52 protein-coding genes and 1 pseudogene (1 of these 53 only partly in view) are annotated in these 55,861 nt (G+C 71.9%); 9 read left to right on the top strand and 44 right to left on the bottom strand.

Annotated elements, in window-relative coordinates:
* From ACLBWX_RS12620 to ACLBWX_RS12575, 10 genes are all read right to left on the bottom strand, one after another.
* Positions 1-195, bottom strand: a 195-nt coding sequence (locus tag ACLBWX_RS12620) for a hypothetical protein (protein ID WP_447677410.1), incomplete at its 3' end; no start/stop codon positions are given.
* A 606-nt stretch (positions 196-801) separates the two neighbouring features.
* On the bottom strand, positions 802-1,593 hold the full coding sequence (locus ACLBWX_RS12615) for a FadR/GntR family transcriptional regulator (RefSeq protein WP_447677409.1): 792 nt from the start codon (positions 1,591-1,593) through the stop codon (positions 802-804).
* A gap of 30 nt (positions 1,594-1,623) precedes the next feature.
* Positions 1,624-3,111, bottom strand: coding sequence for a M81 family metallopeptidase (locus ACLBWX_RS12610; protein ID WP_447677408.1), 1,488 nt, complete (start codon positions 3,109-3,111; stop codon positions 1,624-1,626).
* Positions 3,112-3,139: 28 nt separating this feature from the next.
* Positions 3,140-4,387 carry an allantoate amidohydrolase gene (locus tag ACLBWX_RS12605; RefSeq protein ID WP_447677407.1) on the bottom strand — a complete coding sequence of 416 codons (1,248 nt, stop codon included), beginning with the start codon at positions 4,385-4,387 and terminating at the stop codon, positions 3,140-3,142.
* 23 nt (positions 4,388-4,410) lie between these two features.
* Positions 4,411-5,124 (bottom strand): ABC transporter ATP-binding protein, encoded by a 714-nt coding sequence (locus ACLBWX_RS12600; protein ID WP_447677406.1) that lies wholly within the window; start codon positions 5,122-5,124, stop codon positions 4,411-4,413.
* Complete coding sequence (locus tag ACLBWX_RS12595) at positions 5,121-5,909, bottom strand: ABC transporter ATP-binding protein (RefSeq protein WP_447677405.1); 789 nt, start codon at positions 5,907-5,909, stop codon at positions 5,121-5,123. The genes ACLBWX_RS12600 and ACLBWX_RS12595 overlap by 4 nt, the downstream gene beginning before the upstream one ends.
* The gene (locus tag ACLBWX_RS12590; protein WP_447677404.1) at positions 5,906-7,012 is read right to left on the bottom strand and encodes a branched-chain amino acid ABC transporter permease; all 1,107 of its coding nucleotides are present in this window, start codon (positions 7,010-7,012) and stop codon (positions 5,906-5,908) included. Before ACLBWX_RS12590 ends, ACLBWX_RS12595 begins: the two co-directional genes overlap by 4 nt.
* Positions 7,013-7,025: 13 nt before the next feature.
* Positions 7,026-7,880 (bottom strand): branched-chain amino acid ABC transporter permease, encoded by an 855-nt coding sequence (locus tag ACLBWX_RS12585; protein WP_447677403.1) that lies wholly within the window; start codon positions 7,878-7,880, stop codon positions 7,026-7,028.
* An 81-nt stretch (positions 7,881-7,961) separates the two neighbouring features.
* The gene (locus tag ACLBWX_RS12580; protein WP_447677402.1) at positions 7,962-9,179 is read right to left on the bottom strand and encodes an ABC transporter substrate-binding protein; all 1,218 of its coding nucleotides are present in this window, start codon (positions 9,177-9,179) and stop codon (positions 7,962-7,964) included.
* Between the two features lie 296 nt (positions 9,180-9,475).
* Positions 9,476-10,549 carry a glycosyltransferase family 4 protein gene (locus tag ACLBWX_RS12575; protein WP_447677401.1) on the bottom strand — a complete coding sequence of 358 codons (1,074 nt, stop codon included), beginning with the start codon at positions 10,547-10,549 and terminating at the stop codon, positions 9,476-9,478.
* 199 nt (positions 10,550-10,748) lie between these two features.
* On the opposite strand from ACLBWX_RS12575, the gene ACLBWX_RS12570 reads away from it, so the two are divergent.
* Positions 10,749-11,222 (top strand): serine O-acetyltransferase, encoded by a 474-nt coding sequence (locus ACLBWX_RS12570; protein WP_447677400.1) that lies wholly within the window; start codon positions 10,749-10,751, stop codon positions 11,220-11,222.
* A gap of 65 nt (positions 11,223-11,287) precedes the next feature.
* Here the strand turns inward: ACLBWX_RS12570 and ACLBWX_RS12565 are convergent, their stop codons facing one another.
* From ACLBWX_RS12565 to ACLBWX_RS12510, 12 genes are all read right to left on the bottom strand, one after another.
* On the bottom strand, positions 11,288-12,463 hold the full coding sequence (locus tag ACLBWX_RS12565) for a glycosyltransferase (RefSeq protein ID WP_447677399.1): 1,176 nt from the start codon (positions 12,461-12,463) through the stop codon (positions 11,288-11,290).
* A 32-nt stretch (positions 12,464-12,495) separates the two neighbouring features.
* Positions 12,496-13,461, bottom strand: a complete 966-nt coding sequence (locus tag ACLBWX_RS12560; RefSeq protein WP_447677398.1) for a hypothetical protein — start codon at positions 13,459-13,461, stop codon at positions 12,496-12,498.
* 11 nt (positions 13,462-13,472) lie between these two features.
* Positions 13,473-14,687, bottom strand: coding sequence for a glycosyltransferase (locus ACLBWX_RS12555; RefSeq protein ID WP_447677397.1), 1,215 nt, complete (start codon positions 14,685-14,687; stop codon positions 13,473-13,475).
* A gap of 814 nt (positions 14,688-15,501) precedes the next feature.
* On the bottom strand, positions 15,502-16,686 hold the full coding sequence (locus ACLBWX_RS12550) for a polysaccharide biosynthesis/export family protein (RefSeq protein ID WP_447677396.1): 1,185 nt from the start codon (positions 16,684-16,686) through the stop codon (positions 15,502-15,504).
* A 798-nt stretch (positions 16,687-17,484) separates the two neighbouring features.
* Positions 17,485-19,443 carry an alginate lyase family protein gene (locus ACLBWX_RS12545; protein ID WP_447677395.1) on the bottom strand — a complete coding sequence of 653 codons (1,959 nt, stop codon included), beginning with the start codon at positions 19,441-19,443 and terminating at the stop codon, positions 17,485-17,487.
* An 82-nt stretch (positions 19,444-19,525) separates the two neighbouring features.
* Positions 19,526-20,650 (bottom strand): glycosyltransferase family 4 protein, encoded by a 1,125-nt coding sequence (locus tag ACLBWX_RS12540; protein WP_447677394.1) that lies wholly within the window; start codon positions 20,648-20,650, stop codon positions 19,526-19,528.
* Positions 20,651-21,014: 364 nt separating this feature from the next.
* On the bottom strand, positions 21,015-22,022 hold the full coding sequence (locus ACLBWX_RS12535) for an MBL fold metallo-hydrolase (RefSeq protein ID WP_447677393.1): 1,008 nt from the start codon (positions 22,020-22,022) through the stop codon (positions 21,015-21,017).
* 136 nt (positions 22,023-22,158) lie between these two features.
* Positions 22,159-23,487, bottom strand: coding sequence for an MFS transporter (locus tag ACLBWX_RS12530; protein ID WP_447677392.1), 1,329 nt, complete (start codon positions 23,485-23,487; stop codon positions 22,159-22,161).
* Entirely contained in the window at positions 23,450-24,916 is a 1,467-nt protein-coding gene (locus ACLBWX_RS12525) for an MmgE/PrpD family protein (RefSeq protein ID WP_447677391.1), read from the bottom strand. The genes ACLBWX_RS12530 and ACLBWX_RS12525 overlap by 38 nt, the downstream gene beginning before the upstream one ends.
* A 349-nt stretch (positions 24,917-25,265) precedes the next feature.
* On the bottom strand, positions 25,266-25,847 hold the full coding sequence (locus ACLBWX_RS12520; protein ID WP_447677390.1) for a YceI family protein: 582 nt from the start codon (positions 25,845-25,847) through the stop codon (positions 25,266-25,268).
* Entirely contained in the window at positions 25,844-26,446 is a 603-nt protein-coding gene (locus tag ACLBWX_RS12515) for a cytochrome b (protein WP_447677389.1), read from the bottom strand. Before ACLBWX_RS12515 ends, ACLBWX_RS12520 begins: the two co-directional genes overlap by 4 nt.
* Positions 26,447-26,480: 34 nt before the next feature.
* Positions 26,481-27,104, bottom strand: a complete 624-nt coding sequence (locus tag ACLBWX_RS12510; protein WP_447677388.1) for a YceI family protein — start codon at positions 27,102-27,104, stop codon at positions 26,481-26,483.
* 98 nt (positions 27,105-27,202) lie between these two features.
* Between ACLBWX_RS12510 and ACLBWX_RS12505 the strand changes: the two genes are divergently transcribed.
* The 3 genes from ACLBWX_RS12505 (at position 27,203) to ACLBWX_RS12495 (ending at position 30,081) form a co-directional block, all read left to right on the top strand.
* A complete protein-coding gene (locus ACLBWX_RS12505; RefSeq protein WP_447677387.1) occupies positions 27,203-28,210 on the top strand; it encodes a LysR substrate-binding domain-containing protein in 1,008 nt (335 codons plus the stop codon).
* Positions 28,211-28,273: 63 nt separating this feature from the next.
* The gene (locus tag ACLBWX_RS12500) at positions 28,274-29,317 is read left to right on the top strand and encodes a YihY/virulence factor BrkB family protein (RefSeq protein ID WP_447677386.1); all 1,044 of its coding nucleotides are present in this window, start codon (positions 28,274-28,276) and stop codon (positions 29,315-29,317) included.
* 194 nt (positions 29,318-29,511) lie between these two features.
* The gene (locus ACLBWX_RS12495; RefSeq protein WP_447677385.1) at positions 29,512-30,081 is read left to right on the top strand and encodes an NUDIX domain-containing protein; all 570 of its coding nucleotides are present in this window, start codon (positions 29,512-29,514) and stop codon (positions 30,079-30,081) included.
* A gap of 26 nt (positions 30,082-30,107) precedes the next feature.
* On the opposite strand, the gene fabI is transcribed toward ACLBWX_RS12495, so the two are convergent.
* The 3 genes from fabI to fabA form a co-directional block, all read right to left on the bottom strand.
* Positions 30,108-30,941: an enoyl-ACP reductase FabI gene (fabI, locus tag ACLBWX_RS12490; protein WP_447677384.1), complete on the bottom strand. Its 834-nt coding sequence runs from the start codon at positions 30,939-30,941 to the stop codon at positions 30,108-30,110.
* 430 nt (positions 30,942-31,371) lie between these two features.
* On the bottom strand, positions 31,372-32,598 hold the full coding sequence (gene fabB / locus ACLBWX_RS12485) for a beta-ketoacyl-ACP synthase I (protein WP_447677383.1): 1,227 nt from the start codon (positions 32,596-32,598) through the stop codon (positions 31,372-31,374).
* A 132-nt stretch (positions 32,599-32,730) separates the two neighbouring features.
* Positions 32,731-33,312, bottom strand: a complete 582-nt coding sequence (gene fabA / locus ACLBWX_RS12480) for a 3-hydroxyacyl-[acyl-carrier-protein] dehydratase FabA (protein WP_447677382.1) — start codon at positions 33,310-33,312, stop codon at positions 32,731-32,733.
* A 355-nt stretch (positions 33,313-33,667) separates the two neighbouring features.
* On the opposite strand from fabA, the gene irr reads away from it, so the two are divergent.
* Together irr and ACLBWX_RS12470 are read left to right on the top strand one after the other, a co-directional pair.
* Positions 33,668-34,177 carry a Fur family transcriptional regulator Irr gene (gene irr / locus ACLBWX_RS12475; protein WP_447677381.1) on the top strand — a complete coding sequence of 170 codons (510 nt, stop codon included), beginning with the start codon at positions 33,668-33,670 and terminating at the stop codon, positions 34,175-34,177.
* Positions 34,178-34,351: 174 nt separating this feature from the next.
* On the top strand, positions 34,352-34,936 hold the full coding sequence (locus ACLBWX_RS12470) for a histidine phosphatase family protein (protein WP_447677380.1): 585 nt from the start codon (positions 34,352-34,354) through the stop codon (positions 34,934-34,936).
* Here the strand turns inward: ACLBWX_RS12470 and ACLBWX_RS12465 are convergent.
* The 8 genes from ACLBWX_RS12465 to ACLBWX_RS12430 all read right to left on the bottom strand — a co-directional run bounded on the left by ACLBWX_RS12465 (position 34,858) and on the right by ACLBWX_RS12430 (position 44,044).
* Entirely contained in the window at positions 34,858-35,658 is an 801-nt protein-coding gene (locus ACLBWX_RS12465) for a hypothetical protein (RefSeq protein WP_447677379.1), read from the bottom strand. The two genes, ACLBWX_RS12470 and ACLBWX_RS12465, sit on opposite strands and share 79 nt — an antisense overlap.
* 116 nt (positions 35,659-35,774) lie before the next feature.
* Complete coding sequence (locus tag ACLBWX_RS12460; protein ID WP_447677378.1) at positions 35,775-36,782, bottom strand: nickel/cobalt transporter; 1,008 nt, start codon at positions 36,780-36,782, stop codon at positions 35,775-35,777.
* Positions 36,773-37,441 carry a DUF1007 family protein gene (locus ACLBWX_RS12455; RefSeq protein ID WP_447677377.1) on the bottom strand — a complete coding sequence of 223 codons (669 nt, stop codon included), beginning with the start codon at positions 37,439-37,441 and terminating at the stop codon, positions 36,773-36,775. Before ACLBWX_RS12455 ends, ACLBWX_RS12460 begins: the two co-directional genes overlap by 10 nt.
* A gap of 141 nt (positions 37,442-37,582) precedes the next feature.
* Positions 37,583-38,053: a cytochrome c-type biogenesis protein gene (locus tag ACLBWX_RS12450; RefSeq protein ID WP_447677376.1), complete on the bottom strand. Its 471-nt coding sequence runs from the start codon at positions 38,051-38,053 to the stop codon at positions 37,583-37,585.
* Positions 38,050-40,050 (bottom strand): heme lyase CcmF/NrfE family subunit, encoded by a 2,001-nt coding sequence (locus ACLBWX_RS12445; protein ID WP_447677375.1) that lies wholly within the window; start codon positions 40,048-40,050, stop codon positions 38,050-38,052. The genes ACLBWX_RS12450 and ACLBWX_RS12445 overlap by 4 nt, the downstream gene beginning before the upstream one ends.
* A 58-nt stretch (positions 40,051-40,108) precedes the next feature.
* Complete coding sequence (gene ccmE, locus ACLBWX_RS12440; RefSeq protein WP_447677374.1) at positions 40,109-40,633, bottom strand: cytochrome c maturation protein CcmE; 525 nt, start codon at positions 40,631-40,633, stop codon at positions 40,109-40,111.
* 245 nt (positions 40,634-40,878) lie between these two features.
* Positions 40,879-42,417, bottom strand: a complete 1,539-nt coding sequence (gene ccmI / locus ACLBWX_RS12435) for a c-type cytochrome biogenesis protein CcmI (protein WP_447677373.1) — start codon at positions 42,415-42,417, stop codon at positions 40,879-40,881.
* Positions 42,418-42,625: 208 nt separating this feature from the next.
* Complete coding sequence (locus tag ACLBWX_RS12430; protein WP_447677372.1) at positions 42,626-44,044, bottom strand: sensor histidine kinase; 1,419 nt, start codon at positions 44,042-44,044, stop codon at positions 42,626-42,628.
* 125 nt (positions 44,045-44,169) lie between these two features.
* Between ACLBWX_RS12430 and ACLBWX_RS12425 the strand changes: the two are divergent.
* A pseudogene (locus ACLBWX_RS12425) lies at positions 44,170-44,337 on the top strand (type II toxin-antitoxin system VapB family antitoxin); the annotation flags it as partial.
* A 71-nt stretch (positions 44,338-44,408) separates the two neighbouring features.
* Entirely contained in the window at positions 44,409-44,810 is a 402-nt protein-coding gene (locus ACLBWX_RS12420; protein ID WP_447677371.1) for a PIN domain-containing protein, read from the top strand.
* A gap of 2 nt (positions 44,811-44,812) precedes the next feature.
* Here the strand turns inward: ACLBWX_RS12420 and ACLBWX_RS12415 are convergent, their stop codons facing one another.
* From ACLBWX_RS12415 to ACLBWX_RS12390, 6 genes are all read right to left on the bottom strand, one after another.
* Positions 44,813-45,490 (bottom strand): response regulator transcription factor, encoded by a 678-nt coding sequence (locus ACLBWX_RS12415; RefSeq protein WP_055946034.1) that lies wholly within the window; start codon positions 45,488-45,490, stop codon positions 44,813-44,815.
* Positions 45,491-45,592: 102 nt separating this feature from the next.
* Positions 45,593-45,958: a PepSY domain-containing protein gene (locus tag ACLBWX_RS12410; RefSeq protein ID WP_447677370.1), complete on the bottom strand. Its 366-nt coding sequence runs from the start codon at positions 45,956-45,958 to the stop codon at positions 45,593-45,595.
* Between the two features lie 99 nt (positions 45,959-46,057).
* Positions 46,058-46,267: a hypothetical protein gene (locus tag ACLBWX_RS12405; protein ID WP_447677369.1), complete on the bottom strand. Its 210-nt coding sequence runs from the start codon at positions 46,265-46,267 to the stop codon at positions 46,058-46,060.
* Between the two features lie 10 nt (positions 46,268-46,277).
* Positions 46,278-46,625 (bottom strand): hypothetical protein, encoded by a 348-nt coding sequence (locus tag ACLBWX_RS12400; protein ID WP_447677368.1) that lies wholly within the window; start codon positions 46,623-46,625, stop codon positions 46,278-46,280.
* A 69-nt stretch (positions 46,626-46,694) separates the two neighbouring features.
* Complete coding sequence (locus ACLBWX_RS12395) at positions 46,695-47,195, bottom strand: hypothetical protein (RefSeq protein WP_447677367.1); 501 nt, start codon at positions 47,193-47,195, stop codon at positions 46,695-46,697.
* Positions 47,196-47,246: 51 nt separating this feature from the next.
* Positions 47,247-47,882 (bottom strand): lysozyme, encoded by a 636-nt coding sequence (locus ACLBWX_RS12390; RefSeq protein ID WP_447677366.1) that lies wholly within the window; start codon positions 47,880-47,882, stop codon positions 47,247-47,249.
* A 75-nt stretch (positions 47,883-47,957) separates the two neighbouring features.
* Here ACLBWX_RS12390 and ACLBWX_RS12385 point away from each other — a divergent pair, with 75 nt between their 5' ends.
* Positions 47,958-48,161: a hypothetical protein gene (locus ACLBWX_RS12385; protein WP_447677365.1), complete on the top strand. Its 204-nt coding sequence runs from the start codon at positions 47,958-47,960 to the stop codon at positions 48,159-48,161.
* A gap of 15 nt (positions 48,162-48,176) precedes the next feature.
* On the opposite strand, the gene ACLBWX_RS12380 is transcribed toward ACLBWX_RS12385, so the two are convergent.
* The 5 genes in view from ACLBWX_RS12380 to ACLBWX_RS12360 are tightly spaced (at most 43 nt apart) and all read right to left on the bottom strand, a layout consistent with a single transcriptional unit that may run on beyond the window.
* The gene (locus ACLBWX_RS12380) at positions 48,177-49,694 is read right to left on the bottom strand and encodes a DUF2793 domain-containing protein (protein WP_447677364.1); all 1,518 of its coding nucleotides are present in this window, start codon (positions 49,692-49,694) and stop codon (positions 48,177-48,179) included.
* 42 nt (positions 49,695-49,736) lie between these two features.
* On the bottom strand, positions 49,737-53,630 hold the full coding sequence (locus tag ACLBWX_RS12375) for a baseplate multidomain protein megatron (protein ID WP_447677363.1): 3,894 nt from the start codon (positions 53,628-53,630) through the stop codon (positions 49,737-49,739).
* Positions 53,631-53,673: 43 nt separating this feature from the next.
* Positions 53,674-54,114, bottom strand: coding sequence for an NlpC/P60 family protein (locus ACLBWX_RS12370; RefSeq protein ID WP_447677362.1), 441 nt, complete (start codon positions 54,112-54,114; stop codon positions 53,674-53,676).
* Between the two features lie 7 nt (positions 54,115-54,121).
* Positions 54,122-55,015, bottom strand: coding sequence for a DUF2163 domain-containing protein (locus ACLBWX_RS12365; RefSeq protein WP_447677361.1), 894 nt, complete (start codon positions 55,013-55,015; stop codon positions 54,122-54,124).
* Positions 55,016-55,051: 36 nt separating this feature from the next.
* Positions 55,052-55,861 carry the 3' portion of a LysR family transcriptional regulator gene (locus ACLBWX_RS12360; RefSeq protein WP_447677360.1) on the bottom strand. Its footprint extends 99 nt past the window's final position, so only the last 810 of its 909 coding nucleotides appear in the window; its start codon lies off the right edge, out of view; the stop codon is at positions 55,052-55,054.

Genomic DNA, 55,861 nt, shown 5'->3' with positions numbered 1-55,861 from the left:
GGCGGTGATGTTGAGGGCGCCCGTGCCCGCGGCCGAGGCGGTGTAGGCGGTGCCGGCCTTGAAGGCGACGGTGTCGCCCGCCTGGAGCTTGAGCTTGTTCACCGCATCCAGGCTGGTGAGGGGCGCCGCTGCCGATGTGCCGGGATTTCGGTCCGAAGCATACTTGGAAGATTTGTCGACATAGTAAATCGTCACGATAACGTCCGTTCGCTGGCGTGCTTCCGCGCGATCGATTCCGCTTCCTGCACAAAACTGCAAATTTGCAAAACATCTTGTCGAGGCAAGATGTTTTGCTGTGAAACGCACTCATTAAAACAGAAAAGGCAGCATATTTGTAAATCATGCTCAATCAAGTGGATTTTTAAAAAGACGAGATTGATATAAATAGGAGAAAATATACGTATCCCCAGTAAATACACTAGGAATGATGTTCTCGCAGAGAGAAACATCATATGAATATGAGTGGAGGACGGGATCGGGCGGCTGGCATGTCGAGCGTGAGATATTCGCGCGCACGCGGGCGACCAGTCAGTCTTAGCTTAGCCATTGGCGCCCGCAGCAATGCGAGCGCCCCAAGTCGTTCATCACATCGCGGCGATCAGTCCGTGCCGCGATACAGTCACATCGACGCAAAAGGCATTTCGTCGCACCCGGAAGGACGATCCTTTTCGCTCGCGGTCCGAGCAACGGTCAAGACGAGGCCTGTCGACGTCGCCGCTCCGGATGGACATCGTCGCCCGGATTCCGTCGCGGAGGCGGCCTCGCCGGTGCGGGCTTCCGACCTCCGGCGGACGCCTCCGCTCACGACACCGCGCCGTTCGCCCCCCGCCGGCTCAGCAGGTCCTTGCGGAACTTGGCGTCGAGGCGCTGCATGAAATGCTCGGCGCAGCACATGTGGTCGTGCATCTCCCGGCGGACGGCCTCGGCGTCCTCGGCGCGGTAGGCGGCCACGAGGGCGCGATGGCTGGCGAGGTTGTGGGCGCCGAAGGCCTCGTGCTCGGTGAGGCTGTCGCTGCGGAACTCCACGAGGTCGCGCAGCAGGCTGTTCAGGAACCGGCAGATGAAGGCCAGCAGCGGGTTGTCGCTGGCGTCGCACAGGATGTCGTGGAAATCGACCTCGATCACCCGGCCGAGGCCCCGGCCATCGCCGGCATTGGCGGCCTCGCAGGCGGCCATGTTCTCCTCCAGGCGGCGGAACTCCGCCTCGCCGAGGCGACCGACCACGCTGACGCCGAGCGTCACCTCCAGGCTGCGGCGCAGGGCATAGACCTGGGCGAAGTCGAGCTCCTGGAAGTGCAGGAACCGGCGCAGCTGCTGCGCGGCGGCGTCCACCGAAACCGGGCGGATCTCCGGGCCGCCATTGGGGCCGGACTGCATCGTCACCAGCCCCTGGACCTCCAGGGCCTTCAGGGCCTCGCGGATCGTGCCCTTGGCGCAGCCGTAATGCTGCATCAGGGCGCGCTCGTTCGGCAGGCGGTCGCCGGGGGCCAGCCGCTCGCGGGCGATCCGGTCGCAGAGATCCTCCGCGATCTGGTCCGACAGCTTGATCCGCCGCATCGGCGCGGACGGGCCGTCCGTCTCCCGCGTGCTCATCACAGCGACCGGTTCATGGCAGCGCCCGGCTCATCGCGGCGTCCAGGCCACGTCGGCGTCGAGCGGGAAGATCGGGCGGGCGAGCTTGGCGAACGGGAACAGCCCGTAATCGGAGCTGGTGACGCCCCGGCTCGCGCATTCCACCACCGCCCGGGCGATGGGCTCGAAGACCGGACGGCAATACATCCGCGACTTCAGGATCAGCACGCGGGCGGCGGCCGGGTCGAGGCCCGAGCCCGTGAACACGCCGAGGTCCCAGGGCTCGTGCGGCTCCTCCGTGACGAGGATGCGGGCCGCACCCGTGTCGAGCACCGCCGCCCGGCCCATGCGGCAGCGCTGGCCCGTATAGGTCGGGCCGGTGATGACGTATTCGCCGTCGCCCAGGGCCGTCACCGTCCCGCTGACGGGGAGGGGGGGCTGGCGTTCGAAGCCCGGAAGGGCCACGCGGTTGCCGAGGCCGCGTTCGACCCGGGCGCCGGTGCCCGCCGCGTGCAGGGCCGCGACGGCCTCCGGATCGCAGATCGGGCCGGCGAGGATGCCGTCCATCCCGGCCGCCAGGGCGGCGGCGAGGACGTCCATCACGTCGCAGGTGCCGCCCGACATGCAGTTGTCGCCGTGGTCGAGGAGGAGCACCGGGCCATCGCCCGGCCCGGCCAGAGCGGCGTTCGCCGCCGCGATCGACGCGGCCAGCGGCGCCTCCGCGTAGACGAAGTCTTCGCGCGCTTCCCAGAGCCCGGCCGCGAGGTCGCGGGCCGCCGCGTCGGCGGCCGCTTGCGTCTCCGCCGTGACCGTGACGGACATCCCGGCCTCGGCGAGGTCGGCCAGGGAGAAGCCGCCGAAGATCGTCGCAGCGAGCACGCCGGGGCGGGCCTCCACGGCCTTGGCCGCCCTCACGGCGTCCTGCATCGGACCCGGCACCCGGGTGTCCATGCGCAGGGTGTGGGCGAGCATCGGCGGATGGACCCAGGCCCGGTGCGGCCGCAATCCTTCGTCGAGCATGCGCCCGACGATGTCGGCGACGAGGGTGCCCGTCTCGGCCATGTCCACGTGCGGGTAGGTCTTGAAGCCGGCGATCGCGTCGCAGTTCGCCACCATGCGGCCGGTGACGTTGCCGTGGAGGTCGAGGGCGACGCCGAGCGGCACGCCGGGCGCCAGGGCGCGGATGCGCGCCAGGAGCTCGCCCTCGCCGTCGTCGTGGCTCTGCGTCACCATCGCCCCGTGCAGGTCGAGGAGGATGGCGTCGCAGCCGGGACGGATCGCGTCGAGGATCGCCGCGCTCAGAGCCTCGAAGGCCGCGTCCGCCACCGGGCCGCTCGGGTTGGCGTGGGCCGAGACCGGCACCGCGACGGTGGCGCCGCGTACCTCCCCGAAGCGGATGAAGGCGCCGAGCGCCGTGGTGCTGTCGCGCCCCGCCGCCAGGGCCGCCTCGCCCCGGAGCGGGCCGAAGGCGGCCAGCGGGGTCGCCAGGGGCGAGAAGGTGTTGGTCTCGTGGTTCACCCGGGCGGTGACGATACGCATGCGCTTCGAAGCCTTGCTGGGATCGGAATCAGGCCGCGGGGGACAGGCGGGCGTCGTAGTCGAGCACCGCGTCGAGCAGCACCTGCGCGCCGGCGGCGCATTCGGCCGGGGCGGTGGATTCGGCCGGGTTGTGGCTGAGGCCCCCGGCGCTCGGCACGAACACCATGGTGGTGGGCACCAGGGCGGCGACGTGGGCGGCGTCGTGCCCGGCCCCCGAGACCATGTCGCGGGTGGCGTGGCCGCCCTTCTCGGCCGCGCGCCGGACGGAGGCGATGCAGTCCGGGTCGAAGGCGACGGGGGCGGTCCGGGCGATGGTGTCGAGCCGGGTCTCCAGGGACAGGTCGGCGGTGACGCGCGCGACGGCCGCGCGGAGCGCCGCCTCCATGGCGTCGAGCACCGCGTCCTGCGGGTGGCGCAGGTCCACGGTGAGGAAGACGCGGCCCGGAATGACGTTGTTGGAGTTCGGCGTCACCGTGAGGTGGCCGACGGTGCCGACCGCGTCGGGGCCGTGCGCATGGGCGGCGGCATCCACCGCCTCGACCAGGCGGGCGGCGCCCACGAGCGCGTTGCGCCGCATCGGCATCGGGGTCGAGCCCGTATGGGCGGACTGGCCCTCCAGGGTGACCTCGTACCAGCGCATGCCCTGCACGCCCTGCACCACGCCGATGGTGGCGCCTTCCGCCTCCAGGATCGGGCCCTGCTCGATGTGGAGTTCGAACATCGCCCCGAACGGCACCGAGCCGGCGGGGGCGTCGCCGCGATAGCCGATGGCGTCGAGGGCCGTGCCGAAGGTCGTGCCGGCGCTGTCCTGGCGCGCCTCGGCCCAGGCGCCGTCGTAGATGCCCGCATGGACGCCCGAGCCCAGCATGGCGGGGGCGAAGCGCGCGCCCTCCTCGTTGGTCCAGTTCACCAGCAGGAGCGGCGCCTCGGTGACGTAGCCGGCCCCGTCGAGGGTGCGCAGCACCTCGAGCCCGGCCAGCACGCCGAGCACGCCGTCGAACTTTCCGCCGGTGGGCTGGGTGTCGAGGTGGCTGCCCAGGGCGATCGGCTTCAGGTCCGGGTTCCGGCCGGGGCGCAGCGCGAACATGTTGCCCACCGCATCCACCGTGAGGGTGCAGCCCAGGGCCTCGACCTGGGTCCGCAGCCAGTCGCGCACCCGGCGGTCCTCGTCGCTCAGGGTCAGGCGGGCGATGCCGCCGTCGGGGGTGGCGCCGATCGCGGCGGTCTCGGTCAGGCTGTCCCAGAGGCGCTCGGCGTTGATGGTGAGGTTCGACATCTGTGTCCCGGATTCCGTTCTGCTCACGCCGCCTTCACGCCGAGGAAGCGGTCGCGGGCCGCCTCGTCGGCGACGAAGTCGGCATTGCCGGCCGCGTAGGCGACGCGGCCGAGTTCGAGGATGTAGTGGCGGTCTGCAAGGCTCGTGCAGACCGCGAGGTTCTGCTCCACCAGCAGGATCGGGACCCCGGCGTCGCGGATGGCCCGGATCTGGGCGACGATCTCCTCGACGATGACGGGGGCGAGGCCCTCCACCGGCTCGTCGAGCATGAGGAGCTTCGGCCCGGAGAGAAGGGCGCGGGCGATCGACAGCATCTGCTGCTCGCCCCCGGAGAGCTGCGCGCCCCCGTTGCGGCGGCGCTCCTCCAGGCGCGGGAACATCGTGAAGATGTCCCGCAGGCCCCAGGGCGACCCCTTGCGCACGGCGATGGCCAGGTTCTCCTCGACGCTGAGGAGGCTGAAGATGCCGCGATCCTCCGGCACGAGGGTGAGGCCGGCCCGGGCGATGCGGTGGGCGGGCCAGCCCGCCACGTCGGTGCCGCGGAAGCGCACCTGGCCGCCGCGCGGCGGCAGGAGGCCGCTGATCGCCTTCAGCGTCGAGGTCTTGCCGGCCCCGTTGCGTCCGAGCAGGCAGACGATCTCGCCGTCGCGCACCTCCAGGTCCACGCCTTGGAGGATGTGGCTCTTGCCGTAGAAGCCCTGGACCCCGTCCAGGCTGAGGGCGACCGGGCCGCTCACGAGGCGTGCGCCCGGGCGGGCGTCAGGTCGCCGGTGATCATGTTGCCGAGATAGGCCCGGCGCACCTCCGGGTCGTCGCGGACCCGGGCCGGCGGCCCCTCCACCAGCACGCGGCCGGCGCGCATCACCGTCACCGTGTCGGAGATGTTCATGACGATGCCCATGTTGTGCTCGATGAACAGGACGGTGTGGTCGCGGCCGAGGTCGCGGATCAGCGCCGTCATCGCGCCGATGTCGTCGATGCCCATGCCGGAGGTCGGCTCGTCGAGGAGGATGACCTTCGGGGCCGCCGCCATGGCCATGCCGACTTCGAGGCGCCGCTGCTGGCCGTGCGAGAGCTCGCCGGCGGGGCGCAGGCCCACCCGGGCGAGGTCGAGGCGCTCCAGCATCGCCTCGGCAACCGCCAGCGCCGGCCGGTTCGCCTCGGCCCGGCGCCAGGGAGCCAGCGCCTGCCAGGGCGTCTTGCCCTGCGCGGCCAGCCGCAGGTTCTCGCGCACGCTCAGCGTCGGGAAGAGGCTGGTGACCTGGAAGGAGCGGGCGAGGCCGAGGCGCACGCGCTCGTGGTCGGCGCTGCGGGTGATGTCCCGGCCGGCGAGGGTGATGCGCCCGGCCGAGGGCGTGATCCGGCCGGTCAGCGCGTGGAACAGGGTGGTCTTGCCGGCGCCGTTCGGGCCGATGATCGAATGGACGCTGTTCTCGGCGATGCGCAGGGTCACGTCCTGCAGGGCGACGAAGCTGCCGTAGCGGACGCCCAAGGCGTCGGTGGCGAGGATCGGTGCGCTCATCGCGTCGCCTCCGGTGCGGAACGCGCGCCAGGCTGCTCTCCTCCCCCTTGTGGGGAGGAGTTGGAGGTGGGGGTGGCTGGGTGACCCTCGACCGGCGGAGGCTGGCGGCGCCACCCCCATCCCTGGCTCCTCCCCGCAAGGGGGAGGGGAAGGCCCTCGTCGGGCGCCCGCGTCACGAGGGCGACGGCGCGTTCGATCAGGCCCCAGAGGCCGCGCTGCAGGAACAGCGTGATGACGATGAGGAGGAGCCCGAGAAGCAGGAGCCAGCGCGGCCAGATCGCCGAGAGGGCGTCGGCGGCGAGCAGGTAGGCGCCGGCCCCGAGGAGCGAGGCGAACAGGTTCGCGCTGCCGCCGATGATCGTCATGATCAGCAGCGTCTCGCTGGTGTGGTAGTCGATGTTCGAGAGCGGCGCGACGCCGATCAGCATGGCGTGGAGCGCGCCCGCGAAGGCGGTGACCGCGCCGGAGATCGCGAAGGCCGCGACCTTGAAGGCGCGCACCGGATAGCCGATCGCCCCGGCCCGGCCCTCGTTGTCGCGGATGGCGAGCAGGGTGCGCCCGAAGGTGGAGAGCGCGACCCGCTGCAGGGCGGCGAAGAGCGCGAGGAAGAGCACGGCCACGAAGGCGTAGTAGGTCCAGGGATCGGCCAGCACCGTGCCGGCGAGGCGCGGGCGCGGGATGTCGAGGAGGCCGTTGTCGCCGCCGGTGATGCCGCTGAGGGTGTAGGCCAGGAAGTAGAACATCTGCGAGAAGGCGAGCGTCAGCATCACGAAGTAGACGCCCTGGCGCCGGATCGAGACCCAGCCCACGGCGGCCGCCACCAGAGCGCCGAGAGCCAGCGACGCCGCCAGCACGACCGGGGCCGGCAGGCCGGCGCGCACGAGGCCGAGGCCGGCGACGTAGCTGCCCAGGCCGAAGAAGATGCCCTGGCCGAAGGAGAGCAGGCCGGTATAGCCCAGCAGCAGGTTGCAGGCGGCGACGGCCAATCCGTAGATCAGGATCTCGCTGGCCAGCGTGCCGGAGCGCATGGCGAGCGGCAGGACCAGCACGGTCGCGACCGCGAGACCGAACTGCACCAGGGGCCGGTCGAGAAGGGGAATCATCGCCAGATCCTCCTCAGGCCCGGCCGAACAGGCCGCGCGGCATCGCCATGATGATGCCGGCCATGCCGAGATAGATGACGAGGCGCGCGCCCTCGGGCCACAGGGTGGCCATCAGGCTCTGCGCGACGCCGACGAGGATGCCGGCGGCGAGCGCCCCGGCATAGCTGCCCATGCCGCCGATCACCACCACCACGAAGGCGATGCCCAGGGCCTCGACGCCCATGAAGGGCTCGACGCCGCGGATGGGGGCGGCGAGCGCCCCGGCCAGGCCCGCCAGCCCGGCGCCGAGCGCGAAGACGGCGGTGTTGATGCGCAGGGTATCGTAGCCCAGCAACGCCATGTTCGTCGGCGATTCCGACCCGGCCCGCACGATGGCGCCGAGCCGCGTCCGGTCGAGGAGCCACCACAGGCCTGCCGCCAGGATCGCCGTGAAGCCGATCACGAAGAGCCGGTATTCCGGGTAGACGAAGTCGCCGAGGATCATCACCCCGCTGAGTTCGTCCGGCGGCGCGACGTTCCCTCCGATGGGTCCCCAGACGATGATGACGCCTTCCTGCACGACCAGGGCGAGGCCGACGGTGACGAGGATGTGGAAGGTGTGCGGCAGCTTGTAGACCCGGCGCAGGAGCAGCCGCTCGGTCAGCCCCGCCACCCCGGCGACGAGGAGGGCGGCGAGCGGCATCGCCACCCAGAAGCTCAGGCCCCGCTCGACGCCCTCGTAGGCCAGGTAGGCGCCGAGGAGGTAGAACGCCCCATGGGCGAAGTTCACGAATTGCAGCAGCCCGAAGATGATGCTCAGGCCCACCGCCAGGAGGAAGTAGAGCATCCCGAGCCCAAGGCCGTTCAGGATCTGGAACAGGTAGGTCACGGGGTCTCCCGGAAGGCGTGACGGTGTCCGCGCGCCCGCGCGGTTCCCTGCCCCGCAGGGGGAGGGGTTACGCGGCGCGCTTCACGTCATCTTGCAGCCGGCGGCCTCGGGCGAGAGGAACGACTTGCCGGACTGGATGACCTCGGCGAAATCGTCCTTGTCCTTCATGGCGGACTTCGCCTTGCCCTTGAGCAGGTAGTAATCCTTGATGACCTGGTGGTCGGCGGCCCGGATCTCCTCCTCGCCGGTGAGACCCGCGTAGCGCATCCCTTCGAGCGCCTTGATCACGGCGGGGCCGTCGGCGCCGCCGGCCTTCGTGGCCGCGTCGAGTAGCAGCTTGGTGATCTGGTAGGAACCGGCGAAGGAGTAGTTCGGCGTCATCTTGGCGCTCTCGCGGACCTTGGCCACCAGGGCCTTGTTCAGGGGCGAGTCGATGCCGTGCCAGTATTGCGCGCCGAAATAGACGCCTTCGCAAAGGTCGGCGCCCAGGGCCTCGAACTGCTCCAGGCCCGAGGCCCAGGCGAGCACGATGGTCATGCGCTTCTTGAGCCCGAAGCTGACCGCTTGGCGCAGGGCATCCGAGGATTGTGAGCCGAAGTTGAGGAGCAGCAGGACGTCGGGCTTGGCCGCGATGGCGTTGGTCAGGTAGCCGCTGAACTCCTTCTCGGCCAGCGAGTGGTAGCTGTTGCCGACATGCTCGATGCCCTTCTCCTGGAACACCGCCTTGGCGGCGCTCAGCAGCCCCTCGCCGAACACGTATTGCGGGGTGATCGTGTACCAGCGCTTGGCCTGGGGCATCTGCTCGATCAGCGGGCGCACCGTCTGCGCGATGGCGCCGAAGGTCGGCACCGTCCAGCGGAAGGTGCCCCGGTTGCAGTCGGAGCCGGTGATCTCGTCGGCGCCCGCCGTGGTGATGAAGACGCCGTCGCCCTTCGTGACCTCCTTGCCCATCACCAGGGCTTCCGAGGAGAGGATGCCGCCGGCGAAGAGCCGGGTGCCCTGCGCCATCGCCTCCTGCACCTTGCGGGCGGCCGGGGCCGGCTTGCCCTCCGTGTCGATGTCCGCGACCGTGACGCTGCGGCCGAGGACCTTGCCGGCCTCCTGCGCGGCGAAGGCGGCGCCGAGCGAGGCGTACTTTCCGTTCGCGGCGAACGCCCCGGAGATCGGCAGCGGCGCGCCGATGACGAGGGGGCCATCGGCGGCGCGCGCGCCGCGCGGGAACCCGGACAGCGGGAGGCCGGAGGCTCCCAGGGCGGCCGCCGTCAGCGAAGACTTCAGAAACGCACGACGATCACGCATGGCACCGCTCCTGGCTCTCGCGCCGGACGAACTATCCAAACTATACGCATAGAATATGCGCGGGTCGGATCCGTCAAGCCGAGCGGCGATGTTGCACTGCACTTGCGCAGGGACGCCTCGAAAGCTCGGGATGCAGGCAGAGGCTGATGCGCGCGCAGGCATTCGGGCCGCGCGGATCGCCCGAACGCATCGCGGACGGACGGGGGCCGTCCCCTGCGGCGCGCGTCGGGCCAGGTCCGTGCCGCAGCCCGGTCCGGCCGGTCGACGAGGGAGGGGTGAGACCGAGGCGGCGGCCCTCAGCGCTTGGGCGCGACGAGGTCGTCCACGAGGGCGATGTATGAGGCGAGCATGCGGTCCACGCTGAAGGCCGCGGCGGTCCGGCGGGTCGCCCCGGCCAGGCGCGCGCGTTCCTCGGGCTGCGCCACGCGGGCGAGCCGATCGATCAACTGGTCCGTGCGACCGACCTCGAAGAGGTATCCGTTGACGCCGTCCTGCACGATCTCGGAGGCGCCCCCGATCTCGGAGAGCACCAGCGGCACCCCGCCGGCGAGGATCTCGAGGGCCGACAGGGAGAGGGTCTCGATCGACGTGCTGCACAGGACGCCGACGTCGAAGCCGGCGATGCTCGGCCGGACGTCGCCCTGTTCGCCCGTGAACACGACGTGCGGCGTCATCCCGGCCGTCTCGACCACCTGCGTCATCCGCTCCCGATCGGGACCGTTGCCGACGAAGACGACCTTGGCGGGAAGGCCCCGCTGCCGGAGCGCCGCGAGGGCGTCGATCAGCTGCGCGTGGTTCTTCTCGGGCCGCATGGTCGCGACCAGACCCATGACGAAGTCGTCGGGCTGGACGCCCCAGGCGGAACGGGTGGTCGCGCGATCCGCCGGGCGGGGTGCGAAGTGATCCAGGTCGATCCCGTTGACGATCGCCTCGTCCCGGGCCGACGCGAGCCCGCGCGCGCGCCAGTAGTCCCGCTGGTTGACGCTGACGTAGACGAGGCGGTCGAGGAACCGGGCCGCGATCCGGAACAGCGCCGTGCGGGGGCCTTCGCCTGGGCGCGGCACCGTCGTGTGGAAGATGCCGACCACCTTTCCGCGCAGTTTCCAGCGAAACGGCAGGGTCATGATGGTCGGGGCCTGGTTGATGACGAAGAGAACGTCGGCGTCCTCCTCCCGCAGCGCCTTCCCGACCCGGAGCCAGGAGCCGATATCGGCGAGGCCGCGGCAGCCCAGCATCCGAGCCCCCTGGGCGCCCGGCAGGGCGACGGTCTGCGCGGACTGGCCGCGACCGAAGACGACGACGGAGGTCGGATAGCCTTTTTCCATGAAGCGTGCGCGAAGGTCGAGCGTGTGTCGCTCCGCTCCACCCATCGCGAGACCAGGGACGAAAAATGTCAGTTTAGGCTTCACGCTGGTCGCTCAATCTGTCTCACCTGACTATGCATTTGTTTATAGAGTGGTGACAGGACGACATCCACTGGCGATATTATTCCGATCGCAAAAACCATTTCCCTGATCTGGAACCAGCCGTATAACGACGTCGCAATCATCGAATAGACGGAGTGCTTGCATGCAAGCTGTGGCTGCCCTCCAGCGGCTTTCCCGGCGCTTTCACCTCGCTGGCCTTCGTCCGCTGTCCCGCATCGTCGATGGCATCGTCCGGGTCGGGTTCGCCGCCTCCATCCCGGGGCGGGCCGCGATCGGTACGGGCGTGATGTTCCATCACAGCGGCATCGGCGTCGTGATCAACGGCGCGTCCGTGATCGAGGATGGTTGCGAAATCGGCGTCCACGTCGTGCTCGGCGGCCGGACCCCGCTGCCGGGCGCCCCGCATCTGGAGCGGGACGTCATCGTCCATGCGGGTGCCAAGATCATCGGCCCCATCACCATCGGCGCCGGATCGGTGGTGGCGGCCAATGCCGTGGTGATCGAGGACATGCCGCCCAACTCGCTGATCGCCGGCATTCCGGCCGTCGCCAAGCGGAATATTGCCGACGTGGACGCCTACCGCCACAACCCCGGCGAGGGGGTGGTCGCGCCCTGAGGCGTGTTCTCGAGACGGCGGGCGGCGATCCGCCCCGCCGCGTCTGACGGGGGACGGCCCCGCAATCACCGATCGTCCAGGGCCAGGGTCCGGATCGGGGCTGGCGGGGCGCGGAGCAGCGCGCCGAAGAGCTGCGCGTACTGGTCGACCATTCCCTCCACCGAAAGGCCCCTGACCGACGGCCGGGCCTGCGCCGCGAGGCCGGCCCGGGTCGTCGGGTCGGCGGCGGAGACCAGGCGGTTCACCAGCATATCGGTGTCGCCGCTGGGAAAGAGGTAGCCGTTGACGCCGTCGCGGACGAGTTCCGAAGCGCCGCCGATCTCCGACATGATCATCGGCACGCCGCTGGCCAGGAACTCGAGGGCCGACAGGGAAAGGGTCTCGACCGCGTTGCTGCACAGCACGCCGACATCGCAGGCGGCGATCAGGGGCCGGACGTCGGCCTGCTCGCCGGCGAGGATGATGTGCTCCTCGATCCCCTGCTCGCGGGCCTTGGCGAGGATCTCGGCGCGGGCCGGGCCGCCGCCCACGAGCAGGGCGCGCGCCGGTATGCCGTTCCGGCGCAAGACGGCGACCGCCTCGACGAGCTGGCAATGGTTCTTCTCGGGCCTGAGCGCCGCGACGTTGCCGATGACGTAGTCGGCCGCTGCGAGGCCGAACCGCCTGCGCGTCTCCGGACCTGCGTTCTCATCCTCGCTGAAGCGTGCGTGATCGACGCCGTTGATGATCACCGCCGTCTTCCGGCACCTGAGATGCCGCTTCGTCCAGTAGGCCCGCTGGTTCGCACTGACGTAGACGAGGACGTCGGCCAGGCGGATGGCGGCCTGGTACAGGAAGAAGGTCCGTTCCTCGGACTTCCTCAGCACGGTGGTGTGGAAGATGCCCATGACGGGCGCCCGGGACGCCCCGAACATCCGAAGGAGAACGGCGACGATCAGGGGCGCTTGGTTCACGGCGACGATGAGGCCGGGCCGGATGGTCCGCAGGGCCCGCCAGGCGCTCACCCAGCCCCGGAGGCGGGACATCCCGGTGATGTTGAGCTGCTGGACGTTCTCGGCGCCCTCCATCCGGAGGATCGCCTCGGAGCGGCGCGGGCCGTAGACCAGGACCTGCGTGTCCCAGCCCCGGCGGCGCAGGCGGGCTCTCAGATCGATCGTATGACGTTCCGCGCCGCCGACATCGAGGCCGGGAAGGAAGAAGACGATGGGTCCCTGATCGGCACGCGATCGTGATTCTATCATATCGACTGCATGCTCCGTTGATCTATGCTTACTCAGTGGAACACAGATCGATGTTCACACAGGGTTCGCCCTGTAAACCGTCCTCGCGCCGCTTCGAACAAAACCTGCATGTCCTCGTAGAGCTTCTCGATACTTTCGTTCGTACGAAAGGTCGGGCTGCCGTCTGGCATGAACTCCGAGGAGTGAAGCGTGAATTGTACGTAGTCACGCCCCTCCGATTCCGCGATGTCCAGAACTTCGAGCAGATCCTTCAGGTTGCGGCCGTTCGGGCGCAGCCAGAATACACGGTCCACGGACTTGCCGAGCATTTTCCTTGCCAGACGGGCCGGAAGCGGACGGCGGCGCCGGATGATGGTCATCGGAATCTCCAGCAGCCGTGACTCCCCCGGCCTGTCGATCCGGTCGAGGTCGATCCGATAGGCGTGCTCGGGGAACGCCGAGAAGTCGGCCCCGCCCCGGCCTGTCGGAGAGCCGACATGCGCGGCCCAGGACACGTTCGGCGTCACCGAGCAATCGACCAGGTAGCCGAGTGCCTCCAGCGCCCGGGCGGAGACGGCATCGAAGCCGAATCGACCCGCGCGGTGGCTCAGGATCGGAATCTGGAAGGTGTCCTCCAGGCATCGGGTCATGGCCTCGATCTTCTGCCTGCGCACCGCCTCCGGGTATTCGAAGAGGTAGGGCTGATGCGTCGCATCGTCGGAGGTGAGCGGGGCGATGGGCGGCGAATCCCATCCGTGGAGGTGCATGCCGATCTCGGCGACGTTCCGGCGGAGGACGTCGCGGCCGAGTTCCTGGAAGACCGGGCAGTTCGCCATCTCCCAGTTGGTCAGGTAGGTCGGACGCAGGTCGTGGCGCTCGCATAATTGCTGGAAGCGCGGGAGCGTCTCGGCATTGCGGGTCTGCACCGGGTGGGGCCTCGACCAGACATCGTCGCCCTCGGTATCGATGGACAGCAGGAACGACGGGCGCAGCGCGGCGGATCTGGTCTCCGACCTCATAGGGCTTCGCCTCATAGGGCTTGGGACGCCTCGGAGGCGCTGAGGGCCGAATCGCTGCGATCCATGAGTCTCTCTAACAAATGTCTGTAGGAATCCGCCATAGACTCCACGGAAAACCGCGTGGCCGAATGCGTGGCGGCTTCCGCGAAGCGCGCGCGCCGCTCCGGATCCGCCAGGGTCAGAACCGCCTGCGTCAGGCTCTCGTTCGAGCCGGGCTCGAACAGGAGGCCGTTGACCCCGTCCGCGACGATCTCGGATGTTCCGCCGATGGCCGGCATGATCATCGGGACGCCCATGGCGATGAATTCCAGCGCACTCAGTGGAAACGTCTCGGCGTGGGAGCAAAGAACCCCGATGTCGGATGCCGCGATCCACGGCCTCACGTCGGATTGCGAGCCTGTGAAGGTGATGATCGATTGGAGCCCCAGCGTCACCGCGAGCGCCTCGATCGCCGGACGTGTGGGTCCGTCGCCGACGAACAGGAGTCGCACCGGCTTACCACGATCCAGCAGGATGCGGGCCGCGTGCAGCAGCTGTTCGTGATTCTTCTCGGGGCGGAAGGCCGCGACGAGGGCGAGGACCAGCTCGTCGTTCCGAAATCCAACCTCGGCCCGGACGCGGGCGCGGGCGGCCGGGTCCGGCTGAAAGCCCGCCAGGTCGACCCCGTTCGGGATGACCTCCATCCGCCGGGCATTCAATCCGCGCTCCTGCCAGACCCGCTTCTGCGTCGCGCTCACGAAGACGATGGAATCGGCGAGACGCAGGGTCCACTTGAAGAGGAAGAACCGCCGCATCTCCTTCTCGAGGAGGTAGGTCGTGTGGAAGACGCTGATGACGCGGGCCCGCGTTGCCCCGAAGAGCCGAAGGACGACGGCGACGATCAGCGGCGTCTGGTTCACCCCGACGATGACGTCCGGCTTGATCTTCCTGAGGGTGAACCAGAGCCTGAGCCAGCCCATGGGATCCGACATGCCGCGCACGTTGCAGTAGATCGGGTCTTCCGCGCCCTTCGCCTCGGCCATCTCCTGCGACCAGGCCCGGCCATGAACGATGAGCGTGGTAGAGAAACCACGGATTCGCATCAGATTTCGCAGTTGAACAGTATGACGTTCAGCGCCACCGAGCGTCAGTGTGGGCAGAAAGAACACGATTCTTCCCGCCTGAGCTCGATCTGCGGCACCTCTCTTCGGAGCCGCTTTCTGGATGTTCGGATGCTCGTCAAACATGATGCGCCGTTTGAGACCCACGATCTACATTGTTGGCGATGGATGATGTCGACCGCACTGTTCCAGATCGTAAGGGACGACCTCTTTTTGACTCGCTAACGCATGCAAACCAGCTGTCGGCTACATGGCTACATGACGTCACCAACTCTGACCTGACGGTCGGTCGGCTTAGCCTCTACAATAGTGAAGCCGGTTTGCCCATCGGCTCATGCGTCGCGCGACGGTCGCACGAAAGACGTCGCGGACGGTGTCTCGGGGCGGGACCGGACATCCCGATCCGTGACGGTGATCGAAGGGTATTGGGCCTGCAGGGCGCCCTGGAGCGCCGTCCTGCGCGGCCGCACGGGCAACCGTCCGGTTCCCTGGGCGCCCGCTCGGGACTCGATGAGGCACGTGCCCCACGGGGTCGATGCGGCGCCATGGAGGGGAGCGCGAGCCGCGCCGGTCTCGGCCGGGGGGGCTCGGCGGACGGAGACGGATGAGCGCCGCAGGCCTGCGCGCGGTCTCGACGTCCGAGCGGGTTGCCGGTGCTGACCGGCATGCTGTTTGATCGCGGACCTCTGCAAGGATTTGGGGTGAGGATTTGGGCGAGCGCTTCGATCGGCGTGACGCCGGCCCGGCGGCGCGCGACCGCCGCGCATCACCCCCGCCTTGCGGCGGCCCTTCACGGGATCGTGTTGCTCGGCGCGATCGAACGTGTCGTCGAACGCGCCGGATCTCCTGCGTGTTACCGATCCGGCGCCGGGCATCGCGGCGACGCTCGCCCGCGTCCCGAAACCGCCCGCCCCGAGGGGTGGGCGGCGGCGCCATCGGATCAGCGTCCGATCAGCGCCGCATCCGAGGCGGGCACCGAGACGCTCCGGAACACCGCGCTGAGCTTGGCGAAGTCGGAGGTCGGGTGCTCGGCGACGTAGATGATGTCCTTGTTCCGGATGTACAGGTCGTTGGTGAGGAAGACGCCGGCGGCCTTGGTCCAGTTCGCCCGGTGGATCGTGGGGATCAGGTCGCCCTGATAACTGGACGTGTCGACGCCCATCGCCTGCAGGGCCTCGCGGGATTCGTAGCGGAGCAGGAAGATCGCGCCGGCATCGGCACGCAGACCGTCGAGACCGCCGCTCTTGGAGATGGCCTCGGCGAGGGTCACGTTGTCGTTGTCGAAGGTGAAGCGCCGGTTGTTCGTGCCTCCGATCGCCCCGGGCGAGGGCGTCGAGCCGAGCACCATGAAGATTTTCTGCTCACGCGAGACGTAGATGACGTCGCCGGGCCGGACCGCGACGTTCTGGGATGCGTCCCGAACGATTGTGCTCAGCGACGATTGTCCGGTGGCGCCCCCGCGCTGGATCGTCACGATGGTCTCGTGGGCCGGATTGCGCGGACCGCCGGCGCGCGCGATCGCGCCCAGCACCTTCAGGCCGCCGGGATCGAGGGGAATGCGTGCGGGCAGGTTCACCTCGCCGATCACGCTGATGTCGTTGCCGCGGCGCTCGGCGATGGAGACGACCACCTGCGGTTCGATGGCGCGGTTGCGGAGCTTCTGGACGATCTCGCTGGAGACGTCCTGCGCGGTGCGGCCGCTGACCTTGATGGTGCCGGCATAGGGGACGACGATGTTGCCGGCCGCGTCCACCTGCTGGTTCGGAACCTGGACGAAGTTGCCGGCGCGGGATCCGGCTTCGCTCGGGATGAACAGGCCGCCCGACGCGGCCTCGAAGATCGTGATCGCCAGGATGTCGCCGTAGCCGATGAGTCCGGTCCGCGACGGCCCGCGATCCATGAAGCCTCGGGAGAAGGCCGGGTTCTTGGAGAGCGTGAACCGGTTCGATGCCTGGATCGCCTGTGCGCTGAGATCGACCAGCGCGTAGCTGATGGTCGGGGCGGTCTCCTGGACGATCACGTCGGCGCTGTCGATGAAGCTGCTCTTCGTGGGGCCGTCCTTCGCGACGGGCTGGCAGGCTCCGGCGCCGAGGCCCATCAGGAGGATTAGAACTACCGACCTCATTCACGAGTCTCCTGAATGCAACGTGGAGCGCCGCATCTCATTCTACGAAATATGGCCTAAAATCAGAAGAGCCCCATTGCGGCTTATCAATCTAGGCTGGACGGAGCTAGGCGAGGATTACAGGTATCCGCCCCATGGTTTCATTTGTCGACGACCGTTACCTTGTCGCAACAGGGAAATTGCGACTCACGGGTACAATGAATCTGTCGACAGAGTGATTTTTTGATTTGTCTTCGTGGTATCCCGCGCTTAGGAAGTTGGCATGAACAGGATCTGTCTGCTTTTCGCAACCCTCACGGCATGTTCGGTCGGGCTTCCGATCCATCAGGCGCGGGCTTCGGACCTGCGGCCGGATTATCCGCGCGGGTACGCGCCGCGCCTGCCCGTCCGTACCGGCGCCATCCCCCTTCCGCCGTGCAGGGACGGCATCGTCCTGCTCCTGCGCTGCACCCCGCATGTCGAGGTTCCCTTGTATCCGGACGATGTCGCGGTCCTGAATCAGGTTGCGACGGCGCCGTTGCTGCGAGCCAAGCCCTACCGGCAACTGTACTCCTGGGATTAAGCAGGAACGGTCGAAGCCGGTGGGTTGCCGTACGACCCTCGGCGTCCTTCGGGTCGTGCGTTTGAGAAGATCGTCATAGGCTTTTGCTCTTAAAGAGCCGAAAAGACTTATGGTGAACAATCGTCCTTCCGGTGATGATACGCGGCTCATTGGGAGTAGTCGGCGGGAGTAGTCGGCGGCGTCGCACCGGATGACTGTTCATCGGTGCGACGGTTCCGGTGGGTTCTTGGAAGGGCTCAGCGGCGCGGTTCGATCGTGACGACGGTGGCGAGGCCGCGCGGACCCATGCTGCCGCGCCAGGCCAGGCGCGTCGCCGGAACCTTGAGCCCGAACGCCGGCGAGACCCACCCTCCCGACACGTCCGACTCTCCTGTGGATGCCGTGACCGTACCGTGGCCTTCGAAGGCCAGGGCGAGGAGCGGCATGCCGTTCCGGCTCGCGCGCCACGCACCGTCCTCCTGAATCAGATCGATTCCCGGGGCGAACTGGAACACCAGTTCGGCGTCGAGCGGCTGCGCCGGTGCCGGATCGAGGCGGTCGACGACCTTCAGGCCCGTGGCCGTCGCCTCGACGGTGCGGACATGGTCCGTTCCGAGGCGGCGGCGATAGCCGTCGTGGCTCGCCGTCACCGACCACTTGTCCCCGGTTTGCACATGCTCCACCCGGGCCTTGGCTTTGTGCGACCAGTTGAAGGGGCCGGAAATGGTGCTCTGGTCGAGGCCGGCCAGGGTCAGCGTGCTGTGCGCCGCCGTCCCGCGGAACCAGTCCCGCCACGGTCCGCCGGAATGGTAGAGGTAGGTCCCGGGGTCCACGATGACGGGCTCGCCGTCGAGGGTCAGCATGAGGGAATTGGCGTCCGCGTGTCCGTGGGCGGCGATCGTCAGGTAACCGAGCGGGCCGTGGTCGATCACCAATGTCAGGTCGCGCCCGCAACGGGCCTCCCGCACCACGGTGAGCCCGCCCGTGGGGAAGGTCTCGAGTCCCAGGGGCCGGAGGGCGCCGGCCCGCGGTGCCGCGAAGACCGCGTCCCGCAATTCCGGATCGGGGGCGACGGGACCGAAAGGGGCCTGACGGAGATGGCCCGCGATGGCGGCGGCGACCGAGGCGGGATAGGCGGTCTCCGGTGGATGGGTCAGGGTCAGTACGCGTCCCTCGTCGTCGTCGCCGATGGCCGGCACCGCGCCGCCGGGCGTCGCGAGGGTCCCGACGAACCGGGCGAACGCCGCGAGTCGCGTCTCGACGATGGCGCCGAGCGGGCGTCCCGCCGCCCGCCCCGCGGCGCTGGCGAGCATCAGCATCTCGGCGGTGAACGCCCCGTAGGTCGGCGACTGTTCGGCGGGAACGCCGTCGTCGAGGATCTGGCTGGCCGCCTCGCGCTCCAGGGTCGCGCGGGCCTCGCTCTCGGCCCTGCGCGCTTCGCCGAGGTCCGGCATCGCCAGGGCGATCAGGAACTCCGCCATCGCCTCGGCGACGAGGTGGTTGTTGGCCGAGCTGAACCGGGAGGGATAGCGCCGCAGCCAGTGGAGATGGGCCGCCAGCATCACGCGGATCCGCTCGGCGGTCGCGGGCGAGAGGGCATCGCCGCAGAGGCTGGCGACGATCAGCAGCGAGACGGCCCGCAGGGCGAGCTCGATGCCCGAGTTCCAGCCGAGACCCCGGAACGGCGGATTGGCCGCGTGCCAGCTCGCGACGGCCGCCTCGATGGCCGCCAGGGCGGCGCGGTCGCCTTCCAGCGCCACGAGCGCGGCGAGGGGCTGGAGGTGCTGCAGCCGGTTGAATTCCCAGACGTACTTGATGTCGCCCAGGGTCCGCTCGTGCCGGTAGGGGATGTCGAAGCAGAAGCGCTCCGCACCCGGCCAGGGGCGGCCCGTCACCGGATCGAGCCGCCAGACCTCCGCCGGAAAGAGCTGCGCCGACGACCGCTCCGGCCAGGCGACGCCGAGCGCGCCGAAGCGTCCGGCGAGGAGCGCGCGGCTCGCGGCCCGCACCGCCTCCGCCAGGTCCGGACTGGAATTCGCGAGAAAGGCATCCCGCAGGCCCGGAATGACCGGAGCGGGGCCCGCCGCGACCGGGAACGCGGTCCAGTCATAGTTGCGACGGCGCGAGAGCGACTTCTTGGCGACTTCGCCGACGCGGTGGGCGATCTCGGCGGGGCTCATCGCGGCGAGGCGGCCGATGTACCATTTGAGCGACATGGCTCGGGTCCCTCTTGAGGCGGCCTCCCGTGGGGAGGCGTGTCGGGGTCGGTGGCGGAGCGGTGGGGCGGGACGGCGGCCGTCAGCGCCCGCCGTGCGCGGCCGCGATCTTCCAGGCGACGATGAGCCGGCCGGTGTAGTCGACGAATTCCAGCCGCTCCTCGAACAGGGCGCGGGCGCGGGTCGCCAGGGACCGGCGCAGGTCCGGCTCGTCGAGGAGGCGGCCCAGGGCACCGGCGAGACCCGCCGCGTCGCCCGGCTGCACCAGGAGTCCGGTCTGTCCGTCCTCCACGATATCCGGAACCGCTCCGACCGGGGTGCAGACCACCGGGGTCTCGCGGGCGAAGGCCTCGATCACCGACAGCGGCAGGTTCTCGTCGTAGGAGGGCAGCGTGAGGATGTCGGCCTCGCCCAGGAGCGCCTCGAAGGCCTCGCCCGAGATCCAGCCGGGAATCGAGACCCGCTCGGTCAGGCCGAGCGCCGCCACCGCTTGCCGCGTCTTCTCGACGTCGCCGTCGCCCGCGAGGGTGGCCCGCCACGGGCGGTCCTTCAGGAGTCCGAGGGCCGCGACGAGCTCGACGATGCCCTTGCGCTCGCCCAGGCGCCCGGCGAACAGGATGTGCAGCGGCTGTCCCTCCACGCGCTCCCGCCGGCCGGGGTCGCGGCTCGCGTTCGGCAGGACGAGGATGCGCTCGCGCGCCTCGGGCACCTTCCCGCCGACGTAGTCGCGCCAGACGCTGCCGAGGACCAGGATCCGCGCACTGCCGGCGAACATCCGGGCGATGGCCCGGCTCACGGGCTTCGGCGCGCCGTCCCAGAACTGGCGGTAGCGCGATCCGTGCAGGTGGAGGACGTAGGGAAGGCGCAGCAGCCGGCAGAACGCGCCGATGACGAGCTTGCGATAGGTGCTTCCGGTCTGGGACAGGTTGATGTGGACGACATCGACCCGGCCTGTGAGCCGCCGCCGCAGGAGCTCGGCGAGCAGGCGGACGATGTAGAGCGGCGCCGCGGCCTGGGAGCCCTGGCCCCGGCTCGTCAGGAAGGTCACCTCCGCCTCGGCGAATCGGGGCAGACGCAGCGACTCCCGCAGTTCGTCCATCAGCCGGTCGATCCCGCCGCGCCCGCCGCGGCCGAGCGGCGTCACGATGACGACCCGCAGGGGCTGCGGCCCGTCCCGTGTCTTCTCCCGTCGTCCAGGTTCGTCCATCCGGTCGGCTTCCCTTCGCATGAGCTTGCCACGGGCCGGCGCCGCCGAGGGAGGCAAGGCCGGGCCGTGACGCGGGTTCGCGTCAGCGTGGCCGGACCCCTCCCGGCCCGGCGGCCGCTATCATTTTTTCTTGGATTTGATGCGCTGAGCCATGTCGGGAAAAGCCCGGCCGATCAAGCGCCACGACCAGATTTCGCTGTGAGCCGTCCGCCGGTGTCATCGCGCCGTGCTCCGCACCGGGTCACGAATCTGCGCGAGGGACCGCGACACGATCCTGAGGAGGACCCGGCCGGGCGGTCGCGCCGGCGATCCGGATTGTCCGGTCTAACCCGCTCCTTCGAGCCGCACCCGCGCGGCGCCGGCCTCAGCGCAGGACCGGGCTCCAGGGCACCAGCACCTCGCGGTAGCCGTCGGCGGTCCTCTCGAGGTGGGCGGCGGCCGGGAAGGGATAGTGGAAGCCCTGGAGCAGGGTGCGGTCGGCCGCGATCCGGTCGTAGATCCGGCGCCGGGTGGCCTCGGCCATGGCCGGGTCCTGGTCGTACATCACGTGCCAGCCCGGATGGCGCGCGAACAGGACCGGCACGTTGGTGACGTCGGACTGCACGAACAGGCTGTCGCGCCCCGAGGCGAGCAGGAACGAGGTGTGACCGGGCGTATGCCCGGGCGTGCCCTGCGCCGTGAGGCCGGGCAGGATCTCCCGTTCCCAGGCGTAGGGCGTCACCTTGCGGCCGAGGCCGTCGAAGACCCGCCGGACGTTGCGGAACCCGTCCTGCATCCGGCCCGCCGGCGCCCGGCTCATGGCGCCGTCATCCATCCAATAGGCCCATTCGGGCTCCGGCACGTGGATCTCGGCGTTCGGGAAGGCGGGCTCGCCCTCCGGCGTCAGCAGGCCGTTCACGTGGTCGCCATGGAAATGGGAGATCACCACGGCGTCGATGGCGGCCCGGTCGAAGCCCGCCGCCTTCAGGTTGGCGTGGAACTGTCCCACCGCGCCTCCGCTCGCCAGGAAGGCGGCCTCGCCGTTGCCGGTGTCGATGACGACGCGCCGGCCGCCGGTCTCGATCACCAGGGGGGTGAAGGGCACGGTCAGGTTCGCCCCGTCGCGAAAATCGGCCGTGAGCGCCGCCGATACCTCCGCGCGATCGGCGTTGAGCACGAAGCGCTCCGGGAGCGGCATGGTGTTGGCCCCGTCCGTCACCGCCGTGACGCGGACGTCGCCGACCCGGTACCGGTAGAATCCGGGCGCCTGCGGCTCGACCGGCGCCGGGCCGGCCGCGGATGCCGCCGGCGGGCCGGAGCCCGCCAGGGCCGCCGCCGCCAGGGTCGAGGCCAGGGCCGAGCCCAGGAGCCCCCGTCGCGTCGCCTCGGTCATCCTCAAGCCTCCCCGTCGGCGGTCGTCCGCCCCGAAGAACTGGATCCTGCGGGGCGGCCGTCAAGCGGCGGGTCTGTCTGGAGCCTCGTCCCTCCGGGCGCACCTGCTCCCGGAGGGCGCCCGGTCCCGGGCGGCGTCACCGCGACGGCGTCGTCGCCAGGCGCCGGGCGGTCACGAAGCCGAGGCCGGCGATGACGACGGCGCAGAGGCTGAGGGCGGTGAGCTGGCCGAGGCCCTGGAGCGCCCCGCCGAGGATCGCCACGCCCAGGGCCTGCCCGCAGAAGAACGAGAAGGCGTGCAGCGCCACGGCCGAGGCCCGGGCGGTCGGCGCCACCTCGGTCACCTGCACCTGGAAGGTGTTGTGGAGCATGTAGAAGCCGAGCCCCATGGCCACCAGGGCGGCGCAGTCGAGTTGCCAGGTGCCGGCGAGGCCGATGGTGACGAGGGCGCCGGCGCAGATGAGGCCGCCGCCGATCAGCATGCGCGACATGCCGAGGAAGCGCAGGAGCAGGCCGACCGAGAACGAGTAGAGCAGCCCCCCGGCGGCGAAGCCGGCCAGCGCCAGGCCGGCCTCGCGGGCGCCGCCCTCGCCCCGCGCCTCGATCAGCGGCGCGAGGTGGGGAAAGATCCCGAACACCGCGATCGCTTCGATGAACACGGCCCCGAACAGGATGCGGGCGCGCGGATTGCCCACGATCGTGCGGTAGCGCGCCACCGCCGTGCGGAATTCCGGCCGCCGGGCCGGCGCCGCGGCGCTGCGGTCGAACCCGAAGAGGGCCGCGGCGCATCCGAGGGCCGCCACCGCGGAGGTGACGGCGAAGACCCCGGCCCAGCCGATCGCCCCCTCGATGAGGCCCGCGAAGGTCGAGCCGGAGAGCTGGCCGAGGATCACCGCCACGAGGAAGCGGCCGATCGCGACCTGCCGGCGCTCGATCGGGATGCGGTCGCCCATCAGCGCCAGCGCCAGGGGCACGACACCGCCGGCGCTGCCGCCGGCGACCATCCGCAGGACGAACAGGGTGTCGAGGCTAGTGGTGAGCGCGCACGCCGCCAGGGCGAGGGTGAGGATGGCGAGGCAGATCGCGATGATCCGCTCCTTGCCGAGCGCGTCGCCGATCGGACCGAGGATGGGCTGGATCAGCGCGTAGGGCAGGGCGAAGGCGGTGGAGAGCAGCGCCACCGTGTGGGGATCGCTGCGAAGGTCACGGGCCAGCACGCCGACCAGCGGCTCGATGGAGCGGCCCGCGAAGGTGCTGGCGAAGCCGGCGAAGGCCAGGATCACGATCAGGCGCGTGGTCGAGAATTCGGCCTTCAGGTTCGTGATCCTTGATGGCGGCGGGCACGGTGAGGCATCGCGCAGGGCGAAGCCCGGGGATGGGCTTCGCCATACGCGGCCGGGACCGGCGCGTCGATCCCGATCCGGTGCGTCAGGCCTGGACGCCGGCCCGGGCCACGTCGCCGGCATCGGGCAGCTCGGCGATGCGCCAGCACAGCGCCATGACCCGCCGGACCTGGTCGTCGGGCAGGATGCCGTCCGCGAGGTCGGTGAACTTGGTCTCCAGCGCGGCGTCCGACATCGGCCGCTCGACGCTGCCGATGGCGTGCTCGATGCGCCGGGGCAGGCTGCGGCCGTCCTTGAGCACCACCGTGAGTTCGACCTGCTCCGGCCGGATCGCGGCGTCGACCACCGGCTTCACCCGGGCGCGCAGGGCCACCACGACGGGGTCGTTCACCGCCCGGTCGCTGAACTGCTTCTCGCCGCCCGCCCCCTCCACCAACGCCACCGCGACGGCGTGGGTGATGCTGAACTTGCCTTCGAGGCCGGTGCGCGGCGCAGTCTTGCCGGTCAACTCGAGGACCAGGGGGTGGACCTTCATGTCGACCCGCTCGATCGCCTCGGCGGTCAGGTGGTTCTCGGCGCGCAGCTGCACCGCCGCGTCGATGGCCGGGTGCATGACGATGCCGCAGGCGAAGGGCTTGTAGGTGTTGAGCGCCGCCTCGTAGCGGGTGCCGAGGCCTTCGGTGATCTCGCGGTAATCCTGCTTCGTCGAGATGGTGTTGGCCCAGCCGCGCTTCGCCTCGATCATCCCGTCCGAGCTCGTGTAGTTCTTGGCGGCGAGGATCGCGGCGAACAGGCCGTTCGATGCGGCCCGGCCCGGATTGAAGCTCTTGTTCATGGAGCCGAAGGACTCGCGCAGGCCCACCGGCTGCGAGGCGGCGAGCCCGAGGGCCCAGACCATCTGCTGCTCGGAGAGCCCCATCAGCTTGCCCGTCGCGGCCGCCGCGCCGAACACCCCGGCGGTGCCGGTGATGTGCCAGCCCACATCGTAGTGGTTCGGGTAGACCGCGTTGCCGATCCGGCACTCCGTCTCGACGCCCAGCACCAGGGCGTTGAGGAAATCCGCCCCCGAGACCGGGTTCATCTCGGCATAGGCGAGGATCGCCGAGGCGACGGGGCCGGCCGGGTGGATCACGGTCTTCAGGTGGGTGTCGTCGTAGTCGAAGATGTGGCTGGCGACGCCGTTGAGGAAGGCGGCGTTCATGATGTCGAAGCGCTCGGACCGCCCGAACAGCCCGGCCTGCGGCGGACCGGAGAACGGCTTCAGGGCCGAGACCGCGACGTCCAGGGTCGCGTGATGCGATCCGCCGATGGCGACGCCGACCCAGTTCAGCAGGGTGCGCGTACCCTCGCGGCGGACGGCTTCGGGCAGGTCGGCGTAGCGCGCGCCGACGACGTAGCGGGCGAGGATCCGGGTGACCTCCGGCGGCACCGGCTTCGGGTCCGCCTTGATCTCGGGGGCCGCCTGCGCGGGAGGGGTCAGGCTGCCGGCCCCCATGAGGGCGAGGCTCGCGGACCCGAGCAGGGCACGGCGGTCGATCCTGGGCACGGGCATGGGTCTCTCCCTCTCGCTTCTTGTGCTCGCTTCTTGCGGCCGGCGCCCCGCTCGGACGCCGCCGTGCCGGGCGCGCCCGGGACCGAGGCCGTCGCAAGGACCGGAACCGAGGGATAACCTCATCACCGCGTCGACGGCTCCCGCCGGATGCGGGCTGCCCACGGCGTTTACGCGCCGGAAACAAGATTTCGCGGTTCGTGCGGAGCGTCCAGGGAAGCGGAGGCGGCCCCGCGGCGTCGCAATCGCGGGGTCTCGGGAGGATCGAGCGCGATCAGGTCTTCGTGCATCGGGAACGGAGACTTGATCTTTTCGGGATGCTCGGCGCCGAGAGTGGTTGGCCTCCAGGTCTTCAGGGTCGGGACGCCGCCTGCGTCGCCGTCAGGTCGATATCGACGCCGACCTCCAGGGCGACCCATTGGCCCGAGGCCCAGGGACCCTGGCCGACGCCGAACTGCGAGCGCACGAGGTCGAGATGGCCCACGGCGCGGGCCGTCGCTCCCTCGCGGGTCAGGCGGAAGGGCAGGACCGCGTCGCGGCGGATGCCGCGGATCGTCAGGCTGCCGACGGCCTCGTAGGCATCCCCGCCCTTGGCGACGAACCGGGTCGCCTCGAACCGGGCCTGCGGCATGGCCCTGACGTCGAACCACTCCGCCTGGGGCAGCGCGGTATCGCGTTGGGCGTCGCCGGTCTCGGCGCTCGCCAGGTCGATCTCGACCACGGCGTGCCCGGTCTCCGGGGCGGCGGGGTCGAAGTCGATCTGCGCGGAGAAGCGCTTGAAGCGGCCCTGGAAGGGCGCGCCGACCTGGATGCCCGAGAACCCGATCCGGCTCCTGGCGGCATCGACCGTCCAGGGGGCGGCCTCGGCGCAGGCGGGAAGGACCAGGGGAGCCGCCGCGAGGGCGACCGCGACGGCGAGGCGAACGGCGATCATGGCTGGGGTCCGGACTTGAGCGGGGCGCGGGGCAGCATCCGCCGGAGCGTGTCGTCGCGCAGCACGAGATGATGGCGCAGGGCCGCGCCGACATGCAGCAGCAGGAGGCCGATCAGGAACCAGGCCCCCCAGGCATGGACCTGCTTCAGCACCGCCTCCACGGCGGCCTTGTTCGCCAGCTCCGGCAGCACCGGCAGGTGCGGCCAGGGCAGGACGCCGTAGAGCACGGTCGGCAGGTTGAAGGGCGAGGCCGAGACCACGGCCCAGCCGGCGAGCGGCAGGCCGAGGAGCAGCCCGTACAGCAGGGCGTGGGCCGCGTGCGCGCCGGCCCGCTCCCGGGCCGGCAGCGTCGCGGGCAGGGCCGGCGGCCGGTGGGCCAGCCGCCAGCCGAGGCGCAGCAGCGTCAGGGCCAGCACCGTGATGCCGACCGACTTGTGCCACTGGTAGAGCTGGAACCGGCGCATCGGCGCCAGATCCGCGTGGGTCATGGCGAGGCCGATCGCGATCAGCCCCAGCACCGCCAGCGCGCTGAGCCAGTGCAGGGCGATGGCGATGCGGGTGTAGCGCGGCGGGGGGGCGGCGCGGGCGATCCCGATCATGACGCTCTCCCTTCGGCAGGGTGGACGGCGCGCCTTATTCCTTGCGCTCGAAGGCGCCCGCGATGGTGAGGTGCAGGTCGTCGCCGATCAGCGGCACGTAGGTCTTCACGCCGAACTCCGAGCGCTTGATCGTGCCGGTGGCCTCGAAGCCCACGGTGACCTTCTTGTTCAGCGGGTTCACGCCGGCGCCGACCAGGGTGACGGTCAGCGTCACCGGCTTCGTCACGCCGTGCAGGGTCAGGTCGCCGGTGACCTTCGCCTTGTCCTTGCCCTCGGGGGCGACCTTCGTGGAGACGAAGGTCATCTCGGGGAACTTGCCTGCGTCGAGCCACTGGTCGCCCTTGAGCTCGCCGGTCAGCTTCTCGCTGGTCGTCATCACCGAAGCCACCGGGATCTTGATGGACAGCTTCGAGGCGGCGGGGGTCTTCGGCTGCAGTTCGAGGGTTCCCGACACGTCCGAGAAGCCGCCCGAGTAGTTCGAGAAGCCCATGTGCGAGACCGTCCAGCCGACCTGGGTATGGCCGGGATCGACCGCGTAGGTGCCGGCCTGGATCTGGGCCGGGTCGCGGGTCGGCGGGGTCTGGGCGAGAGCCGGCGCGGCGAGCGCGAGGGTCACGGCGACGAGGGTGGAGGCGAGGGTGGAAGAGAGACGGATCACGGGTTTCGCTCCGAGGATGAGGGCGCCGGGGGCGCCGCTTCGGTGGAGCGCAGATAGGCCGCTTCCCCGGGGTGCGATAGCGCGCTAATCGGGGACACATGGTTGCGCATCTGGAAACCTTCGCCGGAAACCTCGACGATGTCCGTGCTTTCTGCGCGGTCGTCGATCTCGGCAGCATGACCCAGGCCGGTGCCTTCCTGCGCGAGACCAAGGGCAGCGTCAGCCGGCGCGTCGCCCGCCTGGAGGCGGTGCTGAAGGTGACCCTGCTCGCGCGCACGCCGCGGGCGGTCTCGCCCACCGCCGAGGGACTCGCCTTCCACGCCCGGGCCCTGGAGAGCCTCGCCCTCCTCGACGAGGCCCTGCAGACGGCGCGGGGTGCCCGCACCCAGCCGCGGGGGCACCTGCGCGTGACGGCCTCGATCGATTTCGGCGTCGAGGTGCTGCCGGACCTCGTGGCGAGCTTCCGGGCCAGGCATCCGCAGATCACCCTCGAACTCCTCGTCACCGACAGCCGCCTCGATCTCGCCGCCAACCGGGTCGACCTCGCCCTGCGCCTCGGCGGCGGCGACCACCCCGACAGCGGCTACACCGCCCCGATCCTGGCCGACCTGACGATCGGCCTCTATGCCGCCCCGGCCTATCTGGCGCAGCGCCCGGGGCCGGTCGACATCGCCGAGCTGTCTGCGCACGACGTGGTGCTCGCCCGCGAGCGCCTCGGCGCCACCCAGATCCTCGTGTCGGACGCCGAGGGGCGCGAGGCCGGGATCACCCTGCGGCCGGCCGTGCGGGCCACGGATTTCGCCACGGTGCTGCGCCTGACCCTGGCCGGGGCGGGCATCGGCCATATCCCGAGCCTCGTCGCGGCGAAGTCCCTGGCCCGGGGCCATCTCGTGCGCGTCCTGCCCGACTGGGCGAGCCGGGGCGGGACCCTGCGCGCCGTCACCCTCGCGGGCCGCGAACTTCCCGCGCGGGTGCGCCTGTTCCGCGAGCACGTCCGCACGGAACTGGCCCGGCAGGCCGCGACCTGCCCCATGTCCGGGCTCGATCGTCCCACGCCTGTACCGGCATCGGTGACGACCTATGACGAGACTTCAGGCAGAGTGTGATCCCGGGAGGGCGAGCCCCTCGCGGCGGCGTTCCGGCGACGAGCGGTCCGGCGGGGTCTCGGCATGGTGCGAGAAGAGGAAGAGGGTCAGGACTGGCGCTCGGTCAGCACCCGCGCCCTGAATCCGGAGGAGCTGGCGGAGGCGCGCCAGCGCGCGCACGAGCCCGGCCGCGGCCGGGGCGCGACCGACCCCATCGATATCCCCAAGGCCGGCTGGCGGGACATCCTCTGGCGGGTGTTCTGGGCCATGCCCCAGGACCGGGTGCTGACCACGGCGGGCGGCGTCGCCTTCTTCGCCCTGCTGGCGGTCTTCCCCGGCCTCGTCGCCGTGGTGTCGATCTACGGATTGTTCTCGGACCCCCACGTCATCAGCCAGCATGTCAGCCTGCTGGCGGACATCCTGCCGCCGGGCGCCCTCGAGCTGTTCTCGGACCAGCTGGTGCGGATCGCGCAGCGCAGCACCGGCTCCTTGAGCACCACCTCGGGCATCAGCCTGCTGATCGCCCTGTGGAGCGCCAATTCCGGGGTGAGCGCGCTCTTCGACGCCCTCAACGTGATCTACAAGGAGCGGGAGAAGCGCAGCTTGATCCGCTTCTACGCCACCACCTTCCTGTTCACGATCACCAGCGTGGTGTTCTTCCTCGTCTCCACCAGCGCGGTGGTTCTGCTGCCGGCGATCCTCGACCGCCTCGGCTTCATCACCGCCACCGACACCATCCTGCAGATCGTGCGCTGGCCGGCGCTCCTCGGCGTCGTCACCCTCAGCCTGTCGCTGATCTACCGCTACGGCCCCAGCCGGAACCGGGCGAAGTGGCGCTGGGTGACCTGGGGCAGCAGCCTCGCGGCCCTGCTCTGGGTCACCGCCTCGGGGGTGTTCTCCTGGTATGTGGCGAGCTTCGACAGCTACAACCGCATCTACGGGTCGCTGGGGGCCGGCATCGGGTTCATGACCTGGATGTGGCTGTCCATCGTCATCGTCCTCGTGGGCGCCGAGATCAATTCGGAGATGGAGCGCCAGACCGGGTGCGACAGCACCGAGGGCCAGCCGAAGCCCCTCGGCGTCCGCCAGGCCTTCGCCGCCGACAGCGTGGGGCCGAGCCAGGAGTGAGCCGCGGCGCGCCGGCGCCCGGGAACAGCGCCGAGGGCGGGCGGGTTTCCCGACGGCGAGACGTCGGGGGCGGCCGATGGCCGGATCGACCTCGACGCGCGCATCAGGGTGATCTTGGGCGCCCTGGCGGGCGGCCCCGAGGGAGAGGCGCCCATGACAGGACCGCGCCCTCGCGCGAGAAAGACCGTGCCGCGATGAAAGCCGAGATCCTCAGCCTGCGGACCCTCCACGAGGGCTGGAGCCGCTTCTCCCTGGCCCGGGTCCGCCTCGCCGACGGCAGCGAGGCCGAGCGCGAGATCGAGGACCACGGCAATTCGGTCGGGGTGCTGCCCTACGATCCCGCCCGCCGGGTCGCGACCCTGGTGCGCGAGCTGCGCGTGCCGGCCCTCTACGTCGCCGGCGAGCAGAGCCAGCTCGAGGCCCCGGCCGGGCTGATCGACGACGGCACGCCCGAGGAGAATGCCCGGCGGGAGGTGCTGGAGGAGGCCGGCCTGCGCCTCGGCGACCTCGACTTCGTCGGCGCCGCCTATTCCTGCGGGGGCATCTCGACGGAGCGCATCCACCTGTTCCTGGCCGCCTACGCCCCCGCCGACCGGGTCGCGGGCGGCGGGGGCGCGGAGGGCGAGCACGAGAACATCCGGGTCGTCGAGATGCCGCTGGCCGACCTCGCCCGGATGGCCGATCGCTGCGCGCTGACCGACCTCAAGACCCTGACCCTGGTCCTCGCCCTGCGCGCCCGCCGGCCGGACCTGTTCGCGGACTGATCCTGTCGCGGTCCGGAGGCGGCCCCTCAGACCGCGTCGCCGATGACCCCGGCCTCGTCCTGGGCCTGCAGCACGTCGGGGCGGGGCATCGAGATGATGTTGTAGCCGGAATCGACGAAGTGGATCTCGCCGGTGACGCCGCCCGAGAGTTCCGAGAGGAGATACATCGCCGAGCCGCCGACCTCCTCCTGGGTCACCGTGCGGCGCAGGGGGGCGTGCGCCTTCTGGTGGTTGAACATCAGGCGGGCGTCGGCGATGCCGGCGCCGGCCAGGGTCCGCATCGGACCCGCCGAGAGGGCGTTGACCCGGATGCCGTCCGGCCCGAGGTCCCCGGCGAGGTAGCGTACGGAGGCCTCGAGGGCGGCCTTGGCGACACCCATGACGTTGTAGTTCGGCATGATCCGGGTGGAGCCGCCGTAGGTCAGCGTCAGGAGCGAGCCGCCGCGCGGCATCCGCCTGGCCGCGCGCTGGGCGATCTCGGTGAAGGAGAAGCAGGAGATCGTCATCGTCCGCGAAAAATTCTCGCGCGTGGTCACGTCGACGTAGCGGCCCTTGAGCTGTCCCTTGTCGGAGAACCCGATGGCATGGACGACGAAGTCGAGGCCCTCGGGGAAGTGGGTGTCCAGGGCCGTGAACAGGGCGTCGACGCTGGCGATGTCCTCGACATCGCAGGGCAGGACGATGTCCGAGCCGACGGAGGCCGCCAGCGGCGTCACCCGGCGTCCCAGCGCGTCGCCCTGGTAGGTGAAGGCCAGTTGGGCCCCGTGGCGGTGCAGGACCTTGGCGATGCCCCAGGCGATCGAGTGATCGTTGGCGACCCCCATGATGAGGCCGCGCTTTCCCGCCATCAAACCCGTCATGCACTTCCCCCGGTCGCGGACCCTGGACCCCTCGGGCCCGTCATCGTTGGCTGGAGGCTTAGCGCGCGGCTCGTGACTCTGTCCAATCCGGGCAAGGCGCGTGAGCGAGACCCGTGGGAGAAGGCCCGGGCGAAACGCGAAGGCCCCGTCCGGGCCATGGGCCGGACGGGGCCTTGCAGGAATCTCGGGGGAGCCGGCGGGCCCTGTAGCTAGAAGTAGCCATCCGTGTCGCAGTTGGCGCGGTCGATCAGGACCTGCTTGATGTACACGGCCGTGGTTCCGGCAAGGGCGAGGCCGCCGACCGTTCCGAGGGTGAACCACAACATGGCGGCGCCTTCCAGCAATCCATAGAAACAATGAACTGCGGACGGCCTCTCCAGTTCCTTAACGCAGAGGTGGATCCCTTAACGCCGAAGCGGGATCGGCGCCGTCAGGCGTCGACGTGCTTGAGGACCAGCGTCGCGTTGGTGCCGCCGAAGCCGAAGGAATTCGAGAGGACGTGGCCGAGCTTCGCCCCGTCGCGGCGCTGGCGCAGGATCGGCATGTCGGCGAAGGCCGGATCGATCTCGTCGATATGCGCGCTCTCGCAGATGAAGTCGTTGTTCATCATCAGGAGCGCGTAGATCGCCTCCTGCACGCCCGTCGCCCCGAGGGAATGGCCTGTGAGCGACTTGGTGGCGGCGATCGGCGGGCAGGCATCGCCGCGCCCGAAGACCTCGCGGATCGCCTCGATCTCCTTGTCGTCGCCGACTGGCGTCGAGGTGGCGTGCGGATTGATGTAGTCGATCTTCGCGCCCTTGAGGCCCTCGATCGCCTGGCGCATGCAGCGCACCGCACCCTCGCCGGAGGGCGCGACCATGTCGTGCCCGTCCGAGGTGGCGCCGTAGCCGGCGATCTCGCCGTAGATCGTGGCGCCGCGGGCCTTGGCGTGCTCGTATTCCTCCAGCACCAGCACGCCGGCACCGCCCGCGATGACGAAGCCGTCGCGGTTGGCGTCGTAGGCGCGCGACGCCCGGGCCGGACTGTCGTTGTACTTCGACGACATGGCGCCCATGGCGTCGAACAGCACCGAGAGGGTCCAGTCGAGGTCCTCGCAGCCGCCCGCGAAGATGATGTCCTGCCGCCCGCCCTGGATGACCTCGGCGGCGTTGCCGATGCAGTGGTTCGACGTCGCGCAGGCGGACGAGATCGAATAGTTCACGCCCTTGATCTTGAACCAGGTCGCCAGGGTCGCGGAGGCGGTGGAGGACATCGCCTTCGGCACGGCGAAGGGGCCGACGCGCTTGGGACCCTTGTCGATCGCGATCGCGGCGGATTCGACGATGACCTTCGTGGACGGGCCGCCCGACCCCATGATGATGCCGGTGCGGTCGTTGGAGACGTCGCCCGCCTCCAGCCCGGCGTTCCGGATCGCCTGGTCCATGGCGACGTGGTTCCAGGCGGTGCCGCCGCCGTGGAAGCGCATGGCGCGCCGGTCGACGACGCCCTCGGGGTCGAGGGTGGGACGGCCCTCCACCTGGCTCCGGAAGCCGTGCTCCGCGTAGGAGGCCGAACGCCCGATGCCGGACTTGGCCTCGCGCAGCGAGGCGAGGACTTCCTCGGTGTTGTTGCCGATGGATGAGACGATGCCCATCCCGGTGATCACGACACGCCGCATGGACACGATGCTCTCCGCCGCCGGGGCTTGCTCTTCGCGGTGCTTGTTCTTGAGACGGCACCTGCGCGTGGCTTCAGGTAGGACGCGGACGTCCCGATCTCAACTGCGCCGGCCGACTCGACCGGGCCGGCCTCAAGCGCCGGCGGCGTCGGCCTGCGCCTGGAACAGCGCGACGCGCAGGTCCTTGGCCTCGTAGATCCGCGTGCCGTCGGCCTCCAGCCAGCCGTCGGCGATGCCGAGCACCAGCTTGCCGAGGCGCACGCGCTTGATGTCGATGCCGTAGACGACCTTGGTCACCGTGGGCAGGACCTGGTCGGAGAACTTGACCTCGCCGACGCCCAGCGCTCGGCCGCGGCCGGGAGCCCCGAGCCAGCCGAGGTGGAAGCCGACGAGCTGCCAGAGGGCGTCGAGGCCGAGGCAGCCGGGCATCACCGGGTCGTTCTTGAAGTGGCAGCCGAAGAACCAGAGGTCCGGGCGGATGTCGAATTCGGCGAGCACGTGGCCCTTGCCGTGGGCGCCGCCCTCGGACCCGATCGAGACGATGCGATCGAACATCAGCATCGGCGGCAGCGGCAGCTGCGCGTTCCCGGCGCCGAACAGCTCGCCACGGCCACAGGCGAGCAGTTCCTCGTAGGAATAGTGCGAGGCCCGCTGGGGCACGGCGGTCGCCGGGGCGGTGCCCGACGGAGCGTTCGGATCGGAAGCGGAAGACATGATGAGCGGATCGGTCCTCAGGGATGGGTCTGGGGCGGAGAAGGCCCCTCGGCCTCGCGCCGCCATCCCCGAACGGGACCGGCACGGGCCGATCCACCCGACGATGCGGCGTGAAATCGGCGCTTCGTTAACACAGGGCCTGTGCGCCTCAAAGCCGCGTGCCCGCTCCGGGCGTCCCGATCCGCGCCTGTCGCCCGGCCGGACGAGGTCGAGCTTGGAGCGGCTGGGCTTTGGATGGGAGACGGCCCCGCGCGACTCGGCGGCCCCGCACGCGGCTCGGGTTGCGATGCGGCGGCGGGTTCCGTATAGGTGGAGACTGAGTTTCCAGTTTCTGCGTGGGATGTTTGTACGCCCGATGTCCAACCTTCTGCCCCTGCAGGCCATGCTGAACGCCCGGACCTCCGTTCCCGGCGGCGACGCGACCGCCGGCCGTCGCGGTTGTCCGCTGTCGGACCTGCGCGACCGTCTGCGCCGGGCCGGCCTGCGTCCGACCCGCCAGCGCCTGTCCCTGGGCTGGCTGCTGTTCGGCCGCGGCGATCGCCACCTCACGGCGGAAATGCTCTACGACGAGGCGATGCGCGCCAAGGTTCCGGTGTCGCTGGCCACGGTCTACAACACCCTGCACCAGTTCACCGAGGCCGGCCTTTTGCGCCAGCTCGCCCTCGACGGCTCGAAGGCCTACTTCGACACCAACCCGAGCGAGCACCACCACTTCTTCCTCGAGGACGAGGGGCAGGTGATGGACATGCCCGATTGCGGGATCACCGTCGATTCCCTGCCCGACGCGCCCGAGGGCATGGAGATCGCCGGCGTCGAGGTGATCGTCCGCCTGCGCCGCCGCGGCCCGGTCGCCCGCAAGGCCTGACCACCCGCCGCGCCTCGCGTGCAGCGTCATCGAGGCCCGGGCAACCGGGCCTTTTTCTTTAGGCGCGGTACCCTTCTCCTGAGGCGCGGTGCCCTGCCGCGCGGCGCAACGATGGTCCGCCCCGCGGGGTTGTCGCCGGCACGCCGCATCCCATCCCATCGAAACCGGACCCGTATGGCCCCCTCCCGCATCGTCTGCGTCCGCCATGGCGAATCGACCTTCAACGCCGCCCACCGCCTGACCGGGCAGGACCCCGGCCACGTCGACGCCCGCTTGACCGAGCGGGGACAGGGGCAGGTCCGGGCGGCGCGGGCCGCCCTGCACGACATCCCCTTCGACCTCGTGGTGACCTCGCCCCTGACCCGGGCGATCCAGACCACCAAGGGCATCTTCGGTGACCATCCGAGCCGGCCGCGCATCCTCGTCGAGGTCCTGCACCGGGAGTGCCAGGAGAGCAGCTGCGACGTCGGCCGGGCCGCCTCGGTGCTGGCGGCCGAGTTTCCGGACGTCGCCGTCGATCACCTGCCGGAGATCTGGTGGCACGCCGAGGGCGAGCCCGATGCCCGCGGCGTCCATATCGAGCCGCGCACTCTCTTCGATGCCCGCGTCCTCGGCTTTCGCGACTGGCTCAGCGCCCGGCCCGAACGCAGCATCGCGGTCGTCGGCCACGGCACCTTCTTCTACCATCTGACGGGGGTCTGGCTCGACAACTGCCAGACCGTGACCTTCGACCCGGCCGCGGCGCCCGCCCCGGTCTGACGGGGCGTCCAAGCCGGCGCGGCCCGCGCGGCGTCCAGGCGTCTCTGCACCAGCGCGATCTCGAGGGGGGCCGCCCGGCGCCCGATCCCCAGGGCCTCGTCGAGGATCGCCACGGCGCCGGCCCAGGCCTCCGGCGCGAAGGGCGCGGCGCCCTCCGCGACCTCGGCCGCGCAGCGTGCATCCGCGAAGGCCTTCACGGCGGCGGTGGCGGCCCGAGCGACCGCCGAGGCGCGGGCGCCCTGCGCCCAGACCCCGCGCTGCGAGGCCGCCTGCGCCCCCGCCCCGCCGCGCCAGGCCGCCGCCCGTGCCGCCGCCAGGGCCTCCCCCGCATCTACGGCCCGGTCGCAGGCGGCGGCGAGGATGGGCATGCCGGCCCGGTCGAGGAGGGACGGCAGGATACGCCGCACGCTCGCGAGAGCCAGGAAGGCGATGCGCTCGGCCTCCACGGCCGGCGCGTCGGCGGAGCCGGACAGGCGCAGCACGAAGGGCATCAGGCGCGGACGCTCGGCGTCGGGCATCGCGTCGTTCAGGCCGAGAGCGTAGGCGGCCAAAGGCGGCGAGAAGCAGGGCGGGCAATCACCCGAGGCGCGGATCGCCCGGTAGGGCAGGCCGGCGGCCACGATGGCCGCCTCGTTGATGCAGGTGCCGCCGTCCGGGCCGGGAAAATCGTGTGCGCCGGCCAGGAGCCGCCAGTTCAGGATGTGCGCGAAGCCCGCCGTCATGCCCGCGCTCCCGCGTCCATCGGACCCCGAGAGTGCCACGCCCGCACGACCTTGGCGAGGGAGGGCCTTCGGCGGACGGACCTGCGACAGAGCCGCAGACGACCCGGCGTTGCCCGTCAGCCGCCGAGATCGGCCGCGAGCCCCGCCAGCATGGCGAGGCCGAGCACCAGCACGAAGGCGCCGGCGAGGAGTTCGAGGCCGCCGATGGTGAGCGCCCCGGCCCGTCCGCGCCCGCCCGCGAGGCGCAGGGCGAAGGCCTTGGCAAAGACAGCGAGGCTGGCCAGCGTCCCGGTGGTCAGGGCGGTGCCGAGGGCCATGGCGAGGGTCGCGGCGATGCCGGCGGCCAGCAGGCCCTGCGAGGCGGAGAAGACGAGGATCAGCACCGCCCCGGCGCAGGGGCGCGTGCCGGCCGCGAGCACCACGCCGGCCCGCTCGCGCCAGGAATCGAGGCGGGCGATGGCCGCCGCGTCGGTCAGGTGGACGTGGCCGCAGCCGGGCGCGCAGGCGGGATCGCTGCCGCCCGCCAGCCGCCCGGCCTTGCGCCAGGTCACGGCGAGGCCAAGGAGCGCCACGAGGGCGAAGCTCCCCGTCTCGATCACCGTGCCGGCGCGGGTCATGCCCGCGGCCGTGGCGCCGAGCACCAGGGTTCCGATGCCCACGAGGGCGATGGCCACCAGCGCCTGGAGCAGGGCGGCGGCGAAGCTGAGGCTGAAGCCGCGGGTCAGGGCGCGCTCCCCGGCGACGATGTAGCCCGCGATCACCGCCTTGCCGTGGCCCGGCCCGGCGGCGTGGAACACCCCGTAGGCGAAACCGAGGAGCATCATCGGCCCCCAGGCGCCTCCCGCCTTCAGGGATTGCACGGCGCCCTGGAGGCTGCGGGAAAAGCTCGCCTGCAGGGCGAGGATCCGGCCCCCGAGGCCGGTGGCGGCCGGGGCGGCCTCGCGGAACCCGATGCCGAACGGCGAGCGCGGCGGCGGAGCGGCGGCATCCTGGCTCACCAGCCAGGCGAGGCCGGCGACGATCAGGCTCGCGAGGGCGACGGCCGCGAGGGCGAGGAGAACCTGTCGGGCGAGGCGGGACCGCCCGTCCGGCCGGACGGCGTCGAGGGCGCCGCCTACGGACACGCGACGATGATCCGGTTGGCGAACTGGACGCCGTAGTTCGAGGCCGAGGTCAGCGCCTCGAAGAACGCCTCCGACATGCCCGGCTTGGCGTCTGCGGTCCTGGCGTCCGGGGTCTCGGTCTTGGGGCGGGTGAGCGTCGCGGCGCATCCGGCCGGCGCCCCGGCGAGGCGCGCGGCCTCCGCGCCCTCCGCGAGGCTGAAGGCGACGAAGAAGGTCGGGTCGTAGACCTCGAGGGCCGTCACGCCCCGGCCCTGGACGACGGGCGCCTTCAGCGGCAGGAGGAAGCTCAGGGTGAGCTTGTCGCCCTCCATCGCCATGCGGGGCTCGACGGGCTCGGCGAAGGCCTGCTCCTTGCCGCCGACCTTCATCTTCGTGAAGTAGCCGAACTCGGCGAGGTTGGCGGTGTTCTCGGCGGCGAGCCCCGAGAGCTCGTCCGGCGTCAGCTTGCCGTCCTTGTTCGCGTCGAGCCCCTGCGTGACGAAGGCGGAGTACGAGGCGTCGAAGGTCCAGGCATGGCGGACGCCGGTGACGCGGCCGCCGTCGCCGTAGGCGATCTCGGCCCTGGTCGTCACCCAGACGTGGGGATGCGCCTGCGCCGGAGCGGCCGCGAGGGCGGCTCCGAGAAGGGCGGCGATGCGGGAGGGCGAGGCGGTCGGCATGGCACGGGACGCTCGCGAGTCAGGGTAAAGACTTCGTAAAGCCGCGCCGGCCGCGTGGTCCGTCGCCTCGAAACGGTCTCCTGCCTCACTGGGGCGAAAACGAGGCGTGGGCGCCGGGTGCCCGGCCTTCAGCCGGCCGGCTCAGCCGCGCCGGGTCAGGGCGGCGATCTCGGCGCGCTCCTCGGCGCTGAGGCCCGCGGCGGTGTCGCCGGAGCGGCGGCGGGACAGGCGCCAGAGTCCGAACAGGCCCAGGCCCACCACCGCGACCGGCGTCAGCCACAGGAGCAGGGTGTGCAGGGCGAAGACCGGACGCAGGAGCACGTACTCGCCGTAGCGCCCGACCACGTAGGCCTGGACCTGCTTGTCGTCGTCCCCGGCGGTGAGCCGCTCGCGCACGATGAGGCGCAGGTCCCGGGCGAGGGGCGCGTCGGAATCGTCGATCGACTGGTTCTGGCAGACGAGGCAGCGCAGACCCGACGAGATGTCCCGCGCCCGCGCCTCCAGGGCCGGGTCCTTCAGCACCTCGTTCGGCTGGACCGCCCGGGCGCCGCCGGCGGAGACCAGCGCCAGCCCGAGAGCCAGGACGAGGCGCGGGAGCGCGGTCCGGCTCATTCGGCGGGCGCCATGCCGGGCGGGACGGACTTGGCCCGCGCCCGGGCCGGGGCGCCGACGCGCATGCGCCGGTCGGTCAGGGAGATCGCGCCGCCGAGCGCCATCACCACGGCGCCGAGCCAGATCAGCAGCACGAGGGGCTTGTAGTAGAGCCGCAGGCCGATGGCGCCCTCCGGCAGGACCTCGCCGAGGCTGGCGTAGACCTGGCTCGCGCCGATGGTCAGCAGGCCGGATTCCGTCACCGTCATCTTGCGGCTCGGATAGAACCGCTTGCCGGTCTCCACCGTGCCGACGAAGTCGCCGCCGGCCTTGCGGATCGTCAGGAAGGCGGTGGTCTCGGCGTAGTTCTCGCCGGCGCGCGGGCCGACCCGGTCGAGGGTCGCCACGTAGGGGCCGGAGGCGAGCGATTCGCCGGGCTTGAGGGTCTTCAGCCCCTCCGTCGCCCAGCCCTGGGCGGCGATGCCGAGCACGACGACGCCCACGCCCGCATGGGCCATCGCGGTGCCCCAGGCCGAGCGCGGCAGACCGGCGGCGCGGCGCCAGATCGCGGCGCCCCGGGCGCGGCTGCCGCCGTAGCCGCGGGCGCGGGACACGATCTCCATCACCGAGCCGATGACGAGGTACGCGCCGAGACCGATGCCGACGGGCGCCATCATCGGGCCGCCCCAGGTCATGGCCATCACGGCGAGGCCGACCACCAGCGCGGCGGCCAGGGCCGCGAACAGGCGCTGCGTCGCCGCGTGCACGTCGCCGCGCTTCCAGGCCAGGGTCTGGCCGAAGGGCACGATCAGGAGGAGCGGGATCGCCAGTGGCACGAAGGTGTAGTTGAAGAAGGGCGGCCCGACCGAGATCTTCTCGGCGGTCAGCATCTCCAGCAGTAGCGGGTAGAGCGTGCCCACGAAGACCGTGGCGCAGCCGGCGGCCAGGAACAGGTTGTTCATCACCAGCGCGCCCTCGCGCGAGATCGGCGCGAAGATGCCGCCCTGCCGCAGCATCGGCGCCCGCCAGGCGAACAGGGTGAACGAGCCGCCGATGAACAGGATCAGGATCGCCAGGATGAACACGCCGCGGGTCGGGTCGGTGGCGAAGGTGTGGACCGAGGTCAGCACGCCCGAGCGGACGATGAAGGTGCCGAGCAGCGAGAGCGAGAAGGTGAGGATGGCGAGCAGCACCGTCCAGACCTTCAGGGCGTCGCGCTTCTCCATGACTACGGTGGAGTGGAGGAGGGCGGTGCCGGCGAGCCAGGGCATCAGCGAGGCGTTCTCGACCGGGTCCCAGAACCACCAGCCGCCCCAGCCCAGCTCGTAATAGGCCCAGTACGAGCCCATCGCGATGCCGAGGGTCAGGAAGCTCCAGGCGATCAGGGTCCAGGGGCGCACGGCCCGGGCCCAGACCGCGTCGATGCGCCCGTCGATCAAAGCCGCGATGGCGAAGGCGAAGGTGATCGAGAAGCCGACATAACCGACGTAGAGGAGCGGCGGGTGCACCGCGAGGCCGAAATCCTGCAGCAGCGGGTTGAGGTCGTTGCCCTCCGCCGGAGCCGGGCTGACCCGGGTGAACGGGTTCGAGGTCGTGATGATGAACAGCACGAACACGAAGGTGATCAGTCCCTGCACCGCCAGGGTGTTCGCCCGCAGGGTCGGCGGCACGGATTCGCGCGCCACCGCCACCAGCGCCCCGAACAGGGCCAGGATGAGGACCCAGAGGAGCATCGAGCCCTCGTGGTTCCCCCAGACGCCGGAGATCTTGTAGAGGAAGGGCTTCGCGGTGTGGGAGTTCTCGATCACGTTGAGGACCGAGAAATCCGACGTGACGTGGGCGTAGGTCAGCGCCCCGAACGCGAACAGGATGCAGGCGAAGGCGCCCAGCGCCGCCGGTGTCGCCACGGCCCGCAGGGCCTGGTCGCCCGAGCGGGCGGCCCAGACCGGCATCACCGCCTGGACCAGGGACAGGGCGAGCGCCAGGGCAAGCGCGAAATGGCCGACCTCGATCAGCAAGGCGGGGTGTCCTTCCGGGGGATGTGCCGGTGGGGAACCGGCCGGCGGATGCGTGGCATCATCGCTCGCTGCGCTGGCCGAGGGTCTTGTCCTCGGCGGCCGTCCGGGTCCCGGAGGAGGCGGGCTCCGCGGGCTTCCCGGTCATGCCCTTGCCCTCCTGCCAGCGCCCCTGCGCCTTGAGAGCGTCGGCGACCTCGCGCGGCATGTAGGATTCGTCGTGCTTGGCCAGGACGGTGTCGGCGCGGAAGATGCCGCCCGGCAGGAGCGTGCCCTCGGTGACCACGCCCTGGCCCTCGCGGAACAGGTCGGGCAGCAGGCCGCGATACTGGACCGCGATGGTGGCGTTGGTGTCGGTCACCGCGAAGTCGACGGTCTGGTCCGGGCCGCGCTGGAGCGAGCCGTCCTTCACGAGGCCGCCGAGGCGGAAGCGCGTGCCGGGCGCCACGGTCTGGGCGGCGACCTCGGTGGGCGAGCGGAAGAACACGATCGACCCGCTCATGGCCGACAGGATCAGGCCGAGGGCCAGCGCCAGCACGGCGCCGCAGGCGGCGATCAGGATCAGGCGGCGGCTCTTGCGTGTCACGTGGGCAGGGTCCCGGTTGGTGGCACGGACGGTGGGGCGGCGCGCATCCCGCGCCGAGATTCTGGTGGGGCAAGATCTCGGCAGGGCAAGATCTCGGCAGGGCAAGATCTTGGCAGAACAAGATCCTGGCCGAGGAGAGGTCCCCGGCAGGGAATGTCGTGGCCTCCGGTGTCGACCGGGGCGCCACCCGGGTCAAGGCCCGGGGCCGGGACCGATTGTCAGGGGTGGCGGCTCCGCGTCGCGGATCAGGGCTTCGCCGCTGCGGCGCCGGGCTTCGCGCCGGGCTGGAGGCTCAGCTCGCGCGACAATTCGCCGAGCCGCTCGATGGCGGCCGCGTCGGGGCTCAGGGCCATGCGGGCCCGGTCCAGGGCCTGCAGGGCGCGGTCGCGCTCGCCGAGGACGCTGTAGGACCGGATGAGGCGCAACCAGTCGTCGACGCCGCCGCCCTTGGCCGCCAGCCGTCGGTCGAGTCCCGCCACCATGCCGCGGATCGCGGCGTCCCGCTCCGCCGCCGGCATCGCCTTCACGGCGGCGACGGCAGCCTCGGTGCCCGCCCGGGCCGCGTCGTCCGAGGCCGCTCCAGCCGCCGGCGGGACCGACGCCGTGGGCGCGACCGGCGCGTTGGCCGGGGTGGCGGGAGCCGCTGCCAGTCCCGCCTCGGCGGCGATCGCGTCGAGGCGGGGCTTGGCTTCGGGATCGTCGCCGAGGGCCTTGCGCGCCCGCTCCAGGGCGTCCTTCGCCTTGTCGCGCTCCTGCAGCACGCCGTAGGAGCGCACGAGGCGCAGCCAATCCTCCAGGCTGCCGCCGCGATCGGCGAGACGCTTGTCCAGGCTGTCGACCATGGCCCGGATGGCCCCGTCGCGGCTTGCGGGCGGCAGGGCCTGGAGGGCGGCCGCGGCGCCGGCCTCGGGCGCCTTCGACAGTCCGGGCGCGGCCTCGCCCGTCAGGCGCGCGAGGTTCTCGCGGACGAGGGGGAGCCAGGGCGCATCGGCGGGGGCGGCGTCGGCCATGGCCTGCAGGCGCCGGATCGCCTGGGGCACGTCGCCGTCGAGCTCGGCCGCCCGCGCGAGGTAGAATTGCGGCTTGGCGACCTGCCCGTCGAGGTCGACCGCCCGCTGGAAGATGCCCTTGGCCTCGGGCGTGACCGCACCGTTGGCCGCCGCCACCAGGGCCTCGCCCCAGTCGGACAGGCGCTGCGGCGTCTCGCCCAGGAGGCGGGCGGCCGCCTCGTAGGCGTGGGCGGCATCGTCGAAGCGGCCCATCCGCATGTAGACGGGGGCGAGCACCGACCAGCCGCGCCCGTCGGTGGGGTCGGCGGCGAGCCGCGCCTCGATCTGCCCGATCGCCTTCAGCAGATCCTGATCGCCGCTCTGGGCCGCCGCCCGTTCGGCCTGGCCCTGCGCCGGCATGTGCGGCGAGCCGTAGAGGCCGTAGGCGATGAGGGCGACGAGGGGAATGGTCGAGAGGGCGAAGGCCGAGGCCGCCCGGCGCTGGCGCAGGGCCGGCTCGGCGATGTCCTGGGCGGCGGGGACGCCGGCGCGGTTGGCGCGCAGCAGGCGACGGGCCGCCTCGGTGCGCGCGGCCTCCGCCTCCGGCGCCGCGATCAGGCCGCGGGCCTCGTCGCGCTCGATCTCGCGCAGCTGGTCCTCGTAGAAGCCGGTCTCGGTGGCGAGGCCGCCGGCTTCCGGCGCGGCGGCGGGATTGGCCCGGCGCGACATCGGCCAGAGCAGGGCGAGCACCGCCGCGCCGGTCATGACCGCCAGTATGAACCAAAGTGCCGTCATCACGCCCCAGACGCTGCCCCGCTTGCATGTAGACGCGGGTCCCCGCCGGCACGATGCAGGCCTTGGGCGACACGGTGTCACGCGCAGCACTTCCGGGGGAGGGCGCAACCCTAGAGCATGACGGCGGGCGGGGAAACCGGGTCGGCCGGAACCCGCCTGCGTGGCGGGCGCCGCGGGGGCGGGTTATCCGGCCGCCACGGGGGGCGACTCAGTGCGGGGCGACGCCGGCCGGCGCGTCGCCCGGCACCTCGATCACCGCCCGCAGCCCCCCCAGCGTCGCCTCTTCCAGGCGGAAGCGCCCGCGATAGAGGGCCGCGAGATCGGCCACGATCGAGAGGCCGAGCCCCGAGCCCGGCTTGGTCTCGTCGAGGCGGCGACCGCGCCCGACCACCGCGGCCCGGTCCTCCGGGGCGAGGCCCGGTCCGTCGTCCTCGATCGCCACGAGAAGGTGGGGATAATCGTTCTGGCCCACCGCCTCGGCCCGGATCGCCACCCGGCCGTGAGCCCATTTGGAGGCGTTGTCGACGAGGTTGCCGATCATCTCCTCGAAGTCCTGGCGCTCGCCCCGGAAGCGCAGGCCGGCCGGCACGTGGACCTCGTAGGCGATGTCCTTGTCGCGGTAGATCTTGCCGAAGGTGCGCACGAGGCCGGCCAGCGCCGGCTCGACCTCCGTGGAGGTGCCGAGGGTGCCGGCCAGGGCCGCCGCCCGGGCGCGGTCGAGATGGTAGTTCACCTGGTCGCGCATCACGGCGGCCTGCTCGCGGATCTTGGCGGAGAGGTCGCCCGGCGCGTCGGCGGCGCCGACTTCGTTGACGATGATCGAGAGGGGCGTCTTCAGGGCGTGGGCGAGGTTGCCGACCTGGGTGCGCGCCCGCTCCAGGATCTCCCGGTTGGTCTCGATCAGCAGGTTCACCTCGCCCGCGAGGGGGGCGATGTCGCGCGGGTACTCGCCGGTGATGCGGTCCGATTCGCCGCGCCGGATGGCGCCCAGAGCGTTCCGCAGCTTGGCGAGCGGGGCCAGGCCGAAGCGGATCTGCAGCAGGGTCGTCAGGGCGAGCGACAGGCCGAGCAGGCCGAAGGTGACCATCAGGGAGAAGCGGAAGCGGTCGACGTCGTTCTCGATCTCGTCCGCGGGGCCGGCGACCCGCACGGTGTAGCGGCCCTCCTCGCCGAGATCGACGTCGCGCTCGATGATGCGCAGGCGGCGCTCGTCCTGCGCCCGGCCGTAGCCCTGGCGGATCTGGCCGATGCCCGCCTTGGTGTCGGGCGTGCCGGCCGCCTTCAGGGGCACGCCGACCAGGGAGCGCGAGGTGCGCAGGTCGCGCGGCTTCGCATCGGGGCGCCCGATCTGCCAGTACCAGCCCGACAGCGGCAGGTCGAAGCGCGGATCGCTCAGGGTGAAGGAGCGGCTCTCCGGATCGTTGGGCGAGACGAGGTCGGTGGCGAGGTTGTTGGCGTAGACCAGCAGGCGGCTGTCGAAGGCCCGCTCGGTGTTCTCGCGGTACAGGGTCGTGAGGATCCAGGCGGCGATCAGCAGGATCGCCGAGCTCGCCAGCAGGGCCGAGGTGGCGAGACGCACCGCGGTCGAGCGGCGGCGCATCGGGAGCCAGGCGGGAGTTGCGATCATGCGGAGAACGGCGCCGGATTGGTGGTCATGCTGCCTTGTCGCGAGACGCTTGCCCGCGCGGTGCGTTCGCGACGGGTGAAAGATGTCTCGATCCGTCTGTACATCATCCGTACGGAGATTCGACGATGGCCCTCGAGATCCACGATCCCGCGACCGAGCGTCTCGTGCGCCGGCTCGCCGGGCGCGACGGGATCCCGCCGGACGAGGCGGTGAAGCGCGCCGTCAGCAACGAACTTCGCCGCGACGCCGAAAAGCTCAGCTTGCGTGAGCGGATTCGGCCGATACAGGAGCGCATCGCTTCCCATCCACGGACCGGCCTCGAAGCCGACAAGGCTTTCTACGACGAACTCAGCGGTGACGCTCGATGTTTGTCGATGCGTCGGCTCTGGTGGCGATCCCAGCGTCCGAGGTCGGCAGCGACGACCTTCTCGATCGCCTCGAGACCGCCCCCGATCGCTTCACCTCCGCAATCGCCGTCTATGAAGCCGTGTTGGCGCCTTGCCGGAAACGGCCCTGCTCCACCAGGGTCGCGCTGGCCGATCTGACTGCCTTTCTGAACGCTACCGGTATCCGTTCGATAGAGATCCCGCCCGAGGCAGGCGTGCCGGCGGCCGCGGCTTTCGCCCGGTATGGCAGGGGAACGGGGCACACGGCCCAACGCAACAGGGGCGATGGCTTCGCCGATGCGATGGCCAAGGTCCATTCCGCCCCGTTGCTCTTCGAAGGCGACGACTTCGCGCGGACCGACCTCGCCGGAACCTGCTGAGATCACACCCGCGGCGCGGGCTGGTTCGGGTCGACGAGGTAGCCCAGCCCCCGCACGGTCTGGATCAGGTCGACGGCGAGCTTCTTGCGCAGGCGGCCGACGAAGACCTCGATGGTGTTGGAATCGCGGTCGAAATCCTGGTCGTAGAGGTGCTCGGTCAGCTCGGCGCGCGAGACCACCCGGCCGGTGTGGTGCATCAGGTAGGAGAGCAGGCGGTACTCGTGGCTCGTGAGCTTGACCGGGTTGCCGTCCACGAAGACCCGGCCGGAGCGGGTGTCGAGCACCACCGGGCCGCAGGCGATCTGGCTGGTGGCGTGGCCGGCCGCGCGCCGCAGCAGGGCGCGCACCCGGGCCATCAGCTCCTCCATGTGGAAGGGCTTGGTGACGTAGTCGTCGGCCCCCGCATCGAAGCCGTCGACCTTGTCGGACCAGCGGTCCCGGGCGGTGAGGATGATGACCGGGGTCTTGATGCCGGCCCGGCGCCACTTCTGCAGCACGCTCACGCCGTCGGTCTTGGGCAGGCCCATGTCGAGGATGATCGCGTCGTAGGGCTCGTTCTCGCCGAGATAGCCGCCCTCCTCGCCGTCGAAGGCCTTGTCGGCGACGTAGCCGGCCTCCTCGAGGGCGTTGACCACCTGCCGGTTGATGTCCCGGTCATCCTCCACGACGAGCAACCGCACGGTCCCGAACTCCTACGATGATGGCCTGGACCCGCGGGTCGGCGCGCCGCGCACGTTAGACGTCTCCGCCGCGGCGCGAAACGCCTTCCGCCCGAAAGCGTGTCACGGTCCGCTGACCTGCCCGGTGGTGGCATCGACGACGACGTGGACGAACTGGCCGTCCCGGCGCAGGGCGGTGAGCAGGTAGACGAGGGTCTCGTCGTTCCGGCACAGGCGCGCCCGCTGGATCTCGGCCCGGGGAATCACCTGGCGGGCGGCGCGGATGGCCGCCACCGGGGCGATCACCCGCTTGTCGGCCACGGCCTCGCGCAGGTCCGCCGGGCTGAGGCAGGTCTCGCTGCGCGGGATCGCGGCCAGCGGCGTGGCGCTCGTGCCCGCCGTCGTCTCCTCCGCGTAGGTGTCGATCGACACCGTCGCGAAACCCGCGACGGTCAGTCCGATCAACAGCAGGGCGAGGAGGATGCGCATGAGCCGACGTCTAGGGTGGAGGCACTGAATGTGTCCTGAATGCCGAGCCAAGCCCAACCTCGGCCATTCGGTTCCCGTGGGCGGCCGGGCCGGGGCGGTTCAGGCCGGTCCGGCGCCCTCGGCGGCGAGGCGCGCGAGGGTCGCCCGCAGCATCGCACCGATCGGGGCGTAGCCGTCGATATGGTCGCGGGCGGCCCGCCGCAGGGCGGCCGACGAGTGCTCGAAATGCAGCCGGGCGCTGCGCAGGCGCAGGGCCGCCACCCGGCGGCGGTCGCGGCGCCGGTGCAGCAGGAGGGCGATGCGGTCCATGGCGGTCTCCTCAGGGGCGCGGCCGGGCCTCGGCGAGGCGGCGCAGGATGTCGTCCAGCTTCTCCCGCGCCCGCTCGTCGTTGCGCTCGACGCTGCGCGCGATCTCGGCCGCCACCCGCGACAGGTCCTCCAGCACGCGGGTGCGGCTCTCCAGGGCGGCGGCCACGGCCGCGTTGGTCTGCGAGGCCCGTTCCAGGGCCGTCGCGGTGGCGCCCGTGTCTCCGATGCGCGCCTCCTGGGCGCGCATCGATTCCCGGTGCAGGTGGACGCAGGCGAGCCCGAGCAGGACGGCGACGATCCAGCCCGCGCCCTCCTGCGACACCAGCAGGTGCGCGGCTTCCTGGGCGATCTTTTCCAAGGCGACCTCCTCGTCCCCAGGCGACCTTCCCCCCCCCGGACGTTCCGGACCCCGGCGCGGACCGGATCGTCAGGGGCGAGGGCGCGCCCGCTCGGCCCAGGCCGCGCGCAGCGCCGGCGTCAGGGTGTTGGCGACCGTCGCCTCCTCCGCCAGGGGCAGGCTGCGGAACACCTTCTCGCCGAGGCCGTCGATCCCGCCGGCGGCGCGGATCAGCCATCCCGGCGCCGCGTCGAGGCCGCGCTGGACCGCGCCCGCGATCACCAGCGACCCCATCGGCACCGTCAGGGTCCGGCCGCGCGCCGCGCCGGCGACCGCGTTGACCGCGTAGTCGGCGACGTTGCGCACCAGACGCTCCACCAGGCTGGCGGTGATGAGGACGCGCAAGGGACCGGCGATCCGCGCCAGGGCGGCCGTCAGGGCGGTGACGGCCAGGGGCACCAGCACGCTCCCGGCGGCCTGGAGGGCGGATGCGAGGGCATCGCCCCACGCGAGGCTGACATCGGCGGTCGCCGCCGCGGCCGGAACGGCCAGGGCGAGGAGGGCGGCACTGCAGGGGACGAATCGGGTCATCGCAAACTCCATCGGCGGGGACATCGAAGCTTCGGCCGTGCGGCGGGGCGCTCAGCGGCCGCCGGACAGGCGGCTGCGGACGAGCGACCACAGGCGTTCCAGGACGCCGGGGCGCGCCGCGGCCGGACCGGGCGCGCGGGTCGGCGGCGGCGGCATGCGCGGCACCGTCCGGCGGGGCGCGGGCAGGGGCGGCTGCGCCGGACGAGGGGCGGAAACCGGGGCCGCGTCGCCCCGGCGCGCCCGGGGCAGGGCCCGGTCGTAGGGCGTCAGGAGCTGGTCGTGCTCGGCGCCCCGCCGCGGGACCAGCGCGGCCGGCCGGTTCCACATCAGGATCGCGGCGGCGGCGCCGCTCCGGTCGCCGGCCTTCAGGCGCCGCAGGACGGTGGAGCGCGCGAAGGCCGCCGGGCCGATGTTGAAGCAGAGCGAGACCAGGGCGTCGAAGGCGTGGTCGGGCAGATCGCCGGGCACCGCCTCGGCCACGGCCCGGACGTAGCGGGCGACGTCGCGCCGGAAGAGTGCGTCGCAGGCCGCCTCGGTCAGGCGCAAGCCCGGCGTCACCAGGGGCGGGCCGGCGGCCGAGGTATGGCCGACGCCGATGGTCCAGATCCCGACGCTGTCGCGGTAGGCGCTGAGGCGGCGCCCCTCGCGCGCGACGAGCACGGCTTCGTCGATGGCACTGAGGTTCATGCCCTGTCTCCGGTTGATTGATCGGACGTTAGACTTGCGCGATACTTGAGCCTGTCGCGGGCTCGGGAGGCGGACATGCTGCGAAAGCTCATCTCGGACGCCCTGCGACGCGAATCCGAGGCGGACGACTTCGCCCGGGAGGCCCCGCTGCAGCCGCCCGACACGGCCTTCCCACCCATGCGCCCGCTCGAACCGCCCGCCGCCCAGAACGACAATCCGCTGGCGGCCCTCTGCGAGGCGGTCGAGGCCGACCTGCGGGCGGCGGGGTATCTGGGCTGACCGGGACCGCGCGGATCAGGGACCGGCGGCGGCCTCCAGGGCGCTGAGCCGCGCCTCGAAGCCGCGGGCGAGGAACAGCAGCAGCTGATCCGTGCGGAAGCCGTAGCGCTCGCCGGCCTCGCGGCCGGGCGCCGCGTCCTGCGCCGGCACGGCCGGCACGCTCTCGGCGCCGTCCGCGTCGATCTCGGCCTCCCGGGCCGCGACGGCCTCCCGCGGAGCGACCGCGGGCCAGGAATCCCGGCAGATGAAGCCGTAGGCGAAGGGATCGAGGCCCGCGTCCGCGAGCACCGCCGCAGCCCGCTGGACGGTGAGCCCGACATGGCGGCGCGCCCCGTCCCCTTTGAGCGCGAGGGCCTCGTGGAACCGGAAGGTGCCGATCTCCCCGGCCAGGAGGCGGGCGGCGGCGATCTCGGCCTCCGAGAGCGGCGCGACCGGCGTCTTCTCGCGAGCGTCGGAGGTGCTGATCGCGCCCGTGCCGGCATAGATCACCGAGGCGCGCAGCGCCGGCGTGCCGAGGCTCCAGGTGTTGTCGGCGGTGTGGGCGATGATGCCCGCGACCCCGAGCCGGGTCGCCAGGGGGGCACTGGAGCCGAGGCCGAGATTGCCGTCCGCTCCGAAGCGCGCCACCTCGCGCAGGGTCCCGGGGCGGGTCCCGTCCGCCGGCTTGACGAAGATCGCGAGGCCGCCCGGAAAGCCGGCCGTCGCCCCGGCGGTGCCCGCCGTGCCGGCGAGCCCGGCGAGGTTCCAGGACAGGCCGCCGCCGGTGGTCTGCATCGTCAGGCCGCCGGCCAGCAGGCTGCCGTCGGCCGCCGGATCCTGGGCCAGGCGCAGGGCGGGCGCTCCCAGGAGGTTCGTCGGCATCGGCCCCTTGAGGTCGACCCGCCCGCTCGCCCGGTCGATGCGCAGGGCCTCCCGGAAGCCGCCGGCATCGGGCGCCACCTTGATCGTGAGGTCGTCGTTGCCCGAGAGCCCGATCTCGGCCCGCCCGGTGAAGGCGCTCTGGAACAGCAGGGAGAGAACGTTGCCGGCCGCCTGCTTGTTGAGGGTGCAGCGCAGGTCGCCGGTGCCGCCCTCGGCGGTGGTCAGGGCGGTCCAGAGGGCGGTGTTCAGCTTGGCGGCGAACGGGTTGGCGGCGTCCGCCGTGGTGCCGATGCCGAGGCGCGTCAGGTTCTGGAGCTGCCTGAAGGTGGCGCGGACCCCGACCCATCCCGCCGCCGTGCAGGCGTAGAGCTCGTCCTCGTCGAGGATCCAGGCGAGCCAGCCGGGTTTCGGGACGAGGCCGCGCCAGCGCCCATCCTGGAATTGGGCGATCTGGCCGGACAGCCCGGCCCACGCCCCCGTCGGGCTCGCGCTCAGCACCAGGTAGCGGTCTCCCTCCGCGGGGCTGGCGGGCGGCGCGCCGAGATCCTTGTCGCGGCAGGCGAGCTGGACCAGCGCGTCGAGGCCGGCCAGCGCCTCGTTGTGCGTGACGTGCTTCTGCGCCTGGCCCGCCGCGATGAGCGGCAGCGCGAGGTTGGGTGTGGTCTCGGGCATCGGCCGGCTCCGGGCTGTCTGGGGATGGGCGGGATCGAAGGTTCAGGCGGGCTCCACCGGCACCTGCGCCCGGGTCTCCGGACCGGGGCCGGCCGCGGCGCCGACCTGCGCCACCGCGACGTCGAGGCGGAGCTGGGGCGTGCCGAAATCCGCCGCCTCGTCCACGGCGGCATAGAGGAGGTCCGGCGCGGACGCGGTCAGGGTCCGGAGGCGAAGGCCGCCGGCGGAGAACACCGCGACCCGGTAGGCTTCGGGCTCCTCCGGCGGGATCGCGACGGCATCCCAGGAATCGCCGTCGCGCCGGGCCCGGCGCGTCCAGGCGAGGCGCACGCCTCCCGCCTCCCGCCGCGCCCGGAGGTGGACGGGCCTCAAGGGGGTGAGGGCGGTGAGGCCGGCCGTGGCGTGGAGCTCGACATAGGTCGCATCGGCCGGATCGCGCTCCGCCGGGCCGATGCGGTAGCGGAACGGGCGGCCGGCCTCGTCCAGGCGCTCGACCAGGGGCACCACCGCCCCGTCGAGGCGCACGATCAGGCTGCCGGGCGGCGCCGTCCGCCCGGCCTGCGCCTCGCTGCCGGCGAGGCCGCGCAGGAGCCCCGTCAGCCGGTAGGTGCCCGGACCCACGAGCGTGACCCCGGCGGCCGCGATCAGCTCGATCGCCCCGTCCGCCGCGCCGCGGATCGCGAACAGGTTGCCGCCGGCGAGCGCCGCCGCCTCGCCGATGGCGGCGAGATCGCCGGCCTGACGCAGGCGGACCACCAGGGCCGCGCCCCGGTCGAAGCGCCAGAGCGGGCCGGGCGCGAGGGCATCCAGGGTCTCGCCGAGGCAGGCGGGATGATCGACGAAGCCCCGCGGGGCCAGCGGCCCTCCCTCGCCCTCCGCCCGCCAGATCGCCATCGGCCCGGGCCAGGGCTCGGCCGTCACCGCCAGCACCTGCAGGGCGGTCGGGGTGCCGCGGTCCGCCGGCAGGTCGAGGGCGACCGCGAAGGGCGGCCCGGCCAGGGCCGGCACCGCCCGGCGGGGGCGCGATCCTTCCGACTCGCCGGTCCGCGGCGCCCGGCCGTGGAGGGGAACGCCCCGCGTCTCGATCCCGCGTCCGCGCGGGCTGTCGGCGATGCGCAGGATCCGGTGCGGCCCGCGCTCCCCCGGCAGGGCGAGGAGGTCGCCCGGCGCGAGGTCGATCCGGCGCGGGCTCAGGGTGAAGCGCGCGGTGTCGCGGGCGGCGAGGGCGGCGTCGAGGGCGGCCTCCGCCAGGGCCTCGGCAGCGGCGCGCCGGGTCACCACGGCGGCCTCCATCCGGGTCTCGCGCCGGCGCCGGCCGGTGGGCCGGGTCGCGGCGGCGCTCGCCCGGCGGTACTCGGCGGTCTCGCCGTCGGTGAAGCCGATCTCGAGGGAGCGCGGCAGTTCCGCCTCCTCGGCCCGGACCCGGGCGAGGGGCGCCTCCGCGTCGTTCAGGACCACGAGGTCGTCCGCCGCGATGGGGCGCGGCACCTCCCGGCGCGGCCCGCGCAGGATCAGCGCGCCGGCCTGGGCGGAGACGTCGAGGCCGTAGAGCTGCGCCAGGGGCTCCAGGGCCGCCCGGGCCGACATCGGCCGGTCGATGACGTAGCCGTCGAGGGTCGCGTCGGCGGTGATGGCGGCCGGAACGGTGATCCCGAGGTCGGCCAGGATCGCGGCGATGAGCCGGTCGAGCTCCAGCCCCTCGATCCGGCCGGTGATCCAGTGGCCCACGGACCAGTTGCCCGCATCGGCCCAGACGGAGTCGAAGTCGGGAAAGGCCGGGAAGGGCCGGGCGTCCCAGCACCAGACGAAGACCGCGTCCGCCGGCACCATCGGCCCGCCATAGACCGGCGAGACCGGGTTGTGGGCGGGCTCGAACCCGGGCAGTTCGGGGTCGAACCGCCCCAGGATCGCGGCCAGCCCCCGCGCCTGGATCAGGTCGTCGCGGGTGCCGCGCGAGCCGGGCGGGCGCGCGTCCTCGGCGGATTTCGGATCGGGGAAGACGTTGGGTCCGTTGGTGCCCTTGTCCACCGCCGGCACCCCGACCTCGGTGAGCCAGAGCGGCTTGCCGCGCGGCACCCATGCCGTCGCCCGGGTCTCGAGGCCGCCGTCCCGCTCCACGTGGCGGTTCGCCCACCACCCCACGAGGTCCTTGGCCCGGAAGGTCCAGGGCTTGGCGTAGCGCCCGTCGGTGATCGGCGTGCGGATCTGGGCCGCCCGGTCGGCCTCCCCGGCATAGTACCAGTCGAAGGCCTCGCCGGCCCCGACCCGGCCCCTGAGATAGGCCGGGTCGTAGATCGAATCGGCCAGGGCCAGGTCGGCATGGGCGGCCCCGTCGCGCCAGTCGGTCAGGGGCGGGTAGTAGTCGATGCCCACCGCATCGATGGCCGGGTCGGCGAACAGGGCGTCAAGGGGGAAGCGGACCGTGGCGCCGCCGTCGCGCACGTCGGCGCCGTACTCGGTCCAGTCGGCGGCGTAGACGAGCTTGACGGCCGGGCCGAGGTTCTGGCGGAGCGCCGTCGCCAGGCTGCGGAAGCCCTCCACGGCGGGGTAGCGTCCCGCCTCGGCCCGGACCCGGGTGAGGCCGACGAACTCGCTGCCGAGGATGAAGCCGGCGAGGGGGACCCCCGCGGCGGCCCAGGCGGAAGCGAGCGCCGCGTAATGCAGCACGAACGGGCGATACTGCGCGAGGAAGGCCGCCACCTGGGTCCCGGCCGCCGCGGTCCCGTCCGGGCTCCCCGGCTGCCCGGGGGCGGGATCGCAGGTGATGCGCCCGCGCCAGGGATAGGCCGGCTGGCCTCCGGCGGCCGGGTTCCGCGGGTCCGGCAGGGCGTTGCCGGCGGACACGTCCATCATCACGAAGGGGTAGAGCACCACCGCGAGGCCGCGCCGGTGCAGGTCGGCCACGAGGCGGGTCAGGCCGGCATCGGAGGGCGTGCCGCCATAGGCCGGGCCGCCGCCGGGTGCCGTCGAGACGGCCGCCACCTGGTCGCGGCGCAGGCCCGCCACCGACCAGACGTCCCCGCTCGTCGCCTTGGCGGCGTTGTCGACCCGGGGGGCGAGGGTGCAGCGCCCGGCGCGCAGGTCGTCCCCGAACCAGCTCGCCACCACCGAGACGCGGGCGAGGCGCGGGCAGAGGGCCTGGAGCGCGTCGAGGGAGGCGGCCACATCGGTGCCCGCCTGCAGCTGGAACCGGTTGGCCGGCCGGGTCGTGCCGTAGCCCGCCTCCTCGGTGACGCGCAGGGGGTCGAGGCCGAATTCGGTGGAGCCGGGGATGAGGCAGACCGCCCGGATCATCCCGGCCAGCCCCGCGACGGGGCGCAGCACCTCGAAGGCGAATTGCGGGATCCGGTTGCCGAACTCGGCGAGCGCCAGGCGCTCGAACACCACGTAGGCGAGGCCGCGATAGGCGGGCGCGTTCTCCGCCCCTTCCTTGGCGACGATGAGCGGGTCGGGCGCCTGGTCCGCGTCGCCGGCGTGCAGGCGCAGGGCGATCGTGGTCAGGTCGAGCTCGCGGCCGTCCGCCCAGACCCGCCGGATGCCCGCCACCGGCCCTTCGCACAGGCCGATGGCGAGGTCGACGAAGTAGGCGTAGGTCGTGCGCTTGACCTTGCCGCCGCCGATGCCCTTGCCGCCGGCCGCGCTGGCGGCGGCGGTGCTCGCCACCTCCAGCGGACGCGTCGCCCAGATCAGGGTGCCTCCGATGCGGGCCCGGCCGTAGACGCGCGGGATGGGGTCGCCCTCGGTGGAGCTCAGGCCCGCCACGTCGGTGAGGCGCGGCCCCTCGGCCGTGCGCCCGCCGGCGAGTCCGCCGAACAGCGCGGCGTCGATCCCCGAGCCCGCCGCCGCCCCGAGGGCGCTGCCGATGATCCCGCCGATCGGCCCGCCGAGCGCCGTGCCGGCCGCCGCCCCGGCGGTTTGCAGGATCAGCGTGGCCATGGCGGACTCCGGAAGCGGGACGAGGACTCGGGCGGTGCGCCGGCTAGCCTCCACCCCCCACGCCCGGGAAGCGGAAGACCTGGGCGAGGTGGCGCCGCCACCAGCCCGTCAGGGCGACTTCCGTGACGGCGGCGCCGTCATGGGCGTGGATCATCGTGCCGGCGCCGGTGGCGATGGCGCAGTGCCGGGCCGGCAGGTGGGCGCGGAAGCGGAACAGCAGGACGTCGCCGGCCGATGGCGGGCCGTCGACGGGCAGGAGGTGGCGCCCGGCCGCCTCCGCCAGGGGATCGCTGCCGGGCGGGGCGGATTCGGCCCAGGACGCGGCGTAGGGCGGGGCCGCCTCGGGCTCCGGGCCGAGGGCCTCGCGCCAGACCCCGCGCAGGAGCCCGAGGCAGTCGCAGCCGACGCCCTTCAGGGAGGCCTGGTGGCGGTAGGGCGTGCCGATCCAGGCCCGCGCCAGGGTGACGAGTGCGTCGGATTCCATGGTCCCCTCACCGGAACAGGCTGCCGCCATCGAGGCCCGGGCCCGAGCCGGGGGCGGGGCGCAGCACGAAGTCGTTGCCCGGCAGGTGCGGGAAGCCCTGGAAGTTCGGCACGTTGCCGAACTTTTCGCGGCAGGTGGCGAGGCGCTTGTCGCAGCCCGCCGTGAGGCGGAAGCGGTCGCCCGGCGCCACCGGGCGGGGCGGCGCCTGCCAGAGGTCGAGGCGGATCGTCCCCGTCGCGCCGGCCTGGTCGCGGATCTCGGCTTCCTGGCCGGCCTGGCCGTCCCCGGTCCAGGCGAGGCGCCCCCCGGCGAACCACCCTTGGGCGAACACCCCCGCCAGGGCGACGTCGAGGCGGCCGGGCTCCGGCACCGCCAGCACCGTGCCGGTGGTGGCGAACCGCGGGTCGGCGCGGTCCACGCGGCAGCGGGCATCGCCGAGATCGGCCCCGCAGGTGGCGCGATAGGTCCGGCCGCGCTCGGCGTCGAGCTGGTCCATCAGCCCGCGCAACTCGGCCACGAAGGCCGTGCCGGCCCGGCGCACCTCGCCCACCGTGCCGATCTCGAGGAGCAGGCGGGTCTCGGGGCGGCTCCAATCCACCAGCCAGGTCTCCACGGAGGCGGCGTCGTAGAGACCGCCGGCGATGTCGGCGTCGGTGAGCCCGGCCGCCGAGAGCGCCCCGGCCACCTCGCCGCCGCCGATGGCGAAGCCGAGCTCGGCGCTGGCCTCGGCCGCCTCGAGCCCGGAGCGGGCGGCGTAGGTCAGGCCGCCGAAGGTCAGGTCGCGGTCGTGGTCGGTGAAGCCGAGGCGGGCGCCGTCGCGCCGGGTCAGGGCCCAGCAATGGCAGAGCGTGGTCGCCCCGCCGGCGAGATGCGCGGCGAGGTCGGGGGGCAGGTCGCGCATGGTCTGGAAATCCCGGCCGGATCTTCGGATGACAGCTCAGGCGCGGTTCGGATTGACCCGCGGGTCGGCCCGCAGCCGCGCCACCGCGAGATCGATGAAGGCCCGCACCTTGGCGGGCGCCCGCCGCCCCTCCGGACTCACCACGTGGACCGGCATCGCCGCCGCCTCCGGATCGTCGAGGACGAGGCGCAGGCGCCCCTCCGCCACGGCCGGGGCGACCTGGTAGGACAGCAGCTGCGCGATGCCCTGGCCGGCCAGGGCGGCCGCCAGCACGGAATCGATGGTGCTGCAGGTCAGCCGGGGCCGCAGGGCGACGGCGGCGCCGGGCTCCGGGCCGAAGCGCCCGTCGGCCCCGAGGCCCGTGCTGGCCGAGCCGACGACGGCGTGGTCGCGCAGGTCCCGCACCGTCGCGGGGGTCCCGTGCCGGTCGAGGTAGTCCGGCGCGGCGCAGAGCACCCGGCGCACGGTGCCGACCCGGATCGCCGCCAGCCCGGAATCCGCGAGGTGACCGATCCGGACCCCCGCATCGGCGCCCTCCTCGATCATGTTGACGACCCGGTCGAGGAACAGGGCCTGGGCCGAGACGCCGCCGTGGCGCGCGAGGTATTCGGTGATCACCGGCAGCACGTAGAGGCGCCCGAACTGCACCGGCGCCGTCACCGTCAGGGTGCCGGAGGGCGTCGCGTAGAGGCCCGCCGCGGCGGCCTCCGCCTCCTCGATCTCGGCCAGGATGCGCCGGCAATCCGCCAGGTAGCGCCCGCCCGCCTCGGTGAGCCTCACCGAGCGGGTGGTCCGGGTCAGGAGCCGCGCCCCGATCCGCGCCTCGAGGGCGGCCACCGCCCGGGT

Source organism: Methylobacterium sp. M6A4_1b (assembly GCF_053345175.1).
Note: the sequence above shows the minus strand (reverse complement) of the source record. Positions and strands in the feature narration are given on the sequence as shown.

Coding starts and splice junctions, on each gene's coding strand:
- ACLBWX_RS12615 (WP_447677409.1), bottom strand. CDS start 1,593: ATGAGCACGCGGGAGACGGACGGCCCGTCCGCGCCGATGCGGCGGATC.
- ACLBWX_RS12610 (WP_447677408.1), bottom strand. CDS start 3,111: ATGCGTATCGTCACCGCCCGGGTGAACCACGAGACCAACACCTTCTCG.
- ACLBWX_RS12605 (WP_447677407.1), bottom strand. CDS start 4,387: ATGTCGAACCTCACCATCAACGCCGAGCGCCTCTGGGACAGCCTGACC.
- ACLBWX_RS12595 (WP_447677405.1), bottom strand. CDS start 5,909: ATGAGCGCACCGATCCTCGCCACCGACGCCTTGGGCGTCCGCTACGGC.
- ACLBWX_RS12590 (WP_447677404.1), bottom strand. CDS start 7,012: ATGATTCCCCTTCTCGACCGGCCCCTGGTGCAGTTCGGTCTCGCGGTC.
- ACLBWX_RS12580 (WP_447677402.1), bottom strand. CDS start 9,179: ATGCGTGATCGTCGTGCGTTTCTGAAGTCTTCGCTGACGGCGGCCGCC.
- ACLBWX_RS12575 (WP_447677401.1), bottom strand. CDS start 10,549: ATGGGTGGAGCGGAGCGACACACGCTCGACCTTCGCGCACGCTTCATG.
- ACLBWX_RS12570 (WP_447677400.1), top strand. CDS start 10,749: ATGCAAGCTGTGGCTGCCCTCCAGCGGCTTTCCCGGCGCTTTCACCTC.
- ACLBWX_RS12565 (WP_447677399.1), bottom strand. CDS start 12,463: ATGATAGAATCACGATCGCGTGCCGATCAGGGACCCATCGTCTTCTTC.
- ACLBWX_RS12560 (WP_447677398.1), bottom strand. CDS start 13,461: ATGAGGTCGGAGACCAGATCCGCCGCGCTGCGCCCGTCGTTCCTGCTG.
- ACLBWX_RS12555 (WP_447677397.1), bottom strand. CDS start 14,687: ATGTTTGACGAGCATCCGAACATCCAGAAAGCGGCTCCGAAGAGAGGT.
- ACLBWX_RS12550 (WP_447677396.1), bottom strand. CDS start 16,686: ATGAGGTCGGTAGTTCTAATCCTCCTGATGGGCCTCGGCGCCGGAGCC.
- ACLBWX_RS12545 (WP_447677395.1), bottom strand. CDS start 19,443: ATGTCGCTCAAATGGTACATCGGCCGCCTCGCCGCGATGAGCCCCGCC.
- ACLBWX_RS12540 (WP_447677394.1), bottom strand. CDS start 20,650: ATGGACGAACCTGGACGACGGGAGAAGACACGGGACGGGCCGCAGCCC.
- ACLBWX_RS12535 (WP_447677393.1), bottom strand. CDS start 22,022: ATGACCGAGGCGACGCGACGGGGGCTCCTGGGCTCGGCCCTGGCCTCG.
- ACLBWX_RS12530 (WP_447677392.1), bottom strand. CDS start 23,487: ATGCCGGCGACGTGGCCCGGGCCGGCGTCCAGGCCTGACGCACCGGAT.
- ACLBWX_RS12525 (WP_447677391.1), bottom strand. CDS start 24,916: ATGCCCGTGCCCAGGATCGACCGCCGTGCCCTGCTCGGGTCCGCGAGC.
- ACLBWX_RS12520 (WP_447677390.1), bottom strand. CDS start 25,847: ATGATCGCCGTTCGCCTCGCCGTCGCGGTCGCCCTCGCGGCGGCTCCC.
- ACLBWX_RS12515 (WP_447677389.1), bottom strand. CDS start 26,446: ATGATCGGGATCGCCCGCGCCGCCCCCCCGCCGCGCTACACCCGCATC.
- ACLBWX_RS12505 (WP_447677387.1), top strand. CDS start 27,203: ATGGTTGCGCATCTGGAAACCTTCGCCGGAAACCTCGACGATGTCCGT.
- ACLBWX_RS12500 (WP_447677386.1), top strand. CDS start 28,274: ATGGTGCGAGAAGAGGAAGAGGGTCAGGACTGGCGCTCGGTCAGCACC.
- ACLBWX_RS12495 (WP_447677385.1), top strand. CDS start 29,512: ATGAAAGCCGAGATCCTCAGCCTGCGGACCCTCCACGAGGGCTGGAGC.
- fabI (WP_447677384.1), bottom strand. CDS start 30,941: ATGACGGGTTTGATGGCGGGAAAGCGCGGCCTCATCATGGGGGTCGCC.
- fabB (WP_447677383.1), bottom strand. CDS start 32,598: ATGCGGCGTGTCGTGATCACCGGGATGGGCATCGTCTCATCCATCGGC.
- fabA (WP_447677382.1), bottom strand. CDS start 33,312: ATGTCTTCCGCTTCCGATCCGAACGCTCCGTCGGGCACCGCCCCGGCG.
- irr (WP_447677381.1), top strand. CDS start 33,668: ATGTCCAACCTTCTGCCCCTGCAGGCCATGCTGAACGCCCGGACCTCC.
- ACLBWX_RS12470 (WP_447677380.1), top strand. CDS start 34,352: ATGGCCCCCTCCCGCATCGTCTGCGTCCGCCATGGCGAATCGACCTTC.
- ACLBWX_RS12465 (WP_447677379.1), bottom strand. CDS start 35,658: ATGACGGCGGGCTTCGCGCACATCCTGAACTGGCGGCTCCTGGCCGGC.
- ACLBWX_RS12455 (WP_447677377.1), bottom strand. CDS start 37,441: ATGCCGACCGCCTCGCCCTCCCGCATCGCCGCCCTTCTCGGAGCCGCC.
- ACLBWX_RS12450 (WP_447677376.1), bottom strand. CDS start 38,053: ATGAGCCGGACCGCGCTCCCGCGCCTCGTCCTGGCTCTCGGGCTGGCG.
- ccmI (WP_447677373.1), bottom strand. CDS start 42,417: ATGACGGCACTTTGGTTCATACTGGCGGTCATGACCGGCGCGGCGGTG.
- ACLBWX_RS12430 (WP_447677372.1), bottom strand. CDS start 44,044: ATGATCGCAACTCCCGCCTGGCTCCCGATGCGCCGCCGCTCGACCGCG.
- ACLBWX_RS12420 (WP_447677371.1), top strand. CDS start 44,409: ATGTTTGTCGATGCGTCGGCTCTGGTGGCGATCCCAGCGTCCGAGGTC.
- ACLBWX_RS12410 (WP_447677370.1), bottom strand. CDS start 45,958: ATGCGCATCCTCCTCGCCCTGCTGTTGATCGGACTGACCGTCGCGGGT.
- ACLBWX_RS12405 (WP_447677369.1), bottom strand. CDS start 46,267: ATGGACCGCATCGCCCTCCTGCTGCACCGGCGCCGCGACCGCCGCCGG.
- ACLBWX_RS12395 (WP_447677367.1), bottom strand. CDS start 47,195: ATGACCCGATTCGTCCCCTGCAGTGCCGCCCTCCTCGCCCTGGCCGTT.
- ACLBWX_RS12390 (WP_447677366.1), bottom strand. CDS start 47,882: ATGAACCTCAGTGCCATCGACGAAGCCGTGCTCGTCGCGCGCGAGGGG.
- ACLBWX_RS12385 (WP_447677365.1), top strand. CDS start 47,958: ATGCTGCGAAAGCTCATCTCGGACGCCCTGCGACGCGAATCCGAGGCG.
- ACLBWX_RS12380 (WP_447677364.1), bottom strand. CDS start 49,694: ATGCCCGAGACCACACCCAACCTCGCGCTGCCGCTCATCGCGGCGGGC.
- ACLBWX_RS12375 (WP_447677363.1), bottom strand. CDS start 53,630: ATGGCCACGCTGATCCTGCAAACCGCCGGGGCGGCGGCCGGCACGGCG.
- ACLBWX_RS12370 (WP_447677362.1), bottom strand. CDS start 54,114: ATGGAATCCGACGCACTCGTCACCCTGGCGCGGGCCTGGATCGGCACG.
- ACLBWX_RS12365 (WP_447677361.1), bottom strand. CDS start 55,015: ATGCGCGACCTGCCCCCCGACCTCGCCGCGCATCTCGCCGGCGGGGCG.